The organism is Virgibacillus alimentarius (assembly GCF_017874635.1).
GTDB classification, from domain to species: Bacteria; Bacillota; Bacilli; order Bacillales; family Amphibacillaceae; genus Virgibacillus_B; species Virgibacillus_B alimentarius.
Genome location: NZ_JAGIKX010000019.1, coordinates 1 through 55,070 on the forward strand (window position 1 = coordinate 1; position 55,070 = coordinate 55,070).

Sequence of the window (55,070 nt, forward strand, 5' to 3'; positions counted from 1 at the left end):
ATACTCAAGAGATTGAACCGCCGTATACGGAACCGTACGTACGGTGGTGTGAGAGGTCGACTAACCAAGTAATGGTTAGTCACCTACTCGATTTAGTTGTCTCTGCTTTTTTAGGTGTACCGTGCATTCAACTTATATGGATGAAAACCATCTCTTACAATTCATTTTCGCACGCCCGAATACATTCGTTTAAATCCTGACTAGCATGTTCTAACTTTTGCTTCGATTGTTCATTTTCCATCATATCCATTGCATGATCAAGATGCGACAGCGCGCTTTCACATTCATTAATGCATTCTTGAAGATGTTGTGTATGTGGCATGAAAAACCCTCCTTTTCCCCCTTATATTCTCCGTGTGATAAAAAAATATTCGACAAAATGCGGGGAGTGCCAGGCACCCTCCCAGGGGCGCCACCACTTCCATTCTACTTAAACAATTTCTGTGCAAGTTCAATGAATGCTCGTACTGCAGGGGATGCTTCTTCTACAGAAGGGCAGGAAAGTCCTAATGTCCGCCATGACATAGGTTGAATGTCGCGTATGGTGATGCCGGGTTCATTCATCGGTAATGCCAATTCAGGCCCGATGGTGATGCCGAGTCCTTCTTTGACCATGTTCAGTATGGTGGAAGCGCCTTGTACCTCAAATGCAATATTTGGCTTTAATTCTTCTTTATCAAACATGCGCTTTACAATTTCCTCCGATCCTGCTTTTGTCAAAATCAATGATTCCCCTGTAGCCTCCTCTAACGACACAACATCTTTTATTTCTAAAGGATGGCCTACTGGAAGGACAACAACCATTTTATCTTCTACTAGCGGGGTTAATTCTAAATTTTCGTGGGGAAGGGAGGAGAAGCCAACATCAATAATTCCGGATAACAGCCATTCATTCACCTCATGATAGGTTCCCTCAAAGAGACTCAGCTTAACTTTTGGGTAATGAGACTGATAAAAAGCGAGCATTTTAGGTAATAGATGTGCAGACGCACTTGGAAAACTTCCAAGACGGATGGTGCCACTTTCTATTCCAGTGATTGCATCGACTTCTTCGGAAATACTACTGACCCGTCTGAGAATTTCCCTCGCATGGATGAGAATGCGTTCACCGATTGCTGTTAAATATAATCCTTTGCGCCGATTACGAATAAAGAGCTGACAGCCGAGTTCTTTTTCAAGACCTGCTATCGCGTGACTAACCGCTGATTGTGTCATATTTAAATAGTGAGCTGCCTTTGTAAAGCTCTCTGATTCAACCACTTGGACAAAAATTTCAAATTGTGTAATAGTCATGAGTAACACCTCATCTTAATCATGAAATATATTAATTTGATTCATTATAGCTCTATCCCGTATAATATAGCAAGAGCGTTTAAAAATCATCTTAAGTAAGATTTGCCGTATAGGAGTGAATCATATTGAAAAAATTTCTGTCGTCCCTGCAATGGGCGTTATTTATTTTGATGGGAAGTATTGTAGTCCCTGTTGCCGTTGCTTCAAGCTACGGATTGAGTCCAGGTTTAACCGTGGAATTTGTGCAACGAACATTATTCGTACTTGGTATGGCTGGTATTTTACAAACATTATTTGGACATAAACTCCCCATCCAAGAAGGACCAGCTGGTCTTTGGTGGGGTGTTTTTTCATTGTATGCAGGCCTTGGTCCTGTTTTATTTGGTTCCCATTTGGAAACACTTCGGGCACTGCAGTTCGCGTTTATCTTAAGTGGAATTATTTTTATTGTATTTAGTTTATTCGGATGGGTTGAAAAAATAGCAAGCTACATCAGCCCAACCGTGGTTGGAGTGTATTTAATCCTCATGGTCGCTCAATTAAGCGGATCATTTCTACAAGGGATGTCCGGACTAAACGGGGATTCTAATGTTATTCAGCCGACAGTATTAGCACTGTCTCTTGGAATTGTTGTGCTTTCCTATATGTTTATGAGGCTTTCACGATTTGGGCATTATTCCGTATTATTTACGATCGTCTTCGGTTGGATTGTGTTCTCTCTCTTTGATTTAACAAAACCAATTATTAACGTTACGGAAACGTTTAAACTTCCGGAGATATTTGCTTTTGGTACACCATCGATTGAACCAAATATGGTCATTATGGTTGTCTTTATTACCTTTTTATTACTCGCCAATATGCTGGCTTCTGTTAAGGTTGTTCAACATGTTATGGAACGTGAAAAGGTACATTATGAAAAAAATCGTCTGAAAGAAACAGGGATTATTTCAGGTGTGAACCAATTGCTTGGAGGATGCTTTTCTGCAATTGGAGCCGTCCCGATTTCAGGGTCAGCGGGTTTTATTATGACAACCAAAATAACAAGTAAACTGCCGTTCCTGCTCGGATCGCTTGCAATTGTCGCAATAAGCTTCGTGCCATCGATTACAGCTTTTGTTGCGTCGATACCAGAAGCTGTCGGATATGCAGCGATTCTGCCCGTTTTCTCAAGTATTATCAGCTTGGCATTTCAAGAATTCGATTCGGTGGAAAACAAACAAATCTTATACCGAATTGTCAGTGTCTCCCTATTTGGAGGCATTGGAGTAATGTTTATCCCGTCCGAGGCATTCACCAACATGTCACCAACGCTAGCATCTATATTAAGTAACGGCCTCGTATTTGGAGCCATCATCGCCGTCGTGTGCGAGGCGCTGTTGACAAGGAAAATTGATAAGGAGAAACAATGGAAGAGTGCGTAAAAATGGGAGATAGACCCATGTGAACATTTCATATGGGTCTATCCCTTTTTAATGTTATTCGACAAAATACGGGAAGTGACAGGCACCCTTTAGAGGTCTGCCTCTTTCATTGCCTCTAACACAGCGAGCAAGTAATTCCAAGTATTCAGAGCGGAGGATATACTTATGTGTTCGTTTGGCGTATGGGCATCATAAATATCAGGGCCGATGGAAATGGCGTCAAGTCCTGGAATTTTATCGATGAAAATACCGCATTCAATTCCTGCATGAACCGCAATGATTTCAGCATCTGTGTTATATTTTTCTTTGTGGACTTTTTCAAATACCTTTCTGATCTTGGAGTCGGGATTATATGGCCATTCCGGGTAATCCAAGTCAGTCATAAAATGGCATCCCGCCAATTCTGCGGCAAGTTTCGATCTGGCAACAATATCTTCTTTCAAACTTTTTATGGAGCTCCTTATATCACTTTCAAACACGATCTCCTTATCAGATGTGGATACAATTCCCAGATTCGTCGAGCTTTCTACCAATCCTTTTATTTCCATACTCATGCTTTGAACGCCATTAGGAATAAGCATTAAGGAAGTAATCGTTTTATGTTTCGTATCTTGTGAAAAAACGTTGGAAGTATCCGGTATCATTCTTTCCAAGCTAATTAAAATAGTTGGATCGGAAGCATGCAGTTCATTTTTTAATAGTCTGTTCCATGCTTCTATTTTATCTTTTAAATGTTGAATGTTATTCTGATGAATTAAAATGACCGCATTCATCTCACGGGGAATAGCGTTTGGTGCAGAACCTCCGTTTATCTCTTGCATCAAGTAAGGAACATCCGTTAATTGATGTAAAAAACGCCCCATTATTTTAGCGGCATTGCCGCGTTCTTCGTGAATCGACATCCCTGAATGGCCACCTTTTAGTCCACCAACTGTAATGCGGAAACCTGTCAAGTCGTCTTCGGTCTCTTCCCAGGTGATCGGAGCGCGTTGAATTGCTTTTACTCCTCCCGCACTGCTGACTAATAATTTATGATCTTCTTCAGAATCCAAATTAATTAAAACCTTTCCTTCAAAATGATCGGGATCAACTGCAAAAGCACCGCCCATGCTTGTCTCTTCTTCGGTTGTGATGACAACTTCCAGCGCCGGATGTGGGGTGGTTTGTGCACCCAGTAATGCAAGCGCGTACGCGACAGCGATCCCATTATCAGCTCCTAATGTTGTGTTTGTTGCATAAAGCATATCTCCATCGACTCTTAATTGCAGCGGATCTTTATTAAAATCATGTTCCGTATCATTGTTCTTTTCACAAACCATATCCATATGCCCTTGAAGGATCACTGTTGGAACATGTTCGTAACCGGGGGTTGCTTGCTTTTTGATGATGACGTTTAATGCATCATCCTGAATGACTTCCAGGTCTCGTACATTTGCAAAATCGACTAGATAATCACTGATTCCCTTTTCATTGCCAGTGCATCTCGGTATTTTTGTTATTTCTTCAAAATAGGAAAAAACGATTTCTTGCCTTAGCTCTTCTAAATTTTTATACATGTTATCACCCTTTCTAGCTCCATGAAGTAAACATTGCAATAACAAGGTACTGCATCTGATTTATGTTTTATTTTATCATAAATAAGAGGATCAGACTTTATGGAAATCGCTCACATAAGGTCTGATCCACACTAAAATTATTCGACAAAATTCGGGTGGTGCCAGGCACTTCTCTAGAAAAGGGCCAGACTACATGTTAAAACTTCACATGTAATCTGGCCCATAAATTTAAATTTTCATCACATTTTCTCGCTCTTGGTTATCTAGGATTTTGTGATCGTATATACGTCCGTTATCTAAGATAATTGCAGGGCGTAATAGATCATTTTGTTTCTCCTTCCCTTTCATGATAAGGGGCAAATACTTTTTAACTTCGTTACTAATGGATTTGGAAGCTGTTTTGTAAAAGATGCTTGGCGTATGATCGACGACATAATGAAGAACACCGTCCACTATGTATGTCGGGTTTTCTATTGTTGTTGGAATGCTCGTTTCGATCCCTAATCCTTCATCACAGCTTATATCAATAATCATGGAATCTTGTTTCATCTTTTTTACATTTTCCTTATAAATAATGTGGTCTGTACGGCTGACATCCCAAGTAATCGCGTTTACAAGCACATCATACTTACCTGCTTCTTCTCGGAATAAATCTTCCGTTCTTCGATCGTACACAGTTACATCTGCACCAAGACTGATTAATATTTTATACGCACCACGTGCCACATTTCCTCTTCCTAAGAGCGCAACTTTTGTATCATACGGCATTTTTCCATGACAGGTAAACGCCTGCATGATCGCCGCTTCACCCGCAATTTCATTATTTCTCCAGAATATATGTCTTCCTTCTTCATGCATATCTTCCCAAGCAATAGCAGTCAGCCGTTTTGACAAAAATGTATCGGTAAGTTTCTTATTTTGTACGGCGTGAATCCATCCAAATACAATTTGTCCGTCGGAAAGCTTTTCAATATAATCAGCATCCCCGGCTTTTGGATCACAAATAATATCTTGCTTTAATACTTCTTCTCGACTAACGACATGGACACCTACATTTCGCAACATCTTGTCGGACACGGCAAACGATTCCCCGTATCCTCTTTCAAAAAATAACTTGTCCTTATGATCCATTTTCGCAATATCTTGAAGGATCATTGCCTGTCTATGTTCATTTTCTTTACAATTTAATGGAAATCCTACTGTTCTAATCAAATAAATCCCTCCAATTAATTTTCAAAACAAAATCCATCTAGATTTTCTAGCTTTCATAAAAAGCTAGGATGAAAATAATTGCAGTTCATACATTTAATCGAATCCTCCCATCATATCATTCCCCTTTGCTTATCGGCTTAAGCAAGGGTTTAATGTGATTTATGATTCCTCTTTTGAAGATATAGGGACAAAATCAATGTTAGATTGAAGAATAGATCGTTTGAGGAAAGAGCCGATATCATGTCTTCCTATTTAGTATAACATAATTCTGATTTTTGGGATTTTAATGCTATACGAATGAACGTGAAAAGAGAGGCAGACCTGATGCAAAGCTTGGCATCAGGCCTGCCCCTCGCCTGAAATTATTCGGCAAAATTCGGGTGGTGCCAGGCACCCGCCAGAAGGCACCCGCCGCCAGTTTCAAACTTCCTGAACGTTTCGTTGATAGGTATTCCACTGGTCTTGTATTTTGGATCTTCCTTTTTGAATTTGCGGATGGAACTGAATGTAAGCATGATCTCTGGTTGTTTTTACATGTTGGATGGCATCCATGATCTTATAGTCTAAGCTACGAATACCGTTATTTCTAGCAATGGAAAGTCCCGCTACATGTCCTTGTGCTGCGGCTACTTTCGCTCCTTCGATACCTGTTATATTTCCTGCTACATATAGTCCATCTAACGTTGTTTCCATTTCTTCACTATGCAAAGGAACATATCCACCAAGCTCTTCCACTAAATAAAAGGGGCAGCCGGCAATCGCTGCGAGTTCTGCCAGTGGATATAATCCGCCGGCGATGCAGACGAAATCAGCAGCAATGTTTTCTTCAGTGCCGGGGACAACATCACCTTTTGAATTAATCGTTGCTAGGGTTACCCCTTCTACTTGATTTTCACCGTAAATTTCGATCACAGCTTTTCGAAGTTGGATAGGAATATCCCACATTTTCACACCATTCTTTGGATAGAAGGCAGCGCCCATTTTTTTCATGAAGTCACCTTTCATGAATTTACTTCCTAATTTAACAAACGGAGAAGGGGCCATATGGGAAACATGAAGGAGCGAGTCCATCACTTCTTTTGGATGTGCTTCCACGTCAGTAACTTCCGACATTCTTGGCAATGTAAGGCTTGCTACTTCCACACCAGCAAGCTGAAGTTCCATGGCAATTGCAGCTGAAAGTACATTGATTCCAATAATAACACCGCGTTCGCCAGGCTTCACACGATGAACATTTGTCATGACCTGTGCAGCTCCAACTGACATGACGCCAGGAAGTGTCCATCCTGGTACAGGAACAGGGGACTCTGCCGCACCTGTTGCAAGTAAAAGGTTAGAAGTTTGCAGCACCTCTTTCTCCGTATAAATGACCCACATGTCATCCAAATACTCAATATTGGAGACAGCGGTACCAAAACGGAACTGCACCCCCAGATCAACAGCTTGCTGAAAGAGTCGCTCCGATTCTTTGATTCCGTTCCACCATTTGCCATCCGGCTGTTCATAAAGCTGTCCCAGTAGCCGGCCGCCGGCTCTCATGTATTCGTCAAGAACAATGACATCAAGTCCATTTTCAGCACAAGTGACTGCTGCTGTTAAGCCAGCAGGTCCGGCACCGATAATGATTCCGTTATGCATTTTCATACCTCCAATCTCGAACTGGAGTAGGGAGCGGCGCTGGACTCTCAATTACCATGCCTTCTTCAAGTGGGGTCAGGCAAGCTCGTTGGCCTTGCTTTCCATTGATGATTACTCTGCATTCAAAGCAATGTCCAATATTACAGTAAATTCCCCGTGGTGTCCCGCTTTCCTCGTGATAACGGAGCGTGCGGACACCGTTCGCTAACAAAGCTGCTGCAATTGGTTCGCCTTGTAATCCCTTATATTCTTTTTGGTTAAAGGTAAAAGAAATCTCTTTTTGACTTTTTTGTCCGCCAAGTATCGGATGATCCAGAATTCTTCGGTCTGTCATTTATGCTCCCCTCCTAAATCCGCAAAGCTAACAGGACGTACGGGCGGCTGATATTTTAAAGGAATGATGTCCTTTTCTTTTTGTTTCTCTAAACTGCTGGCAATTTTGTCAACTGCGCTCCGGCAGGTTCTCCCGCCGCAATATCCCATTCCTGCTCTTGTTCTCAGCTTCAGCTCTCTAGCTGTACAATTATATTTTTCTTTTGTTTTTTTTAAGTCAGCATACGTTACTTCTTCACACCTGCAAATTATCATGTTGTTTTTCTGCAAATGAATCACCTCATTTTTGTGTCTTGTTAGAAATACATGCAAGAATCACGCCAAAAAATGAGCATTAAGGTTTTATTCCTAATTTTTTCATTCGATTATAAAGTGTCGCCCTTGTGATTTGAAGATTTTTTGCACATGATAATTTTTCTCCATTTGTTTTTTTCAATTCCTTTAAAATAATTTCTCGTTCCAATTCTTGTAGACGCTCTGCTAATGAACGAGTTTCTTTTTCTGAAAAAATAGAAGCATTTACTCCTTTTCCATTACTTGCTTGGGCCATGTGGTCAACCTCAAATGGAAGCACTTCTTTTTTGATTTCTCCTTCTTCCGAAAATACAACTAAGCGCTCGACAACATTTTTTAGTTCCCTAATGTTTCCGGGCCAATCATAGGAAAGGAGTGCCTGCATCACTTCCTGAGAAATTCCGTGGATGGGCCGGTTATATTTAATGGATATTTCATATAGGAAGTAATGGGTTAACTCAATAATATCCTCTGGTCTTTTCCGGAGTGGAGGGATTTCCAAGCTAACAACATTTAAGCGGTAATATAAGTCTTCTCTGAACTTACCTTCTCTGATAAGTTCCTTTAAATCACGATTTGTCGCGGCTACAACGCGAAAATCGACCTCTATTTCTTTTGTTCCGCCAACAGGATAAAACTTCCTTTCTTGCAATAAGCGAAGGATTTTCACTTGCATCTCCAGAGGCATTTCACCGATTTCATCCAGAAATAATGTGCCGCCCTTTGCAAGTTCTACCTTTCCTTTTTTACCTTTTTGATGGGCTCCAGAGAAGGCACCTTTTTCATAACCAAAGATTTCACTTTCAAATAATTCGAAAGGAATCGCTCCGCAATTAATAGCAACAAATGGTGCATTTTCACCTTCACGAATGTTGTGAACTGCTTTTGCGAAAAGTTCCTTGCCGACCCCACTTTCCCCGTAAATTAAAATATTGGTCTCCGTTGTGGCTGCTTTTTTTGTCATGTCCAGCGTCTGTTTTAGAGCGGAACTATTTCCTCGTATCCGTTTAAATGGATCATCTGCGAGTTTTAGTTTACTGACTTCTTTCTCCAAGTGAAATACTTTTTCAGTTGCTTGGTGTAATTCATTATTCAGCTTGATTTGACTAGTAATATCTGTTTCGGAAACGACTGCTCCGATAATTTTATCGTGCAGATAGACCGGTTTTGAATTAATTAAAACAACAAGATCCTCACGCGCTTGATGCTGGCTATGCTTTAAGGAGGTACCATCTTTCAGTGTTTGCAGTAATGCCAGTCTGTTCGTTTGGAAAAAATCCCTTATCGGTTGCCCGAGGATGTCCGGTTGTTTTACAGAAAATATCTTTTCAGCACCTTCTGTCCAGATTAAAACGTTTTCATTAGCGTCAATAACGGTACAGGATGTATCAATCGTGTCCAGGACAGTTTGGAAGTAGGCTTGAACTTCCAAATGAGCTTTTGCCAGTTGTTTAAAAAAAGTAGTGTCATGCAGATAGCCAATGTATCTTCCTTGATCATGAACTAAAAGCGTGTCAAAATCTGCAAAATAATCAATGATTGTCGCTAAATCTGTATGGATGGATATCTCCCGACACGCTGAAAATATAAGGTGGTTTACATCATCTTGTTCGTTTACACGGTATATGTGCTCATTCTGCTGGATAAAAACACTTTTAGGGGAGGCTGCTTTTACTTTTTCTTTTAAATGTGCTTCATTTTTTTCAGAGAGTAATCGAAAATCCTTACATATAAACTTCTTTAAGTTCGTTTGTAAAAATTCCATCCTATATAAACCTCCATAAGAGTTTTGTGTATAAATATTTTTACACTTTCAAATTATTTTTACATAAAACGACAAGAAATGCAAGATACTTTGGATTATTCTCGCAATTTATGTTTTGGCATGGAAGTTGCATTTATAAAAAGGGAAAGGAGGATTTTTTATGAAAAATGCACTCCATCGCGATGTAGTCGTCATCGGAGGAGGAATTATCGGAGCAGCCATTGCTTACTACAGTTCAAAAGCAGGCCTTGATATCACTGTTCTTGAAAAAAATGAGCTCGCTAGTGGCACATCCTCAAGATGCGATGGAAATATTTTAGCGATCGATAAAGATCCTGGCTTTGATAGTCAAATGTCACTAAAAAGCCAGCAGCTGGTACATGAACTTAGCAAGGAATTAGAAATTCCATTTGAATACCGGAACCCAGGAAGCATTCTTGTCTGTGAAAATGATGCGGAAATGGATGCAGCACAAAAGTGGGTGAACCAGCAGCAGGAAGCAGGGCTGGATTTTAACATGCTGGATCGTCAGGATTTACGGAACGAATCAAACTATTTTGCGGATGATTTATACGGAGGACTAGAGTGTCAAACCGATGCAACAGTCAATCCTTATATGTTGACGTATTCTCTGTTTCACAATGCGAAAAAGCAGGGTGCGAAAATTCATACGAAAACAGAAGTGAAAAATCTTTATAAGCATCCTGAAAATCAATTTGTGATTGAAACAAGTAAAGAAACTTTTACAGCAAATAAAGTGATCAATGCTTGTGGTGTATGGGCGCCGGTGATTGGAAAAATGGTAGATGTTTCGATTCCAATCCAGCCCAGAAAAGGACAGCTGATTGTTGCTTCTAGACAGCACCCAGTCGGCTTAAGAAAAGTAATGGAATTTGGTTATCTGATTTCCAAATTTGGTGGAGAGAGGCAAGTGGATGCTGAAACAGAAAAATACGGTGTTGCGCTTGTGTTTGAGCCAACCGAAAGTCAAAACTTCTTAATTGGAAGTAGTAGGGAATTTGCAGGATTTGATACGAAAGTAAATCATGATGTAACGAAATACATTGCCAAACGAGCGGTTCGATTTTATCCGAAGATTGCGGATATGACAGTCATTCGAACTTATGCAGGGCTGAGGCCTTGGACAGAAGACCATCTGCCGATCATTTCCCATGTTGATGAGGTTCCTGGATTTTATGTTGCTGCTGGACATGAAGGGGACGGCATTAGTCTTGCGGCTGTAACAGGAAAAGTGATACAGGAAATGCTCCAGGAAAAGGAGACATGTATCCCGACAGAACCACTTCGCTATGATCGCTTTAAAGAAAGGGTGTTCAACTAGCATGAATTTTCAACGACTATTTTCAACCATTGATACACATACAGGAGGAAATCCAACGCGAACAGTGATCAGTGGACTGCCTCCACTGAAAGGGAAAACGATGTCTGAGAAAATGCTGTATATGCAGGAGCATTATGATTGGATCCGAAAATTTTTAATGAATGAACCAAGAGGGCATGATGTGATGTCGGGTGCACTGCTTACCGACCCATGTCATCCGGACGCAGATGTAGGTGTGATTTATATCGAGACAGGCGGCTACCTTCCGATGTGCGGCCATGACACGATTGGCTTTTGCACCGCACTGATCGAGGCAGGCCTGATCGAAGTGATGGAACCATATACACAGATCAATTTGGATACTCCTGCAGGGCTCGTGAAAACGAAGGTGAAAGTAACAAACGGAAAAGCAGAAGAAGTGAGTTTTGCGAATGTACCTGCATTCCTATTGAAATCGATTGTGATCGATGTAGAAGGAATTGGTGAAGTAGCATGTGATATTGCTTATGGTGGAAACTTTTATGGAATTATCGATGCACGCAAACTTGGACTGGACTTGGTAAAAGAAAATGCTTCAACCATTATTGATCAAGCAATTACCATTCGAAACGCGATCAATGAAAGGGAAGATGTTATCCATCCGGAACATCCATTTATCAATGGATTGACACATATTGAATTTTACACCGATCCTGTACACCCCGATGCAGATGTGAAAAATACAGTTGTTGTTCCTCCGGGAGGCATTGATCGTTCACCATGTGGTACAGGGACGTCGGCGAAAATCGCTACGATGTTCCATCAGCATGAAATTGGCATAAATGAAACATTTGTCCATGAAAGTATTGTCGGATCACTATTTAAAGCACGCATCCTTGAGACAACAAATGTAAACGATTACCCAGCCGTTCTTTCAGAAGTGACTGGATCTGCGTGGCTCATGGGGATGCACCGGTTTTTCTACAACGAACGTGACCCCTTGAAAGAAGGATTTTTACTCATTCCTCCAATGGACAACAAACGAAAAGAGGAGGGTGTATAAATGAATATCGAAAAAATGTTTACGACCATTGATACACATGTAGCTGGGGAAGCATTTCGAATTGTGATCCATTCGCCGATTGATTTAAAGGAATCAGATATTAAGCTTAATGATGCCATTTTACATGACCATTTTCAAAGGGAACGGGATTTTTTATTGAACGAACCTAGAGGGCATCGTGGAATGAATGGCTGTATCGTTCTCCCGTCGAAAGTTGCAGATTATGGGCTCCTATTTTTCAATCACACTAGTAGCGGAACTTTCAATTACGGGGCACTGGTAGCATCCGTCACGGCACTGCTTGAAACAGGAAATATAGCAAAAAAAGAAAATGAAGCATATACCATCGAAACCGTTCATGGGATTTATCGCGTGAAAGTGAAACAGGAGAATCAGGAAGTAACATCTGTTTCTTTTGAGGCAGAAGCATGCCAAGTAATTGAGAAAACACCGGAATTCACACTTATGCAAGTCGATGCATCACGAAATTATGCGATCTTTTCACTTCCTGAAATCGTAGAGAAAATCAGTCTAGATTATCTTTCCGATATCCAAAAATGGGGAAAAGAAGTGTCTGAAAAATTAAAAGGGGAGGCCATTCCATTTGAAGGAATTGTCATGGTAGATGCTAGCGGATTATCAGCGAATACGGTTCGTTCGGTTACTTTTGAAAAAGATGGAACGATCCTGCGTTCACCAGGGGCGGATAGCACACTTGCCATTTTCGGTGCATTTTTAAGCATAGATCATGTGCTTGAGCAACTTACGAATTACAGTATTTTTGACAGTGAGCTAACTGCTCAATTCGTACCTCGTTCAAAGCATCTCATGTCGATGGAAACGGAAGGATTTGTTACAGGAATGCATCAATTCATCTATGATCACACAGACCCGCTTCAAGAAGGATTTTTATTGAAATAATGGCAGGGAGTGTTTTTCATAGACGTTTATGAAAAATATTGCCGCTTTCATAACAAAAAAACGAGTAAAAAGGAGCGTGCAAAATGAGTACGGATAAAAGATTACCGACCCTGGGAGAAGTGCTATTTGTATTGATTGCCTTTGTTTCTATTATGTTCTTATTCGTAGTTCAATTTGAGATTCCCATTCAACTGGCTCTTTTGACGACATGGTTTGTCATTATGATTGTTGGACTCCGAATTGGATATTCGTATGCAGAAATGCAACAAGGAATATTAAAAGGTATCACAGATGGTCTGGAAGCCGTACTAATCTTAATTTGCGTTGGAGCTTTGATTGGCACATGGATAGCCGGCGGGATTGTACCCAGTATTATTTATTACGGATTATCTATTATCCACCCAAGTATTTTTCTACTGGCTGCATTTATCATTTGTGCAATCACTTCACTGGCGACTGGAACATCGTTTGGTTCTGCCGGAACTGCCGGTATAGCGATGATGGGAATTGGAATCAGCTTTGGTTTCCCGGTTGCGCTTGTGGCTGGTGCAGTGATTTCCGGCTGTTATGTCGGTGATAAGCTTTCTCCATTATCCGATACGACGGTAATGACAGCATCGCTATCAAAAGTAAACGTCATTGAACATATTAAATCGATGCTATTTGTCAGCGGACCAGCGTTTGTTATTGCCGGGATCTTATTTTTAATCACAGGATTTTTCTTTATTGACAGCAGTGGAACAATCGAGCAAGCGGAAGCAACAATGGCTTCCTTAAACGATTTTTTTCAGATTAACTGGTATATGTTAATTCCGGCTGCCATCGTTATTGCGTTACTGATATTAAAAAAACCGTCTATTCCAGTTATTTTATTTGGTGCACTACTCGGATCGATATGGGCATATCTTTTTCAAGATGTTGCCTTGCTTGATGCGATCAAGGGTCTATATTCCGGAAATTCGATTGATTCGGGTGTAGATTTTATCGATAATCTCTTAAACCGTGGCGGCATTGTCTTCATGCTGGACGTCATCGCCTTGATTCTCTTTGCACTGGGCGTAGGTGGATTAATGGAGCAGACCGGTATCCTGAAAGTGATCTGTATTAAGCTGCTTTCTTGGGCAGACAATGCAGGGAAAACAACGATATCTACCATTCTAGCAGGATTTTTCGGTAATTTCTTTGGTGGAGCTGCCTATGTATCGGTTATTACCGCAAGTAAAATCACAGAGGAAAATTACGATCGCCTGAACATCGACCGCCGGATACTTTCCAGAAATACCGAAGCAGGCGGAACAGTAACTACACCAATGGTCCCGTGGTCAGATGGCGGTGTGTTTATGGCGACTACACTTGGCGTTTCTACCATAGCATACCTTCCGTTTCTATGGTTCAACTTTTTAGTAATAGCCATCTCCATTTTATATGGCTTTACAAATAAATTTATCTGGTACACAAAGCCAGAAGAAAAGACAGAAGAACAAGATTCAGAAAGAGCATTACCTTAGATGGTGCCTTTTAGATGGTGCCTGGCACCACTCGAATTTTGTCGAATATAAATTTCAAAAATACATCCAAGGAGGAATTTTAAAATGAAACAATTAGAAGGAGCATTTCCAGTATTAATTACACCGATGACACAGGATTTTGAAGTGGACTATGAGGGACTGAAGAAAAATATTGAATACTTTATCGATGTAGGTGTAGCAGGTATTGCAGTGAATGGCAGTACGGGAGAATTTGTCAGTTTAACAAAGGAAGAGCGCTATAAAGTAGCTGAAGTAGCGGTTGAACAAGTAAATGGGAGAATACCGGTTGTAGTAGGAACTGCTGCTGAAACAACACAAGATGCCATTGAATATACGAAACAAGCAGAAGCTGTTGGTGCGGATGCTGCCCTAATCATCAATTCGTATTACGCACATCCAAAAGATGAAGAGATATATGAACATTTTAAAGCAGTTGCTAATGCTGTAACGTTTCCGATCATGCTGTACAATAACCCATTTACGTCAGGGATTAATATTGGAACAGAAACGATCTTAGATGTTGCCCGCGAGGTTGAAAACATCACGCATATTAAAGAATCGAGCGGTGATATTAGTAAAGTTCGCGATATTACTAGACAAGGAAAAGGATTTCTTAAAACATTTTGCGGTGCAGATGATTTAGCTTTAGAGTCGTTTTTAGTTGGGGCAACTGGCTGGATTTCTGTCGCAGCAAATATAGCACCACGTTTAGCAACAGATCTGTATAACAGTGTAAAGGAAAATAAGATCGATAAGGCATGGGAGTTATATGATAAAATCCTTCCATTATGCAACTTGCTTGAGGGGGAAGGAAAGCCTGTTCAAATTGTAAAAAGAGCAATGGAACTGCAAGGTCTTGCAGGTGGTCCATCACGTAAACCGAGACTTCCATTAACGGAAGCAGAAGAGGCGAAACTTCAGGGGATTTTAAGCAGTTTAGAAACCATTCAACAATAGCACCTTCAGTTTCTACGACTGCATGAAAGAAGTTCAATAGGAAAAGAGCCTTCTTAGCGTAGTCTATTTAATCGGTTAAGAAGGTTACTGTTCATAGATTGACAGAGGATGAAATTAAATTAAGGAGGTTTTTTCATTGGCAACAAAAGAAATTGTTTTAAAGCCAAAAGTAAAGGAATTTTTGCAAGATGTGAAAGGTCTTTATATTAACGGAGAATATGTACAGTCTATCAGTGGGAAAACATTCGATGTTCTTGACCCGGCAACGGAGGGAGTCATTGCAAGGGTGAGCGAAGCACAAGAGGAAGATATAGATGTCGCGGTTGCTGCTGCAAAAGATGCATTTGAGCATGGAGAATGGACAAAAATGGAAGCAGCTGAACGCTCACACCTCATCTATAAGTTTGCTGATTTGCTCGATGAAAACAGAGAAGAGCTTGCCCAGCTTGAGGCGATGGATAACGGCAAGCCGTACGAGGTAGCACTTGCAGATGATGTGGACGGAACCGTTCAGCATTTCCGGTACTATGCTGGATGGGCAACAAAAATCACAGGAAAAACGGTAAATGTATCTCCTGATTATTTTAATTATATTGTGCATGAGCCTGTTGGTGTGGTTGGTCAGGTCATTCCATGGAACTTCCCGCTTGCAATGGCCAGTTGGAAACTTGGTTCTGCTTTAGCGGTAGGTTGTACGGTTGTCATTAAACCAGCTAGTGAGACGCCATTGTCTTTACTTTATGCAGCAAAATTATTTAAGGAAGCTGGCTTCCCGGACGGGGTTGTTAATATTGTTCCTGGTTCAGGCAGTGTGGCAGGAGAGTCGATTATCACACATAAAGATATCGCAAAAGTTGCTTTTACGGGATCAACGGCTGTTGGAAAAGGTGTGATGAAGAAAGCAGCGGATGATATTAAAGATGTGACACTAGAGCTCGGAGGAAAATCCCCAAGCATTATTTTAGAAGATGCAAATCTCGAAGAAGCCATTGAAGGTTCTTTTAACGGGACAATGTATAACCATGGTCAAAACTGTAGTGCATGTACGCGTGTATTTGTTCATCGCAAGCATTACGACCGTGTTGTTGAAGAACTTGCAGAACGTGCAAAAGCAATGAAACTAGGACCAGGAATGAATCCTGAGACAGAAATGGGACCACTTGTTTCAGCGAAACAACAGCAAACGGTGCTTGATTATATTGACAAAGGAAAGGAAGAAGGCGCACGTTTGGTCGCTGGCGGAAAAAAAGCATTTGACAAAGGTTACTTCGTAGAGCCAACAATCTTTGCTGATGTCGAGGATGACATGACCATTGCAAGAGAAGAAATTTTTGGCCCAGTTATGTCGGTATTCGTTTTTGATGATGTAGAAGAGGTAATTGAGCGGGCAAACGATAGTGAATATGGTTTAGCAGCCAGTGTATGGACAGAAAACATTCGAACAGGCCATTATATTGCAGGTAAATTGCAAGCGGGTACTGTATGGGTGAACGACTTCGGCTTGGAGCTTGAAACAATGCCATTTGGCGGATATAAAAAGTCCGGTGTCGGAAGAGAAATGGGCGGAGAATACGGCCTAGCTAACTATACCGAGGTTAAAAGTGTATTAGTAAAAGTAAAGTAAACGAGAAGGGAGGCAGCCCCCATGTGAACGATTCGCATGGGGGCTGCCTCCTTTTTTTAGTTGAACTAATTATTTACGTCTTAAAGGTAGAAAAATGGTTGCCAGTGTAAAAGAAGCCAAAACACCATATTTTGCACGCTTTATCAAATCGTAAAAACTTTTTTATTCAAATTTGTAATGGGATTCATTATAAAATATAATAGATTTAACTTTAATACATATGGTATTTGTCGTATATGTTTGGTTTAATAGAGGGGAGATGGGTTTTGAAAGCGTTATCATATTGATTTTACAGGGGGGAAGCTGACATATATACACTTCCACGGAATAAACATCAGACAAGAATTTAATTTGAAGGAGGAAAAGCATGGAAGAGCGACAGACGCTAAAAAAGACACTTAAGCCGCATTGGGTCTGGGCGATTGCTTTAGGTTCTGCGATTGGATGGGGAGCATTTGTCCAGCCGACAACGTGGATGGCTGATGCAGGTCCCTTAGGAGTGATTATTGGTTTTAGTATTGGTGCATTATTAATGATGCTGATTGCTGTAAGTTATGGTTTTCTCATTAAAAGTTTTCCGGTTTCGGGAGGGGAGTTTGCCTATGCGTATATTAGTTTGGGCAGGACACACGCCTTCATTAGTGGATGGTTTTTAGCCCTGGGATATATCTGTATTGTGGCACTCAATGCCTCTGCATTTGCGCTCATGATTAAATTTGTTTTCCCCGCTGTGATTGAAAATCTCCATCTTTATACCATTGCAGGTTGGGATGTTTACGGAATGGAAATCATTATTGCATCTGCTGCACTGGGGATCTTCGGTTATTTCAACACAAAAGGAACAGGGCTGTCTGGTCAAATCCAGTTCATTTTCGCCTGCGTGATGGTTGTGGGTGTTATTGCATTAACCTTTATGGTAGGAGGACAACCGGGAGCAGGTTTATCCAATATCCATCCTTCTTTTCCTACTAATACAACAGCATTTGCTGCAATTATTTCTATTGTTGCTATTGCACCGTGGGCCTATGTTGGCTTTGATGCCGTCCCGCAGGCCGCTGAGGAGTTTGATTTTCCAGCTAAAAAGGCATTTACTTTGATTATTTTAGCTTTACTATTTGCTGCTATTTTATACAGTTTGATGATTATTGCAACGTCTATGACAGGACCGTGGCAAGATCTAGTAGCTGAAAATCATATCTGGGGGACAGGATTTGCAATCCAGGATGTAGTGGGAACGATGGGACTAATTATTTTGGTAACAGCACTTACGATGGGAGTCTTCACTGGTTTAAACGGATTTATCCTTGCGACAAGCCGTCTATTGTTTGCGATGTCACGCGCTAAAATTTTACCGTCTGCTTTTTCTAGATTGCATCCGAAGCATGAGACACCTTACATTGCTGTTATTTTTACAGTAGTTGTATCGATGCTAGCTCCATGGTTCGGGCGTGAGGCGTTAACGTGGGTTGTTGATATGTCGTCGATCGGAGTATCCATTGCCTATTTATATACATGTTTTACAGCTTTCAAATTATTCAAATGGTCAAAGGATAAAGATCTCATTCCTTCTAAACATGAGGTTTCGCCATTTAAAAAGACATATTCCGGGATTGGCGTTATCGCAAGTTTGATCTTTATTTGTCTCTTACTAATACCTGGATCGCCTGCATTTCTTGGCATCGAATCTAGAATCGCATTAGGTCTGTGGATATTGCTTGGAATTATTTTTTACTTTGCAAAAAGAAAAGAATTCAACCGCATACCAAAGGAAGAATTGAATTATCTTATTCTAGGAGATAAAGAGATCAAGCCGAAAAGAGATGAATAGAATCATAGAAAAAATAACAAACAGCTGCATGCACTTTCAGAAGCAGCTGTTTGTTGCTTATTCTTTGTCTCCGCCTAAACCTTCGGCGATCACATCAATGTTATATTCTAAGTAGCTAAGATACGTATCAGCACCTTCTCCGCCAATTTCATCAGAATAAATCGGATCTTCAAAGTTTGGAACCCCTGATTCATTAGAAACTGTTTCCATAGGGCGAGGGTCAACGTTAGATTCTGTGAAAACAACAGGTGCTTCATTTTCTTCTAAAAATTCAACGAGGCTTGTAATTTGTTCTGTGGATCCATTTTCGTCTGTATCAATTTCCCAAATCCAGCCTTCTTTTAAACCATAGTGTGATGTCATGTATTGGAATGCGCGTTCACTTGTTACAAAAACACGGTTTTCTTCCGGAATTTCATTGATTCTTTCCTCGTATTCCTTATCAATTTCTTTTAATTGTTTAAGATATTCTTCCGCACTCTTTTCATATTCCTCTTTGTTGTCAGGATCTACCTCCACAAAAGCATCACGTAAAGCTTCCGTCATTTTGATCCCTACACCAGGGTCAATAAATGCGTGTGGGTTAATTTCTTCTTCATGTTCGCTATCTCCCCCACCAATATACATAGGCTCCACATCTTCTGTTAAAAGATAAGCATTTTCTTCATCCTGTCCGGTAGAATCAAGCATTTTGAAGAACCAACCCTTTTCTCCACCTTCTAGATTCAAACCGTTATAAAATAATACATCTGCATCTGTTGCTGCTTTAATATCATCTGGCGTTGGCTCATATTCATGTGGATCTGTTCCAGTTGGCACAAGGTTCGTAACTTCAACGTTATCTCCGCCTACTTCCTTTGCCATGTCTTCAATAATTGTAAACGATGTAACAACTTTAAGCTTACCATCGCCACCTTCTCCTGATGCCTTGTCGTCACTTCCGCATGCTGCAAGGAAAAATGCTGCCATACTTAGCATGGCAATACCAACAATAAACTTTCTCATTTTTTCTATTCCTCCTATTCATCTTATATCTATTTCTATTATCCACTAATGGTCTGGCGCTGCTTAATTTTTCGAAGCGCCCGCCAAAGCACACCTTGTTTTGGTGAAAGTAATAATGTTGCCACAAAAATTGCTGTTGTCGCTAGAGCAATGACAGGACCGGTTGGCATATTGTAAATAAAACTAATGTATATACCACTGACTGCCGATATTGCCCCAAAAAATGCTGCAAGGGCAATCATCGTTGATAACCGGTTTGTTAATAAGTAGGCAGTCGCTGCCGGTGTAATCAGCATGGAAACAACCAGGATAACACCAACAGTCTGCAAGGATGCTACCGTAACGAGGGTCAAAAGCACCATGATAGCATAATGAATCACTTTTGTTTTCAGACCGTAAGCAGCAGCCATCGTTTCGTCAAAACTGGAAACTAGTAATTCTTTATAAAATAGTAAAATAGCCAGAAGCACGATCGCCCCTATGATAATGGTTAGCCACATATCAGATGATCGAACAGATAACACATTACCAAATAAAATCTGTTGTAAGTCTGTTGCACTTTGTGCTTTGGTAATCAAAATGACACCCAGAGCAAAAGCGGCTGAAAAAACAATTCCAATCGAGGAATCATTTTTAACACGGCTGTTTTCACTAATATAACCAATGCCAAGAGCTGTTAATATACCTGTGAGCACAGCTCCATAAAAGTAATTGATTCCCACCATGTAGGAAATGGCGACACCTGGTAAGACAGCGTGTGAAAGAGCGTCTCCCATCAAGGCCATACCACGCAAGACTATGAAAGAACCGATTACACCACAAATAATTCCTACGACGGTTGAGGTGATAAGCGCTTTTTGTAAAAACTCATAATTTATCATATCTTGGAAGAAATCCATTTAAACACCTACCCCCATACCAGACATTACAGAAAATGGAGTTTGATAGGCTTGTTGCAGTATATCTGCTTTAAATACCTCATTTACTGGTCCGGCGCCAATTAAGTTTTTATTAATTAAAATCAATTCATCAAAATAATCCTCGACTTTTCCTAAATCATGATGGACGACAAAGATTGTTTTGCCTTCCTCTTTTAAGTCTTTCAAGATATTAATGATGACATTTTCACTTGATACATCAATCCCTACAAATGGTTCATCCAGAAAAAAATAATCCGCTTGTTGCGCCAGCGCCCGGGCTAAAAAAACACGTTGTTGCTGACCACCGGATAGCTCACCGATCTGGTTATGAGCAAAATCTTCCATCCCTACTTTTTCCAGGCATTGTAATGCCCATGCTTTATCTGCCTTTTTAGGGCGACGGAATAACCCGAGTTTTGGATAGGTGCCAAGCAATACCGTATCCTTCACAATGATAGGGAAATCCCAATCGATGTTGGACCGTTGCGGCACGTAAGCAATTTTTTTTCGAACAGCTTCAACTGATTGACCAATAAAGGATACATTCCCCGCATCTCGAGGAGTCAGTCCGAGCACAGCCTTCATCATCGTTGATTTGCCAGCACCGTTTGGACCGATAATCCCGACCAAATTTCCCGGTTCAAATGAAAAGTTAACATCATGAATGACGGACTTTCCATAATAAGACACATGGAGATTTTCCACGTCTATAGTTTGGTTCATCTTTTACCCTCCTAAAAAGTTTGACTTGTACTTTCTTACTTGTATTAGTATATATATGTTTGCCGTATGCAACTTTTGTTATTATATAATACTTTATTGATTAAGTAAACATTTAAACGATATTTTATTTAAACTTTTTTTATATTATGTTTACTTGGCTGTATATGTGCGGGTGCCTGGCACTCCCCGAATTTTGTCGAACAAATGTCAAGCTATTCATTAGATGATAATCCTGTTGTATGCTGCTATTTAATGTAATACTTAAACATTCTAAAATCAGTCATATTTTAGTCACAATTATTAATAGAATCATAGTGAGTGAAAGCGGCATGTAAGAAGAACAGAAAATAGACGGAAGGGTGGATGGAGAATGCAAGGTAATAAAAAGGGCTATGTCTTTATGCTATTCATTATGATTGTATTGGTTTCAGCTTGTTCACAAGAAACGAGTAAGCAAGAAACAAAGGAGATACCAGAAGACCTACCCTCTCTAGAAGATTTGGACCCAAATGATCCGATGACACCTTACGCGAAATATGGGGAAGAGATTTTTAATAAGACAAGTACAGTACTACCTGAAAAAACCGGAAATGAATTGTCTTGTGCAAGCTGTCATGCAGATGGCGGGGCTTCAAGTACGATTTCAATGATTGGGGTAACGACGGAATATCCTGCTTTTCGCCCCCGTGAAGATACCATTTTTACCATTGAAGACCGTATTAATGGATGTATGCTCCGTAGTATGAACGGGGAGGAGCTGGAATTTGAAAGTGAAGAAATGCGCGCTATTTCAGCGTACTTAACCCACCTATCTGAAGGTATACAGCAAGGAGAAGCAGCATGGCTGGGACTTGATAAAATGGAAGAAATTCCAGAACCAGATATTGAAAGAGGCAGTGAATTGTTTGTAGAAAAGAGTTGTATGTCTTGTCATGCAACAGACGGTTCTGGCAAAGGAATGACATCCGGACCACCTTTATGGGGGGATGGTTCCTTTAATGATGGGGCTGGAATGAACCGTTTATCTGATATATCCGGATTTATTAAAGAATATATGCCTAAACATAACCCTGGTTCCTTAACAGATCAAGAGGCTGCTGATTTGGGTGCCTTTATTCTATCGCGTGAACGCCCAGTCTGGGGAGGCCATGATAAAGACTGGTCAGATGGAGGACGTCCTACCGATATCATTACACAGGAACGCCGAGAAAAGATACGTAACGGAACGTTTGATTGGACAGAAATCGATCATATTGTACCTAAGAAAGCGTATGATTATGAAAAATAAGGAGCTTATCAATTTAAATAGAAGGGGATGGGGGAAGGAAATGCTGAAAAAAAAGAGCCTGTGGTTCTATATGTTTGCCTTCATAGTGGTCATTGCAGCTTGTTCTGAAACGACAACAAAAAATGTTGAAGATACGAAATCCGCATCTAATTCTGATCCTTCTTCTGTAAGTGATTTAGATCCAAGTGATCCGATGACACCGTATATTAAGGATGGAGAAAAAATTTTTAATGAAACGGATACGATGTTGCCTGAAAAAGTTGGAAATGAAATGGCTTGTATGAGTTGTCACGCGGATGGCGGCACATCTCAAGGTTCAACGCTTGTCGGTGTGACGGGACAGTATCCGAAATACCAGCCACGTGCAGGTACGGTACAAACCATTGAAGAGCGTATTAACAGTTGCATAGTTCGCAGTATGAACGGGGAAAAACTAGAGTATGACGGGGAGGAAATGCGCTCCATTGTGGCTTATTTGACACATATATCGGATGGTATTGCGGTAGGCTGGGATGTAGAATCCGAGCAGGAAATACAAATAATAGAAGAGATTCCTGAGCCAAGTGTAGAAAATGGGGAAGAACTTTATGAAGAAAAGAATTGTATGTCTTGTCATGCTACTGATGGATCTGGAAAAGGGGTGACGTCCGGACCTGCTTTATGGGGGGCGAAATCTTTTAGCGATGGGGCCAGTTTGAGCCGAATGAAAGTCATGACCAATTATATTAAAAATAATATGCCAGAAGATGATGCCGGATCGCTAACCGATCAGGAGGCAACTGACCTTGCAGCCTTTTTACTGTCCAAAGAGCGACCGGAGTGGGAAGGTCATGAGAACGACTGGCCTGAAGAAGAACGTCCAAACGATGTGATTACAAAAGAAGAACGCAAGAAAATTCAGGAAGGTACATTTGACTGGTCGAAGATGAACCATTGACAGGAAGTGGAACAAAAGCTCCCATGCCAAGGGAGCTTTTGTTATTATCATTACAAATTTTTAACGTCCATTGTACGGATAAAATCAACGAATGCACGCACAATATTTAATTGTAAGGATTCGGTATGGTAGTACATCCATGTTTTGCGAGTAATGGGTTCGCCGGAAGGACTGTGAACGGGTTTGACGTTAAGTTCCGGATATGGATGGACAACCAAATTGGCTAAAATAGCATAACCAAGTTTATTAATTACCATTTCTTTACATGTTTCTACATCATTGACATGAATATTAATGTAAGGATTTTCTTTATAATTGGTAAACCACCAATGATCAATGGTATCCCTCATTCCCGCATCTGTATAATAATCGATTCGGGGCAGGGAGGGGAGATCCTCCCACGCAAATGGCCATGGTGCAGCAATACATATATTTTCTTCATAAAGCAGTTCTTTATGTTCCTGCCATGGATAATTTCCTTTGATGAAACTTAGGTGTACTTCATGATTTAAAAGCTTTCGGTGCATTTCACTGCTCCATCCGGTTACAACCTGACATTCTACATCAGGATGTTTTTGATTAAAAAGATGTAATAGTTTTGGCATTTTATTTAAGGCAAAGAAATTCGAAACACCTACCCGGAGTGTACCAGCGACATGGTCTTTCATATTCATTAACGTTTCTTCTATATTTCTTTGTTCCTTGAGCATATGTTTCGCATGCTGTGCCAGTTTTTGTCCTTCTGGGGTAAAGGTGATCCCTCTTCTTTTCCGGATAATAAGCGAAACACCATAATAATCTTCCATTTTTTTTAAACGGGAAGTTAGTGTTGGCTGTGATAAAAACAGGCTTTGTGCTGCATGTGTGATGTTTTTAGTGGCATATAAAGTAGAGAGCATTTCCCAGTCCTGCAAATTCATTATCATTCCTCCATGCATTCAGCCATAGAAAAAACTGATGGCTAGTTATAAATATTATATACTTTTAAAATCGCTGCGACAAATTTATAATAGAGTTATAGGAAAATAAAGAAATGATAGAAAAATGTGGTCTTTGGCTAGATTTTGAAAAATACCGAGCAGTTTGTTGTCGAATGTTGAAAGGGATTTCAAAGATAACAAGAATGGTATTTTAGACAAAGGAGGAGCAAAATGGAAGCGAAATCTAATTTTGTACCGGGACTTGAAGGAGTTATCGCATCAGAAACTGCAATTTCATTACTAGATACAGAGAAAGAGAAAATTGTGATCAAAGGGTATGATCTGATTGAACTGTCAAAGGAACAGGATTATTTAGATATAGCACATCTTTTACTCGAAGATAAACTTCCTGATCAAAATGAAAAAACGAAACTGGAGGAAAAGCTAAAAGAAAGATATGCGATTCCTACAGAAATTCTGGATATTTTTTCACTTCTTAGGAAACAAATTCACCCGATGGATGGACTTAGAACTGGTTTATCCGCGTTAGCAGGATATGACAATCAGATAGACGACCGCTCGTATGAAGCAGATACGGAACGGGCGTATGACCTTTTGGCAAAAATGCCTGCAATTACAGTGAATAGTTACCGTGCACTCAACGGGAAAGAGATTGTACATCCTCACAAGGACCTCTCGTATAGCGCTAACTTTCTCTATATGATTACAGGAGAGGTACCATCTGAGGAGGACGCTGAGATTTTCGATCGTTCCCTTCTGTTGTATAGTGAACATGAAATGCCAAATTCAACTTTTACATCCAGAGTTATTGCCTCTACTAACGCAGATATGTATGGTGCACTAACAGGCGCAGTTTCTTCCTTAAAAGGTAATTTACATGGCGGTGCAAATGAAGCTGTGATGTATCTATTACAGGAAGCGGAATCTGCAGCTGATTTTGAAGAGATACTGACGAAAAAACTGTATAAAAAAGAAAAAATCATGGGCTTTGGTCACCGTGTTTATATGAAGAAAATGGATCCAAGAGCTGCTGTGATGAAAGAATCATTGAAGGAGCTTTGTGAAAAAGCAGGAGATTACTCACTGCTTGAAAAATGTGAAGCTGGAGAAGAATTGATGAAACAGGAGAAAGGACTTTATCCAAACCTGGATTATTATGCAGCTCCTGTTTACTGGATGCTCGGAATCCCAATCGATCTGTATACACCGATTTTCTTTAGTGCTCGAACTGTAGGTCTGTGTGCACACGTTACAGAACAGCATCAGAATAACCGACTGTTCAGACCTCGTGTTAACTATATAGGGAAACCTTATGCATAAAAACAGTGGGGCGGTGTACGCTCTGTTGAATAAGAAAGGAAGAGATGTATGCTAAAAGTAAATGAAGAAAATAAAGTAGATGCATTGCTAGAAGAAATAACGGACTATGTTTTAAATAAAGAAATTACCAGTGAAGAGGCGTTTACAACAGCCCGCTATGTTTTAATGGATACGTTAGGATGCGGCATTCTGGCTTTGAATTATCCAGAATGCACAAAGCTGCTTGGGCCTGTTGTTCCTGGAACCGTTGTGCCAAATGGAACACGCGTACCTGGAACTTCCCATGTACTTGATCCGGTAAGAGGTGCATTTAATATCGGTACCATGATTCGTTGGCTTGACTATAATGATACATGGCTAGCAGCAGAATGGGGGCATCCATCCGATAACTTAGGTGGTATCCTTGCTGTGAGTGATTATATTAGCCAGGCGCGTGTTGCAAAGGGAGAGTCCCCGCTTGTCGTCCGCGATGTACTGGAAATGATGATTAAGGCTCATGAGATTCAAGGTGTGCTTGCGCTAGAAAATAGTTTGAATCGAGTTGGATTGGATCACGTATTATTTGTAAAAATTGCTACAACTGCTGTCGTTACAAAAATGCTTGGCGGAGGACGCGAGGAAATTAATAATGCGCTATCGAATGCATGGATCGATAATTCCAGTTTGCGCACGTATCGCCACTTCCCAAATACAGGATCCAGAAAATCTTGGGCAGCTGGTGACGCTACAAGCAGAGCAGTATTCCTTGCTCAGCTTGCGGTAAAAGGTGAAATGGGTTATCCGAGTGCATTAACTGCACCAGGATGGGGCTTTCAGGACGTTTTATTTAACAAGCAAACATTAACATTAGGCCGTCCGCTTGATGCTTATGTGATGGAAAATGTTTTATTTAAAGTTGCTTATCCTGCTGAATTCCATGCGCAAACAGCAGCAGAAGCAGCAGTAGATCTGCATGCAGAGGTTAAGGATCGCATCGATGAAATTGATAAAGTAGAGATTACGACACATGAATCAGCGATCCGCATTATTGATAAAAAAGGACCGCTTCATAATCCGGCTGACCGCGATCATTGCTTACAGTATATTACAGCGATTGGCCTGCTGAAAGGAAATGTTACAGCAGAAGATTACGAAGATGAAGCAGCAAGTGATCCAAGAATTGATCACTTACGCGACAAAATGATTGTTACGGAAGACAAAGAATATACAGCAGATTATTTGGATCCTGATAAACGTTCCATTGCCAATGCTGTTCAAGTTTACTTTAAGGATGGAACGACAACTGATAGAATCGTATGTGAATATCCACTTGGACACCGTTTCAGAAGAAAAGAGGCATACCCAAGAATTGTGGAAAAGTTTTCAGCAAATCTTGCTACCAAGTATACAGCCAAACAGAGAAAGAAAATCGAAGAAGCGTGTGCGGAAGAAAAAATCAACACATTGGGTGTTCATGAATTTATGGATTTATTTGTGAATGAATAAAGGAGTGCATCAAGTATGGCGTGGATCGTGGATCAACCATCATCGCAAGAAAAATTAGCAAAGCAATTTCAAGCCTTAATTAATGAGAAATCTATCCTGCAAATCCCTGGAGCGCATGATGCAATGGCTGCGCTTGTCGCAAAAAATACAGGATTCAAAGCACTTTATCTATCCGGAGGAGCTTATACAGCAAGCAAGGGTATCCCTGATCTTGGCATGGTAACTTCAACGGAAATAGCTGAGCGAGCTCGGGATCTCGTACGGGCAACCAATTTACCAGTTCTTGTTGATATTGATACAGGTTTTGGCGGAGTATTAAACGTGGCACGGACTGCCCGTGAAATGGTAGAAGCAAATGTAGCAGCCGTACAAATAGAAGATCAGCAACTTCCAAAAAAATGTGGTCATTTAAATGGCAAACAACTTGTCACAAAAGAGGAAATGGCCCAAAAAATTAAAGCAATTAAAGAAGTAGCACCGTCTCTCGTCGTAATCGCACGTACGGATGCAAGAGCAGTAGAAGGACTGGATGCAGCGATTGAGCGCTCTGCAGCTTATATGGAAGCAGGTGCAGACGGCATTTTCCCTGAAGCACTACAAACAGATGAAGAATTTAGTGTATTCGCCGAAAAAGTAACAGTTCCGCTACTTGCCAATATGACTGAGTTCGGGAAAACACCCTATATTACCGCTGAAGAATTTGAAAGCATGGGATTCGCTATGGTTATCTACCCGGTGACCTCCATGCGTGTAGCAGCTAAAGCGTATGAACGCGTGTTTGACCTAATCAAAACAAAAGGTACACAAAAAGAAGCTGTAGCCGACATGCAAACAAGAAAAGAATTATATGAAACGATCTCTTTAGAAGACTTTGAATCCCTGGATCAAGACATTGCAAAAACAATTCTGCCAAGTGATTCGTAGAATAGAAGGCAGCCCATTAGAATAGAAAGAACCTCCTCACACCTTAGCCGGCGTGAGGAGGATTTTTTTTGGTATAGAAGCTATTTGGTTGAAGAATATCATTTATGCATTATTGAATAGAAATATGCAATACTTCATAAAAGTTAATGAAATATTACGCAATATTAAAATATTAAATAAATGAGCAGGCCTGTTATATCGGTTTATAGAGAAAACTTTATTGATTCTTGGTCAGGTGGCATGCAAATTGCATCTTAAATGTAAGCGCTTTAATTACTGAATAATAGGAGGAAAATTAACATGGTGCTAGCAGATAAAATATTTTTCAGTCAATCCGTATTTACCGGAGTAGAGGAGCATACCAAGGCTGGTGCAGTTGCAATTAAAGAAAATAAAATAATAGCTGTAGGATCTATAGAGGAAATAAAGTCATTCATTGGACCAAATACAAAAGAATATGATTTTGGAAATCGAACGATTATGCCTGGTTTTCATGATGCTCATTTACATTTAATGCTCGGTGCATTATTAACACATGGCAGTGTTGATTTGTCAGGTTCCACTTCATCAGCAGATGCGATTAAAAAAGTAAAAGAATTTGCTGATCAAAGACCAAATAATGATTGGATTATTGGTTATGGCTGGGATCATCTAGGGTGGGGAGAAGACTTCCCAGATCGGTTTGAAATCGACCGGATGGTTGATGACCGGCCAGTGCTCTTGTTCCATGCGGAATTTCATTATTCATGGGTGAATAGTAAGGCACTCGAAGTGGTTGGGGTTACGAATCAGACCAATAATCCGTCTAATGGAGTAATTCAAAAAGATGAACACGGAGAATTGACCGGAATATTGATTGAAACTGCAACAGGCCTGGTAGCTGATAAGGCGTTAACAATGACTAATCAAGATAAGACGGAGCTACTTGAGTCTTTTTTGGAAGAGGCTGCGAGATTAGGTATTACTTCAGTAAATGATCTATATGTTAATAGCGTGGAGCAATTGCATGGGCCTGACCTATTCCGTTTGTTTAAACAATTTGATGAGACAGGACGGCTATCTGCCCGCATTCATCTTTATCCAATTTTAGATGACAACATTGAAAACGCTAAAGAAATGAAAAATACGTTTGATTCAGAAAAGCTAAAGTTTGTGGGATTAAAACAATTTATTGATGGAGTTGTAACTAGTCATACTGCTTATATGTTAGATCCTTACGTAGATAAGTCAAAAACAAGAGGAAGCACTGCTTTACCAAAAGAAGTGATAAAAAGGCGAGCACTACAGGCGGATAAGGAAGGATTTCAAATACGGTTTCATGCCATAGGAGACGGGGCTGTTAACTTTGGATTAAATATTTTTGAGGAGGCACAAAAGGTAAACGGGGTTAGAGATTCGCGACATGCCTTAGAGCATATTGAAGTGATTGATCCAAACGACATCTCTAAACTAAAAGAGTTAGGAGTCATCCCTTCCATTCAACCTTCCCACTTAGCTCTGATGCCGAAAGAAAGTCATACGACACGGGTGAAAAAAGAAAAACATCCTTACTTATATCCGTGTAAATCATTGCAGGGGGAAGACATAAAGGTATCATTTGGCACCGACTTCCCGGTAACTGTCCTAAATCCAATGCTGGAAATTTATTATGCTGTAAATCGATTTGATTATACTGGAGAAAACGTTTGGAATGGACAAGAGAAAATTTCCATTGCAGAAGCTCTAAAGGCATATACCATTGGTTCAGCATACAGTGTTTTCAGAGAAAATGAACTAGGAACGCTAGAAAGAGGGAAACTTGCGGACATCATCGTACTGGATAAAAATATTTTCGAGGTACCTGCGAAAAATATAGATGATATGAAAGTAATTTTAACAATGGTTGATGGAGAGATAATTTTTAGTGAAAATGAATTACGTGTTGCAGAGAATTCAATGCTTTTAAAAGGTTTTTAATAGATTTTAGCAGGAGATTTAAACACAGGACAAGGGGGAGATAAAGTGAACGAAAATATTAAATTATCAAGATCACTCTCTTTACTTTCTGTTATAGCTTATGGTTTTGCATTCATGGCTCTAACAACAGTATTTAGTACCTATGGTGTTGCTTCTCAAATTTCACATGGAATGGTTGCAGGTTCTTATATTTTAGCTTTAGTTGTAATGATGTTTACTGCTTATAGCTATGGCCAAATGGCCAAAGAGTTTCCAATTTCAGGTTCTGCCTATACGTATACGCAAAAAGTTATTGGACCCCAGGTTGGATTTTTAATCGGATGGGCTATATTAATGGATTATCTCTTTATACCAATGGTTAACTTTTTATTATTCGGTGTATTTTTTTCAGCAGCATTTCCGGAAGTGCCTATGCAAGTGTGGATATTCGCCTTAATCGTGATCGTTACGTATGTTAATGTTCGAGGGATTAAAGTGGGTGCTAGTGCTAATTTACTTGTCGTTGGTGTATCCTTATTGTTTCTGACTGTATTTTGTATGTTATCTATACGATCCATTGTTCAAGGTACAGGTACGGGAATGCTTCTAAATATAGAACCTTTTTTCAATCCAAATGAATCGTTTGAATATGTAGTTGCTGGAGCAGCATTACTCTGTTTTTCTTTTCTTGGGTTTGACGCTGTTTCGACCTTTTCAGAAGAAGTAAAGAATCCTAAAAAAAATATACCGCGAGCTATTATTTTAGTGACCGTCATTGGCGGTATCATTTTTACAATCGTATCCTATCTAGCGCATAATGTTTGGCCAAACTATATGCAATTTAAGGATCCGGATTCTGCATCTTATGAAATAATGGCACTAGTTGGTGGCAATGCATTAGAAGCAGGCTTTTTAGCTGTAACGGCATTTGTTGTTTTTGGCTCTGCCTCCGCTGCGCAGGCAAGTGCTTCGCGTGTATTATATGCAATGGGGAGAGACGGACAGCTACCAAGAACGTTTTTTGGGAAGTTGAGTAAAAAAACAAAAGCACCAGTGAATAATATTTTACTAATTGGCTTTCTATCATTATCAGCATTGTTTTTAAGTTTAACTTTGGTAGCATCTTTTATTAATTTTGGAGCATTGATCGCGTTTACTTTTGTCAATATCTCCGTTATTGTTTTATATTTTGGCAAAAAGAAACAGCGTTCGTTTAAAGGAATTATCCTTTATTTTTTGATTCCTTTAATTGGAAGTGCATTAACGATGTGGTTACTTTTTAACCTTGATACTCCATCAAAGGTTCTGGGTAGCATTTGGTTCGGACTTGGTGTTTTATATCTACTATTCTTAACAAAAGGATTAAAACAGCAACTACCAGGAATGGATAAAGACGAGGCTATGTAGGAAGCGATATGTAGGGGACAGTCCCACCACGTCAATGTGCTAAAGTGGTCGGGACTGTATCATCCAACGTGAGGATCAGTCCTCAAAAATGTCCCCTTCAATAAACCGCTCCAAAATAATTCCGTATCAATGCAATAAAGTGCTTTACCAGTGGTGGCAGGTAGCGATCTTTCATTACTGCTACATATACGGTTCGCCGAAGATCGGCATCGTAAATTTCTTTGATGTGATACGTGGCATTTTTATATTGCTTCACATAATTTTCCGGAAGAATGGTAATTCCCAAATTTTCTTCTACCATATTACAAGCAGTTTCAAATCGCTCTACTTCATATTGTATATTCGGTTTAATACCAGCTTTACAGTAGGCGGTAAGGATATCCGTTCGAGACTGCAACCCTTCTTTACAAATGATTAGTTCCTCATCTTTTAATGCATCCATCTGAAGTGTTTCCTCATATTGCAAAGGATGATCTGGCGGCAAAAGAACAACTAATTGCTCTTCGTAGATGGGAAAGGCATTCATTTCATTGCTATTCATGTATTGATTAGTAATCGCTAGGTGAATGTTATAATTTTTAAGGGCGGCTACGACATCCTGTAAACTTAAAATTTCTGTTAATTGAATACGAACATTTTTATATTCTTCTTTAAATTGCTTTAAAATCGTTGGCGTCCAGAACATGGACGACTCAATGATACCTATTGTCAGTTCCGATGGTCCTTCTTTTTTGAGACGAATCATTTCTTGTTTTACATGGTCAAAGTGATGGACGAGTCTTGTAGCCTCTTGATATAAAATATCCCCTTCTTTCGTTAAACGCAAATGCCTTGTTGTTCTGTTTAGTAATGAAAACCCAACTGCATTTTCCAGTTTTTTCACAGCGGCACTTAACGAAGGCTGTGCTATATGCAATCTTTTGGCTGCCTTTGTGTATGCTCCTTCTTCGACAAGTGTTGTGAAATACCTAAGCTGGTTAAATTCCATATCTTAAGCTCCTCGTATAGTATATTTAGGCTTTTCTTTTCAGCCTATTAACTCATACAAATTCACAAAAATCTCATTGTTGATAACTACGTTACCTTCACTACTGGCGGACGCTTTCCGCGGGCATGGCTTGAGCCTCCTCGGAAGAAACCCACTTCCTGCGGGGTCTCAAGACTCACGCTATTTCCGCAGGAGTCGCCGCCATCTGTTCCAGGTAAATCAGTTTGTGCATGAATAGTCTGCTGAGTGCTATGCCAAAAACTTGGACGCTGCGTGATGTTCCTAGATAATGGTCTTAGGATCATTTGGGATAATTCTGTCACTCCTTGCGGTCATAACCGCATTAGATAAGACTGTTTCCCAGTGTACGTGCTGATCTTCCTACACGCAGGCTGTGCACCTTGTGCATCAAACCTGGATGTTAGTAGCTCCAGGGCGGCTTTTGAACCAAGGATAGTACTTATAGACGAGGCTGCCGATCGACGTTCACACTAGGGATATCCCGGAGCGTCCAAGATTCGAGTTCCAATGATTCTAAGCCGCCAACTCGGTAAGAAGGCATATACCCGAATACAAAGATTATTACGCGAAAAAGTATCAGGAAGTACCGAAACATCAGCATAAAAGAGCCCTCGCCCTAACCGCAAGAAAATTTGTGCGTTTGGTTGATGCGCTACTACGCAACAACCAAATTTACACGCCGAAAGGAGCGTAAATAGATGAAGCATCATTAGCTTCCAAATCCCTTTATTTAATTTCCAGTAAATTACAATTAATTACTGGTTCTAGTTTGTGTTGCTTTTTTTAAACAAATTGAACCTTGATAATCAAATATTTAATTAATATTTTTTTGACATATCACCGCAGGTCTTTATAGGGGATAGGTCCTATTTATAGTTTCAAACTATAAAAATATAAAAAACGGATATTAGTAATTATATATAATATTAAGTAAAATAGAAAGATAGAGATGAGTTCCTAAAATGTGAAATGTGCTTTGGAGTGAGATGGATGTATAAATTACCAATCAAAGATATTTGGAGCGGAAGAATTGATAGTACAGAAGAGAAAAATAGCTTTCGGTTCCATCAGACAGTTGCAGTAAAAAGTTTAAAAGAGCTGGCTGAAAATGAAAACGCTTTTTACTTCATTGGATTTGAATGTGATGAAGGGGTAAGACGAAATAAAGGTAGGATCGGCGCAGCAAAAGGTCCAAACGAAATTAAAAAAGCACTGGCAAAACTGCCGTACCATATTGGTGAAGTAAATACGGTTGATGTAGGAAATATTGCGTGCGAAGGTTCCGAAATGGAAAAAGCCCAGGAAGAGCTGGGGGGTGCGGTTACTGCATTACTTCAAAATTCCGGCACACCGATCATTCTCGGCGGTGGCCATGAAACATTATACGGTCATTATTTGGGTGTCAGGGAATACCTTGGAGGTGACGCAACGCTTGGCATTATTAACATCGATGCGCACTTCGATATGCGCCATGATCAAACACCCTCATCCGGAACCATGTTCAGACAAATTTTAGAACAAGATGAAAATGCTGGTTATTTATGCCTTGGAATCCAGGATTTCGGTAACACAAAATCATTATTTGAGACTGCAGATGCATACGGGTGCATCTATATCCGCGAAGAATCGATCGAGGAAAATCAGTTCAGGGATACATTTAAAGCCATTGATGCTTTTGCCGAAAAATATGATTTTATCATGTTGACCTTATGTACAGATTCGATTGTTTCTTCTGAAGCACCAGGTGTTAGCGCACCATCGCCTTTTGGATTAGAGCCTAAAACAGTGAGAAAACTGCTTCGGTACATTGTTTCTAAAGAGAATATTACCAGTTTTGATATTGCTGAGGTGAATCCGGCTGTTGATGAAAATAATAAAACAGCTACATTAGCAGCATTACTCGTTGCAGAAGTGATGAAAAAATTTAACAGAAAATGATTGTAATAGGGACAGCCCCCGCTGATTTAAAGAATCAGTGCGGTGGGGTGTCCCTCTTTTATATCGTCTTTCGTTTCTTCAGGTGTTGTGTTCTATTTATTTTGGTTCTTTTTTGTGACATGCCTTGTACCATATTGACCATGATGACACTGGAGATGGCAATGATTCCGCCTATAACGGAAAGAAGGCTTGGCAGTTCTTGCAGCCAAACAAAGGCAATAATGATCGCAAATACCGGTTCTGTGTACATCATGCTTGTAACAGCACTCGCGTTTGCCATCGACAGTGCAGTTGCCCATGTTGCATAGGCGATTGCTGCAGGAAAAACACCTACATAAATGGCTGAAAGATTTGCTTCCAGTGTAGCTCCCTGAATTTCCTCGAGAAGTCCCGGGAAGAATATGAAAAATGGGATTGTTCCAGCCCACGTGAAATATGCTGTAAGCTCAATTGGTTTATATCGCTTAAAGAGTGGTTTTTGAAAAACGAAAAACACAGATGTAGCAAATGCAGCAATAAGGAGTAAAATAGCCCCTTTTGAAATCGTAAAGGTCGATCCAGCAGTTCCCAGCGTAATAAGAAAAATACCGATAAATCCCATTCCGAGTCCAATCCATCCGATTGCCTTCAAACGCTCTTTTAAGGCAATCACAGCAATGATCGCCGTAAAGATCGGAGCCGAAGCAATGAACATACTTGCTGTACCTGCTGAAACAGTAACTTCCCCAAAAGTAACCCCTAATTGATATACACTAATTCCTATCCAGCCTAGTAATGCGATCTTCCATATATCCTCTTTTCTAGGCAATTGGAATTTCGTCCCCGGCCATAACGCATATAGAATAAAAACAAGCGAAGCTATAAGAAAACGGGTTAAGACGAGATGCCCCGCTGAATAGCCCCCTAGTAAACTTGCTCGGATGGACGCAAACGAAGAACCCCAAACAATGATAGTAAAAGACGCCAGTAAAAGAGCTTTTTTATTCATATTCAATCCCTCCTCATGCATGATTGGTAACCCTTTAAAAAGCGGAAGAATCAAAACAAAAAAGTAACAATATAACAATAATAGCTTATTTCCGAGGCGCGTGTCTACAGTGTGGGTGCCTGTCACTCCCCGAATTTTGTCGAATTGGGATATGGTTTATTTCCTTTTGAAAGGAGGGGGGATAAAATTCTTAAACTGGAATGACTGATAAACTTTAACATAAGATAACAGGAGAATCAATAACGAAATTGACTAAGTACACAGGAGTTTAATAGCTTATTTCGTTTCTTTTCTATAAATCACAGGAAAGGTTCACATAATTTTCATAGATAAATCATTCATTATAACGTATATTGATGTTATAGAATGTTTGTAAATGTTATAAAAAAACATCCAATTGGCATTGTTTACAAAGGAGGTTTTTGCAAAAACTGAAAAGTCGGTAGAATGGAAGCTTTCATTACATATGGAGAAGAAAACTTACAGACATGGATGAAATTGGAGACTAATAGCCCGTTTTAGCGAGATACATTGCTATCCAGTCAGTTTTATTAACGTTGAGAAAGGAGAGATTTTCCATACAGATAAAAATAATGAATCACCGTAAAAGGAATTTTTTTCTTATTTCCCTGTTAGTGGTTTTTTTCGGGCTTTTATTCATGATCATGCAGACGCAAAACGTGGATGCTCATGCATCTTTACTCGAAACAGATCCAGCTGAAAAGGTAGTTTCAGAAGAGATTCCTTCTAAACTGAAACTACGCTTTAATGAACCGATTGAGAAGGATTTGGCAACTGTTACCATTTATGATTGGAATGCTAAGCCGGTCTTTACAGGTAATCCGGATGAAGGTGGATCGGACAGAACCCCGCTTCTTGAATTTTCGCTTCCTGAATTAAAGGAGGGAACGTACACGGTTCAGTGGAATGTTGTTTCATTAGATGGGCATCCGATACAAGGCTCTTATTCTTTTGCTGCAGGCGAGGTAACGGAGGGCGGAGCGAAATCAATCAACAGTGGTGATGATCACCATACTGGTCCGCTGATTGTTGCCCGTACTGTTGCAGAAGGCTTATTACTCCTAGGTGCCGGCCTTTTTTGGTTCGCTTGGTTAGCTGAGCGAAAAAAATTCCCAAGTATAGATATCATTTTTGGAAGTGGCAGACGCTTCGGAGGTGCGCTTATAATCCTTGGAACATTGGCTGAAATAATAACGTATACCATTTCACTTCCATCAGGATTAATGCAAACGGTCTTTCATGGAAGATGGGACATCTTGCTTCAGTTTCCATTTATGTTGATGGTTGCTGCGCAGCTTGTTTTCCTCATTTTTCTATTTATCCCTGGTATGGTGCGTGGGTGGTATCTGTTTATGTGGTTTGCACTTGCAGCTGTCCCAGCTTTTGGGGGTCATGTGTGGGGGATGGAAAACACAACACTTGCCCTGGTTTTAAGAGTCATTCACCAACTGTCGATTGCTCTATGGCTAGGTGCACTATGCTACGTTATTTTTCTTCTAATTTGGCAGAGAAAGCAAAACACCAAGGTAGATTGGAAGGAATTCAGACCATTTTTTGTATATAAAATGATGGCTGCAACTGGATTGGTCGTTGTGTCTGGAGTTTTGATGGTATTTTTGCAGACAGAATGGCTTACGGTAATCACCGATTGGATGACCTGGAGCGCATTATTGCTCAGCAAGATTGTTTTAACGATTCTTATGCTTAGTCTGGCACTCTATCAGACACGAAAATGGAAAAAACGTGGTACATTCACGACATTCCGGTTTATTCGCGCGGAATGGATCACAGGCCTCATTATTATTTTAATAGGGGTGTGGATGAGTCAGACGGCTTACCCTATTTCGGCTAAAAGCTACAATGATACACTTGTGTCTGGTCAAGCAAAAGTGGAAGTATATATTAATCAATTGAAAGTGGGAGATCAGCAAATGAATCTGAACGTTCCTGACATAAATGGAGAAAGTCCAGAGGAAGTGAAAGTAACTATTTCTACGTCAGATCAGGGGATGCAGTCCGGTCCGATAACTACTGAGGAAGGGGATTCCGGTAATTATCAGGCAGAACTTTCGTTTTCGATGTCCGGAACCTGGTGTCTCGTTATCCATGTTGCATATCCTGGAGGTGAGAAAAAAGAATGGACTGCCGAAGTATTTGTTGTCGGTGAAGGAACTGGGTCGTGAGCATTTGAAAAAAATGATGAAGATTACTGGAGGTTTTTTAAAATGAAAAAATGGATTGTTTTAATGGTAGCGGTCGTTTTGTTGTTTGTAGCAGCACCAATAGCAGAAGCGCATGTAACAGTACATCCAAGCGAAAGTTCAACAAATGCATATGAAAAATATTCGGTGCGTATTCCTGTAGAAAAAGACGCGAATACGACCAAGGTGGAATTGGAAGTTCCTGAAGGCATTCATGTAGTTTCTGTATTGCCTAATCCGGACTGGAAGTATAAATTTTTAAAAAATGATAATGATACGATCACTTCTGTTACATGGACTGCGAAAGATGGTGGAATTGGTCCAAATGAATTTGCGGAATTTTCCTTTATAGGAGCAAATCCGGGAAAACCTGGCGAATTTAGTTGGAAGGCATTCCAAACATATGATGACGATTCTGTAGTAGAATGGACCGGAGAGCCTGAATCTGAAGAACCGGCTTCCGTCACAGAAGTGGTAGAAGGGGATGAAACAGCACATCACGATGATAATCCAATAGCCGAATCAGGTCATGCAGCACAAAACGAGTCAGACAACAGCGGTGAGAATGGAAATACTGACTGGCTTCCTCTTGTACTAGCTGGAGCAGCATTATTGCTATCCATCATCAGCCTGTTCCGCAAACGCGCATAAAGGGATGGGTGCCTGTCACTCCCCGAATTTTGTCGAATGAAAATGAAACAGTTGTCCCTTCATTTTAATATGTAATAGACTGTTCATCTTCTGTTCATGTTCAACTCCTATACTATCTTCAGATTGATAGTTAGGAGTTGATTTTATTGCTTAAACTGTTTCGAAAACTTGTAAAATATACGAGCAGTTCAAAAGGAGCAAAGGTTACAGTTGTAGCCTGGCTTGCGGTTGTTTTAATTTTAAGTATTTTTCTCCCTTCTTCTAAAGATTATGAACAAAACAGTTCGGAAGGAAGTACAGCGGGAGATAGACCTTCAGAAACAGCCCAAGAAATAATGGATAAGGAATTCCCAACAGATGATGGCCTAACGGCACTGCTCGTATTTAATCGAGAAAATAAAATAACTGATCAGGACCGAGAAAAAATTACAGCATTTAGTAAATGGCTATCTTCCGATGAAAAACCGGAACATGTAGCAAGCGCGCTTCCTTATCATGAGTTTCCAAAAGAAGTTCAAGACCAGATGTTTTCGGAAGATGGAACAACATTGTTATTTAATGTAGCAATGGAAGATGGGATTGATTCAGATCAATCGAATGAAGCACTCACGCTGCTGAGGGATAAAGTGGATGAACTCGGTATGGAAGAAGGCATGCAGCTGGAAATCACCGGGCCAGCCGGAATAACTGCTGATACAATTGCGTTATTTCAGGATGCAGACGTCGTATTAATTTTATCAACGGTTGCCTTAATTTTTATTTTACTTCTTCTTATTTACCGCTCTCCGTTACTTGCCATCACCCCCTTAATCATAGCAGGGATGGTTTATGGAGTGGTTGATCGAGTATTAGGTCTAGCAGGTGAAAATAACTGGTTTGCTGTTGATAGTTCGGCAGTGTCAATTATGCTTGTCCTATTATTTGCAGTTTTGACAGATTATAGCTTATTTGTGTTCTCCAGGTATAAAGAGGAACTAAGAAACGATGAATCGAAATACAGTGCAATGGGGGAAGCAATACACCATGTTGCGGAACCAATTGTGTTTAGTGGCGGTACCATCTTTTTAGCGATGTTGACATTATTTGTTACCGTATTTGAACCTTATCATCACTTTGCGCCTGTATTTTCCATTGCAGTAATTTTTATCTTTATCGCTGGATTAACACTGATTCCGGCACTATTCGCGCTCATGGGACGCAAAGCTTTTTGGCCTTTTATTCCTAAGGTGGATAAGGAACACAAGCCGAAAAAAAGATTCTGGACCAGTGTAGGTAAACTTGTGAAAAAGCATCCAGCAATCATCGCAGGTACACTCCTCATTGTGATGCTTATCGGCGTTTTTAATGTCATGTCAATGAAATTTTCTTTTAATCTATTAAAGTCATTTCCTGAAGACATTTCTTCACGCCAAGGTTTTGAGATACTGGAAGAAAATTATCCGGCAGGGCAATTAGCACCTGTCACAGTCATATTACATTCAGATCAAAAAATGGAAACAGATCAAGCCTTTTTAGAAAGTATTAAGAATTTAGAGGACAAAATAAACAGTCAAGATGGAGTCAATTCAATATCTCCGGAAATTACGGAAGATGTGGTGGAAGGAAACGCGGATCTGCCAAGAGACTTTTTAGCGGAAAGTGAAAAGTCGATTAAATTACAAATCACATTAGAAGGAAATCCATATGAAACAGATGCACTCAACACGGTGGAAAATCTCCGAGATGAGGCAGGAGCGTTTATCAATAACAGCGGACTGTCAGCGGAGGACTATGATCTGCATTTTGCAGGACAGACAGCGGAACAATTAGATGTGAAACAAATGAATCAGCGAGATATGATTTTCCTATTCTCATTTGTTGTTGTTTTATTGACAATTGTACTTGGCTTCCAGACGAAATCTATTTTAATGCCTGTGCTCATGATGGGTACCATTTTATTATCTTACGTAGCAACCTTAGGGTTTGGCTGGTGGATCTTTGAACATCTCTTTGGTTATGACGCGATCAGTTATCGGCTGCCAGTATATACATTCGTATTCATGGTAGCGCTAGGGATTGATTATAATATTATGCTTGTCTCTAGGATCAAGGAAAAAGCGCGCCACATGCCATGGAAAGAGGCTGTGAGTGAGGGAGTAGCCTTAACAGGCGGTGTTATTTCCTCAGCTGGTTTAATTCTTGCAGCGACCTTTTCTGTCTTGATGACACAGCCCTTGCAAGAACTATTTCTATTCGGATTCATCATGGCAATGGGAATTATCCTAGATACCTTCTTAATTAGAGGATTCTTCCTCCCATCCATTTTAACTCTGACAAACTTTCAGGTGCCTGGCACTTCCCGAAATTTGTCGAATAAAATATCATGATTTGATAAAAAAGCTGCTTGTCTCCCAATAAGGAACGAGCAGTTTTTGTTAAAATTACCAATGATTCTTGTTTAGCATCTGTGCTAGAAACACGTCTTATTTTCTTTGGTTACAATTTTTTTGTCAAAAGTATTTTGTTTATTCGTATTATTATACTTTTGTTTTCGGTTTTTGGAATTTTGCATAAAGGGAAAAATGTTAAGATGTTATATTAAAATGATGTATGATTAAGTTAAGTTAATTTTTATCTATTGAAGAAAAGGAGACTACAAGTGGACATGGACATATATTTAAAGGATGCCTTGCTTCACATTATTAAAATAATAGGCAAGGAAAATAATGCTTATATAGATATGGGTGATTTAGACAAAAGTGGACCAGCTGTTCTCTCATATAATGGCACAAATATTAGAGTTGAAAAAGAGCAGTTGCACGAACTATTAAATGAGTTATTTAATAAAAAGGTGTTTAAATTAGATGAACACAAGTCTCAAGAAGTTAAAAATCTACTTCAATCTAAAATTTTCTCTATCATAATAAATTCAATTTATGATGGTGTATATATAACAGATGGTGATGGACAAACAATAAAAGTTAATTCAGCATATGAGAGGATCACTGGTTTAAGTGGCGATGTAGTGATTGGCAGATATATGGGAGATTTAATAGATGAAGGTGTAATAGATGAATCTGCTTCGTTACATGTACTAAAAAGAAATGAACAAGTAACACTTATGCAAACCATAAAAAACGGAAAAAATATCATCGTTTCTGGCGTACCCATTTTTGATAAAACTGGAAAAATACAATATGTTATAAATAGTGTACGAGACATAACTGAGTTATTAAAATTTAAAAATGATAATAATCAATTATTGGATAATAACTTAAATATTGATAGAAACAAAGGGGAATATACTTTTAATAATCAAATTAGCAAGAATAAAGATATGCAAAAAATATTAAAGCTTCTTAAAAAAGTCGCAACGACAAATGCCAAAATTCTTTTTAACGGGAGAACCGGGGTGGGAAAAACATATTTAGCAAAATATGTGCACTTACAATCAAAAAGGGCAACAGAAAACTTCCTTGAAATTAATTGTGCATCCTTACCACCAAATTTAATTGAGTCAGAATTATTTGGATATGTTCCAGGTGCTTTTACAGGTGCTCAGTCCAAAGGGAAAAAGGGTTTACTTGAATTAGCACATAAAGGAACCTTGTTTTTAGATGAGGTTTCTGATTTATCGCTTGAGTTACAGGCTAAACTTTTAACAGTAATAGAAAATCAAACTTTTTTTCCGATAGGTTCTACAACATTTAAAAAAATAGATGTTAGGATTATAGCTGCTTCAAATAAAAATCTTAAAAAGTTGGTTGATTTTGGGGAATTTAGAGAAGATCTATATTTTCGTTTAAATATTGTAGAAGTAGATGTTCCAGACTTAAAACATAGAAAAGAAGATATTATTTCACTATGTAAAGCTTTTCTTAAGGAATATAATCATTTATATGAAGAAAACAAACATTTTTCATTAGAAGTACTTGATGCTTTGTTTGAATACGAATGGCCTGGAAACATACGAGAGCTTCGAAATGTAATTGAGAATTTAGTCGTAACAACAGATGGAAATGAAATTAATTTATGTGATTTACCGTCAAGAATAAATGCAAATATTATTAAAACCAATTCTAATAAACCGAAAACTTTAAAAGAAAGATTAGAAATTGTTGAAAAGCAAATTATTAAAGAAACGTTAAGAAAACATAAGACTACAAGAAAAGTTGCAGAAGTGCTCGGAGTAAGCCAATCAACAGTTGTACAAAAAATGAAGAAATGGAACACGACTGATTAATAATATAATCAGTCGTGTTTTTTCTGATTGATAATATAATCGATTTTTTTATTTAGGTTATTTTTAGCTCCCAAATAACTGATAGTAACGAGTTTTTTGGGAATTTATTTTTGGCACGTAAATTGCATAGCTGAGAATAACAAAAAAGGAGGAAAATTGATATGAATTATTCTACATTTAAAATTGCCAATAAACTAATTACGGGAAAGGGGGCAATTTTAGCACTATCCAAAGAATTGGAAACTTTAAAGCTTGCAAATCCATTAATTATTACAGATGAAATTTTAATAGAGGTTGGTACGGTTAAGAAAGTAACTGAAACTTTAAACGAACTTAATTATGGTGTTTTCAATGGTGTTAAACCTGAGCCAGAATTTGAAGTTGTGGAAGCGTGTATGAAGCAGTTTGAACAAGGAAAGCATGATGGTTTAATTGCGATTGGGGGAGGAAGCGCAATCGATATTGCAAAAGCAGTATCGGGATACAGTATAATGAAGCAACCATTAAAATCACTTGTTGGTACCGATATTGTAAATAAGAAAGGTCCAAGGATTATCGCTATTCCGACAACTGCCGGAACAGGTTCTGAAGTTACTAATATCTCAATATTATCAGACCAGGAAAACCAAATAAAAAAAGGTGTTGTCAGTGACTATATATTACCAGATGTTGCTATTGTAGCACCTGAGATGTCCGTAACTATGCCTCCGTCTGTAACAGCGGCAAGTGGTATAGATGCTTTAGTGCATGCGATTGAGGCATATATTTCTGTAAATGCCTTTCCTATTACTGATGGTTTAGCATTACAAGCGATTAGAATGATCAGTAAAAATTTACCAAAAGCTTATGCTAATCCGAATAATCTAGATGCTAGAGAACAAATGGCTACTGCGAGCCTGATCGCAGGAATGGCTTTTGGGAATGCAGGCGTAGGTGCGGTTCATGCGATGGCTTATCCGTTAGGTGGAAGATATCATATCGCACATGGTATAAGTAATGCATTATTGCTTCCATTTGTTATGAAGTGGAATAAAATAAGTAGTCTGGAAAAATTTAGGGATATTGCTATAGCTATGGGAGAAAACGTAGAGGGATTATCTGATTATGCAGCTGCGGATAAGGCAGTACATGCAATGGAAAATATATGTAATATGGTTAATATTCCATCTGGATTAAAATATTTTGATATACCTAAATCAGATATTGATGATTTAGCTAAGGATGCTTTTCAAGTTAAAAGATTATTAAAAAATAATCCTCGTAAATTTACAGAAGAGGAAATAAAGAAGATTTATCAATTAGCTTATTAAAAATCAAAGGGGTAAAAAAGATGTGGAAAGATAGAAAACATGGGGAAGAATCCCCATATATACCAATGGGGCCTTTTAAATTAAGACTTCCATTTGTTCATTATAAGTTTGAATGGGCAGATTATACACAAGGGTTATTAATGTGTGCGGTAGATTTATCAGCCATACCGTTAATGATAGAGATACTAGGGATGCCTTTTGAAGTTGCTTTGGCAGTGGTTCTTCTAAATGGTATTTTATATTTAACACACCATTTGTTAGGGGACCCAGTAGTTCCGGGATGGATTACTCCGGCTATTCCATTAATTATGCTTTATGCTTCACAATTCCCTGAAGGAGTGGAAAGAGTCCATGCGCTTATATCTTTCCAGCTGACACTGGGTGTTTTGTCAATATTATTAGGGGTAACCGGTTTAGCTGGAAAGGTAGTTTCTCTAGTGCCTTCAGCAATTAAATCGGGTGTTATTCTCGGTGCGGGGTTAGCAGCAGTAATATCTATTTTTGAGGTTGGGGGAAGATTTGAATCCTTTCCGTGGACAATTACAATTGCAATGGCAGTAGCATTTTATTTTATTTATTCCAAACATTTTAATAGGATAAAGCGGAAGAATCCTTTCTTAGGGATAATAGGGAAATTAGGTATTCTTCCGGTTTTTGTTATAGCTATTATTATTGCCCCGATTGTAGGAGAGGCACCTTGGCCTAATATAGAATGGGGATTCAGTAAGCCAGATTTTATAACACTTTGGAATGAATACACGATATTTGGATTGGGCTTTCCTCCTTTTATGATGATCTTAACAGGTCTCCCTACTGTACTTGCTACCTATATTGTTTTATTTGGTGACATATTGCAAAGTAAAGCATTATTAGATGAAGCAGATGAGGCCAGACCAGATGAAAAAATTGATTATAATCCTAATCGTGCACATATGATTTTTGGTGGCAGAAATACAGTAATGAGTATTATAGGTCCAGATGTTACGATGGCAGGTCCATTATGGGCAGCAATGCAAGTAATTATTATTGAAAGATTTAAAGAAGGCAAGAAGGCAATGCATTCTATATTTAGCGGATCCGGCTCTTTCAGATGGGGGACGAATACAGATTTATTGTTATTACCAATTGTTAGTTTAGTAGAACCAATTCTCGGAATAGCTCTTGCATCTACTTTATTAATTCAAGGGTTTGTAAGCGTGAGAATCGGTGTGCTTGAGTCAAAAAGTTATAGAGATTTAGGTATCGCGGGAATAATAGGGGCTATTCTAGCAACCAAAGGTGCAACATGGGCTTTTGCAGCAGGAATAATTTTATGCCTAGTGATTTATGGTAAAGATTTCTTTAAGGGAGAGGATGAAGAAATCTTTTTGAAGGATTAAATGAAAAAGGGTCAATCCGCTCTCAGCTTTGTCGGATATAAATATACTACTTTACCCAAAATAAAACTGCCTTTGTCTTGTAACTATTTAGAACAAAGGCAGTTTCGTTTTTTTTCTTACTTCTAGAAAAATTCAGTGATACCCAAACTTATTTTTATGCCATTTCTCTACTTCTTTGTCCCGCCATGGAGATGAATGCGGTTGCGAGAGCTAACACGACCATAACCGTTCCAGTAGTTGCATTATGCTCTACGGAAGTTCGTTCAATGATGATGCTTCCGATATAAGAACCAAATGCAATACCTAAGTGAAGTGCTGAGTTATTTAAGCTTTGCTGGATATCCGCTGTTTCAGGTGACACCTCAATCAGATAACTTTGCATAGCAGGTGTAATGGCCCAGTTGGACATACCCCATAGTACCAGAATCACCAAAAATATTGGAAGCGCAAATGTAACATGTGGAAGTGTGAAAAGGGCTAAACCGAAAATAGCAATCACGGATAAAACAATTTTCTTTGATCCGAATCGGTCCGATAATGTCCCGCCGATTCCCCCTCCAGTTACTGCTGCAACGCCAAAAATTAAATAAATGATACTAATCCAGCTGCCATCTAGTCCCATAGTTGATTTTAAAAATGGCGTTAAGTATCCGTAAAGCGTCATATGTCCTGCCAAAAATAAAAAAGTAGTAAACTGGGCAAAAAATACTTTTCGGTTTTTAAGGGTGGCCATCTGCTCTCCAAGTGAAACCGTTGGCCTTGGATTAACTTTGCCCATGAAAAAATAGATACCTGTGAACGAAAGCGCCGTTAAAATGGCAATGAAAGCAAAAGGTGCACGCCATCCAAATGCATTCCCGAGCATAAGTCCAATTGGAACACCTAGTACAAGTGAGCCACTTACACCCATTACTACAATTCCGATCGCTCTGCCACGGTATGCTGGTTCTACAATATTTGAAGCAAGCGTAATGCACAATACAACAAGCAATGAGCCGCTCATAGCTAAAAAGATACGTGATGCGAATAATACATAATATGTTGGGCTGAATACCGCTAGTAAATTACCAAAAAAGAAAACAATCAGCGTGATCAGCATTAACTTTTTTCTCTCGACTTGAGAGGTTACGTACAATAAAATAGGTGCAGCGATGGCAAAAGTAAGGGAAAATATAGTAATCAGAAGACCCACTTTTCCAAGGCTGACGTCTAAATCTTCGGCAATTAAATCCAATATACCTCCGATAATTAATTCAACCATCCCAACAACAAACGAAACAATGGTTAATAAATAAACACGTTTATCCATACGAATTTCCCTTCTATCTAAAAAAACTAAGTGCATCATTTCATCATAATATGAAATGGAAGTCTTTGCAAGAAAAATTCGGGTCATACTACGCTCCATTCTCACATTCCAAATGCCGGAAGATTTGAAGAATAAAACTTGCAAATTGCTTTTAAATTATTATCAAGTAAACTGGAATGAGGATATAGAAGAAATCATCTTATAACTTTACATAACTAGGGTTTATCATGTATACAGATGATAGGGAGATGGAGTCATGGAAGAAGTGATCATTGGCCTAGATATAGGTGGAACATCGATAAAAATTGGTTTTTTACAACGAGATGGCAATATTATTCATAAATGGGAAATTCCTACGAACAAAAGTAATAATGGTATCTATATAGTGGATGAAATTTGGCAATCCATTACGGAGCAATTAGTTTCCCTGGAAATGGATAAGAAGGAAATTGTAAAGATCGGTACCGGTGCTCCTGGATTTATTGAGAAGGAAACGGGTATGGTCTATGAAACGACAAATATGGGCTGGAAAAACTTTGAACTTGCGAAACGACTAAAGGAGCTAGCCAATGTGCCTGTTTATGTAGAAAATGATGCAAATATGGCCGCTTTAGGAGAGAACTGGAAAGGAAGCGGTAATCAGGCGAAGGATCTTATATTTGTTACACTTGGAACAGGAGTTGGAAGCGGAATTATTGCAAACGGAAAGATTCTTAACGGCAGAAACGGTACAGCGGGAGAGATTGGCCATTTGACAGTAGAGCCTGGTGGTTATCTATGCAACTGCGGGCGCAAGGGCTGTCTGGAAACTATTGCATCTGCGACAGGGGTCGTACGCCAGGCGATGGATAAAATGGAAGAACATCCTAAAAGTAGTTTAGCAGCTTATTATAAAGAGAACGGAATAATAACGTCTAAAGAAATTTTCAAATTTGCTAGTCAAGGTGACACAATATGTGGAGAAATTGTTACCCGGACAACAGATATGCTTGGAGTAGCTCTCGCTGACGTATCTGTGATCATTAATCCGTCAAAAATTATTATAGGCGGTGGCATGTCAAAAGCGGGAGATGCATTGCTTGAACCTGTAGCACACGCATTTCACAAACACGCTTTAGGCAGAATCAGCGAAGTATGCGAAATAACAATTGCAACACTCGGAAACGACGCAGGCATCATCGGCGCCTGCACATTGTAAGAGGGGGGCCAGAGAGGTGCCTAGGTGCCTGTCACTTGTCGGTTTTTGTCGAATAATATTTCTCTTCATGAAAAAATAAGGAGGCACATGATCGTGATGAAAACTACATGTGCCTCCTTATTTTTTCGGGTGGATATTCAATTATTCGACAAAAAACAACAATATTCGGGGAGTGACAGGCACCCCTACTTTACTTTATGAAACTTTCATCTACGAAGTTCGTGAAGTCTGGTTGTTCTTTCAGGAATTGGAGGTCGTAGGAAGAGTCTCCGAAGGCTTGAATGGTTTCCTGATCGATATCATAATCGAAATGGGTGCGTTTGAACGCATTTTTCATGACGTCACGATCAAGTTTTTGACCGGTCACTTCATCGATGCCGTTTATGGTTAAATCGATTGCTTCTTGTTGGTCATCATTGATCATTTCGATTGATTCTTTATGTGCATTTGCCAGTTTTTGAACAAGTTTGGGATGATTTTCAGTCATGTTGTCGGACGTAACAAACACAGCTGCAGGCAGTTTGTCACCGAAAGAGATTTCGTCGGATTCAATTAATACGTTGGCATCTTGCTCTGCTTCTAAGACAGATGCCCATGGTTCGGGAGCTGTTGCTACATCCACAGAGCCGCTTTCAAACATGGATGTATATTGTGCAGGCTTGCCTGTGACATGTTTCAGGGATCCGCCAATCCGATCAGAGGTAACACCTTTTTCTTTCATATACGTTTCAAACTGTACGTCATGGGTACATCCAACTCTTGGTGAAATAAATGTCACGTCATGAATATCTTCAACAGCTTCAACTCCGCTATCTTTACGGGAGACAATAACTGTTCCCCCAGTAGAAGCACCTGCAATCGCTTTTACTTCAAACCCGGAAATATAATGATTCATCGCAGGGCCTGGACCGACTAGACCAGCATGGATTTCATCCGTCGCTAAAGCAGTCATAAACGAGGAGCCGTCAGAAAATGTTTTGTATTCCACTTTAACATCGTCTCCTAATTGTTTTTCATATAACTGTTTTTCCTTAGCTACCATTGCGGGCGCATGATTCAAATTAGGAAAATAACCGATCACGACCTTTTCTCCATCACCAGATGCTTCGGAGTCACTCCCGCATCCAGGGAGTATCAAACCCATCCCGATGAATAAAACTACAACTAATTTTTTCACAGTTTAACCCCTTTCTATATAAAAAATCTGTTTTTTTAAGGATTGCGCTCGTCAAGCCCCCATCGCTTTAAAACATTGTTTTCAATCCTCTGGAAAATAACTTGATCAACAATCGCGCCAATTGTTCCGATGATAATGATAATTCCAATTACTAGACTCATATTATTAAAATCTGAAGCATAGGCCAGTGTATAGCCAAGTCCTGGTCCAGAACTTAACAATTCTGCAGCCATTAATGCTCTCCAACTAAATGCCCAGGAAAGCTTGACACCAGTAACAGCATGTGGGATTGCTGCTGGAACAACTACTTTCAAAAATAAATCAAGTCCTTTTGATCCCATTGTACGAGCAGCATTTAAATAGAGAGGAGGGACATTTTTAATCCCAATTCGCATATTCATCGTCATTACAAAGGTTCCGCCTATGATTACGACGAAAATAATAGATGCCTCACCAAAGCCAAACCAGATGATAGCCAGGGGAACCCAAACAATGCTGGGTACACTTTGCAGTGCTAGAATCATAGATCCTAACGTTTCATCAAGTGCTTTTACTTTTGCAAGCATTACACCAAGCAATGTTCCAATAATTAAGGAGAAAGCAAATCCAATGAGTAAGTGGCGGAAGCTTGCAACGATATCCCAAATCAGTGTCATATCCTTGAAGCCAGCGTATATTTCATTTGCAACTGAAAGTGGACTTGGAATCATAGACTCCGGCCAAATTCCAAGTAATACGATACCTTGCCAAAGCAAAACAAGGGTTGTAAAAAAGACTATTCGTTTACCTGCTACCGCCATATCGCAACTCCTCTTTCATTACCTTTTGAATTTCACCCTTTAAAATGATGAGTAATTCTTCTTCCAAATCGGCCATATCTTTTTGCAAACGGGGACGAGGCAGATCAACCTTGATATCTGAAATGATCGTTCCCGGTCTTGCTCCCATAATAATGATGCGATCTGCTAGTTTAATCGATTCTCTAATGCTATGTGTTACAAAAATAATCGTTTTTTTCGCAGAAAGCCATATTTTCTCCAGCTCATCTTGTAATACCGTTCTCGTTTGCTCATCTAGTGCTCCGAACGGTTCATCCATTAATAATAATTTCGCATCCATTGCTAATGCCCTTGCTATGGAAACACGCTGTTGCATGCCGCCAGATAGTTCATGAGGATAATGATTAGCAAAGTTACTAAGATGAACCATTTGTAAATAGTCAGCTGCAACATCCTGCTGATCCTTTTTGTTTAATGATTTGCGTAGAGGAAATCTTATATTCTCTGAAACTGTCAGCCATGGAAATAAAGCTGCCTCCTGGAAAACCATACTTTTATCTGGACCAGGTCCTTTGACTTCGGCATTTTCCAGAAAAATAGATCCACTTGAAGGTTGAGCGAGTCCCGCGATAATGGATAAAAGGGTAGATTTGCCACAGCCAGAAGGTCCTAATAACGAAACAAATTCTCCTTCGTTAATATCTAGATCAATATCTTGAAACACGGTTAAGGCTTGATCTTTTTCATTATGGAAGGTTTTAGAAACATTATTGATCTTTAAATACAAGCACATCACCTCCAAAAATATAAAAACTCATTATTCCCATTAATTTTATATGAATTGGATGTATTGTACCATGTCTTTAGAACAATTCCAATAGGCAATCGCCCAAATGTCCGGGTGCCTGTCACTTTCCAAATTTTGTCGGACCGAAATACTAGCGTTTATTGTCAATGGACCTCTTTTTCCTGTATTAACCATCAAACCGGTTTTTTTATGCTATAATATTTTTGGATATAAAATCCAAAATGAATCTTTTGGCCTACATAATATATAGAGGTGGTGACTTAATGAAGTGTATCAAATGTGGATTTGAACAGATGGAAGGGAAATTTTGCGGACAATGTGGTACTTCGCTATCAAAGGAAATTCACGGTACAAATTTGAGTGAAAAGGAAGGGGAGCTAAAAAAAGAAGAACAGGCTGCAACTGTAGATAATACTAGCACACAGAATTTTCAGGAAGAGACAAAGGGGGATTCGCATCAGCAAGCTTTAAACCATACAGTGACAGAGAAAACAAAAATGTATGGGTCCTACTTCGTAAATTATTTAAAACAACCTTCAATTGCTTTTTCCACTAGGGGGGAAGCATTCACACATGGCTTAATTAGTATGGCAATTGTTGCGTTCTTGATGGCATTGTCATTTTATTTGCTCGTGCGCAATTTCGCTCGTGCAGCGTTTGAGGGGTATGGAGACTTATTTACTGATGCATATTATAGTGGACCTTCTTTATTTTCGGTATTCGTCTATGCATTTATTTTTATGATCATTAGCATGGGAATCGTTGTCATTCTTTTATACATCATTAATCATCTCTTTGGTACAGCCTATCAATTGAAGGAAATGATAGGGATCTATGGTACACATCTTGTTCCAATAATTGTGCTGACAGGTGTCACTTTTTTACTTATTTTACTTAAATCGAATACCATAGGTGGTTATTTATTGCTTTTTACGCTAGGACTTGTATTAACGTCATTTCCTTTGTATTTAATAAGCAGTTTACTGACACGTCAATCGAAAAATCTTGAGCCATTGTATGCTTATTTGATCTATATCATATCTGTAGCAATTGTATTTGGTATTTTTGTTTTTGTAATGATGGATTCAGCTTTTGGTAGAATGCTAGATCAAATCGGTTATTATTGAAGTTAGATTGGGGGAGTACGGATGGATCAGTTTTGTCAGGAATGTGGAAAGAAGTTGCGTTCTGGTGATAACGTATGTATCTATTGTGGAACGCCCATTCAAAAGAAAAATGCGGATCAACAAAATCAAACTGGAAAAAGAAAGGCAGAAAAACAGCGCAAGCCGATACCTAAGAAAAAGAAAATAATATATATTTCTTTATCAGCTATTATTGGATTGTTAATCGCTTTCAGTGTATGGGCGCAGTCCTATCAATCTCCAGAATCGGTGGAAAAACGATTTGCAAAGGCGATTTCGGAAAAAGACGTTCGTACAATGCAAAAGCTCTTGGTACATGAAAATGGATCAGATGTGACAAAAGAGGAAGCTAAGGCACTTATGAAACTCGTAGAAGAGGAAGGAAAGTCGGATGTGGAGGGCTTATTTACGGTTGCACCACACGGAAAGTTTCTCGTTTTATTCACTGCACACAAAGTAGAGGCGATTGACCAGTTTGCCAAGTATTCAGAGCCTGTTGAAGGTTTATCATTTACATTTAATGGGAAGGAAATTCCTGAATATGAGCGAAATAAAGAGGTTGTTTTGTACGGGCCACTTATTCCCGGTATATATGACGTAGAAGCGGTATTTAAAGGGGAATATGGTAAGACGAAAAAAGAAGGTTTGCTGACACTTTCGGAATATAGTGGTGATGAAACGAATCTTGATATGGACGTCAATGTGTCAAAAGTTGTTTTTCACATCGACAATTATGATGAAATTGATCATGCTAAATCGTCTATCCAACTTGGAGATGAGAAGATCCCGATTGATAAAGAAGGAAATACGAAAGAAATAGGTCCATTTATACTTGATGGATCACAAAAAGTACAAACTGTAGTTTCTATGCCTTGGGGAGAGGTTGTATCTGAACCAATCGATATCAATGAAAATGAAATGACAATGCACGCTGATGTACTTTCCAAAAAGCAATTTGTTAAAATGCAGGAAACCTTGAAAAACTTTGGAGAACATTATGTTGAATCGATTGCTAATCAAAGTACAAAGCCGCTGAAGTCAGTGACAGAAGATGTAAAGGAATTTGTCAGTGATGAAATAATGGAGGGCTTGTATTACTCTGGAGAGTTTAAACAAGTAGAAATTGATCGGAATTCAGTACAAGTTGATAACAGTTCTAAACAACCTAAGATTGAATTACTTACGCAGTATGTATATGAAACGTATCATGAAATAGATGAAGAACCAGATTTATATGAAGAAGTATCTACGCTCCAGATGCAGCTTTCCTATGATCAAGAAAAAAAGAAATGGACCATACTTTCTGTTGAACCTGCAGATATCTGGGGAGGCTTTACAGTAACCGATACAGCAGAGGGTTCCAAAAAAATGCATGGACCAAGTAAGGAAGCAATGAAAGAAGCGAAAAATAAAAGCATGAAAGAAGATATATCTTTGTTTATGGATGAATATGCTCAAGCAAGTGTAGATGCGATTAATTATAGAGATTTCGATTTTGTCAAGGATTATATCTCCGCGGATGGTCCTAGATGGAAAGAGGCAAAGGAATATATTGATTATCTTGATTCCAAAGGTATTACAGAGGACTGGCTCGGAACGGAACTGGAAACGGTGAAAGAACTAGATTCCGGACAAATCGAAGTAACCGTAATAGAATCTTTCACAATTGACAAACCAGATTCATCAACAGACAAAACATATAGAACAAAAGTTACCTTGAAAGAAGTAGACGGAGAATACAAAGTACATGAACTTATCGAAACCAATGAGATATAATGGTGCCTGTCACTTCCCGAATTTTGTCGAATGATATTTGCCGGAAGAGATGTACATAAAACGTACACTCTTTCCGGCTTTTTTTAAAAATGTTTTGTATATTTTTTATATCATTGGCAAAAAGTAAATTTTCATCTCCGCTTCCAGGTGCTATTTTTAATTCGTACAAGAGAATATTACATTTTATCGTTGAATATAGGATGAAAATCCAATTTTTCCTATTCGACTGGGAGAAGTAAATAGCCTATACTATTTTTGAATAAAGATAATAGCTGGAAAGGAGGAAGAATAGGATTGGCAAGAAAAAGACGCGTTTGGATTCCGGATTTCTTTTATCATATTGTGAGTCGTGGTAACAGGCGCGACGCTTTATTTCATGATGATAGTGATTTTAAAATCTTCCTTCATATACTTCGACAGATCCACAAAAAGAACCCATTCGAAATTGCCTCATATTGTTTGATGACCAATCATTACCATCTTCTGATGCGCTCCCAAAAGCAGCCTATTTCTAAAGTTATGGCTTTGCTTAATAAACGTTATGCGGACTATTACAATACGAAAAATAAAGTAACTGGGCATGTTTTTGAGAAACGTTTTTACGATAAAATTATTAATACGAATCTAGATATGTTAGAAGTTAGTGCATATATACATTTAAATCCACTCGAAGCTGGAATGGTAAAACGTCCTGAACTATATCAATGGAGCAGCTATCGTTATTATGTTCACGTTTCAAGCCACCCACATCTAAACATGGCTGCGGTGTTTGATTGTTTATCGGGTAGTAAACTGGAAAAAAGAGAGGCATATCAAAGATTTGTGAAAGAAAAAAAGAAGAAAAGTGAAACGACAATTTCCTAAGTAGAAAATCCCAAGTATAGGGCATGATGGCTCAGTATTTGGGGTTTTTTGTATGTGTTGTAATGTTACATAAATCTGAATGCAAAACATTTTATTATAACATGTATAAATTCGTTTGTGATTAAAACACACAAATCCTGTGTTAAAAAAATATGGGAATATATGTTCGTGCATATTCATGGGTGTTTGGATGAAAAAATTTTATTATAACATATATAAATTCGTTTGTGGTGAAAACACACAAATCCTGTGTTTAAAATCATAGGGAATGTATGTTCGTATATCATCATGGGGGTTGGATGCAAAACTTTTAATGTAACATGTATAAATTCGTTTGTGGTGAAAACACACAAACCCTTTGTTTAAAATCATAGGGAATGTATGTTCGTATATCATCATGGGGGGGTGGATGCAAAACTTTTATTGTAACATGTATAAATTCGTTTGTGATAAAAACACACAAATCCTGTGTTTAAAAATATGGGGAATATACGTTCGTGTATCTTCGTGGGTGTTTGGATTCAAAACTTTTATTGTAACATGTATAAATTCGTTTGTGATAAAAACACACAAATCCTGTGTTTAAAATCATAGGGAATGTATGTTCGTATATCATCATGGGGGGTTGGATGCAAAACTCTTTATTATAACATGT

Annotated in this window: 44 protein-coding genes and 1 pseudogene; 27 read left to right on the top strand and 18 right to left on the bottom strand. The window is 39.2% G+C overall.

The annotated features are described in order from the left end of the window. Window positions 1-154: 154 nt before the first annotated feature. A complete protein-coding gene (locus J2Z81_RS10105; RefSeq protein ID WP_156947660.1) occupies window positions 155-322 on the bottom strand; it encodes a hypothetical protein in 168 nt (55 codons plus the stop codon). A 104-nt stretch (window positions 323-426) separates the two neighbouring features. Continuing rightward, window positions 427-1,293, bottom strand: a complete 867-nt coding sequence (locus tag J2Z81_RS10110) for a LysR family transcriptional regulator (RefSeq protein WP_029266360.1) — start codon at window positions 1,291-1,293, stop codon at window positions 427-429. 125 nt (window positions 1,294-1,418) lie between these two features. On the opposite strand from J2Z81_RS10110, the gene J2Z81_RS10115 reads away from it, so the two are divergent. Beyond that, window positions 1,419-2,714 carry a purine/pyrimidine permease gene (locus J2Z81_RS10115; protein WP_226371266.1) on the top strand — a complete coding sequence of 432 codons (1,296 nt, stop codon included), beginning with the start codon at window positions 1,419-1,421 and terminating at the stop codon, window positions 2,712-2,714. A gap of 89 nt (window positions 2,715-2,803) precedes the next feature. Here J2Z81_RS10115 and J2Z81_RS10120 read toward each other — a convergent pair whose 3' ends face one another. The 6 genes from J2Z81_RS10120 to J2Z81_RS10145 form a co-directional block, all read right to left on the bottom strand. Then, window positions 2,804-4,270 (bottom strand): aminoacyl-histidine dipeptidase, encoded by a 1,467-nt coding sequence (locus tag J2Z81_RS10120; protein ID WP_226371267.1) that lies wholly within the window; start codon window positions 4,268-4,270, stop codon window positions 2,804-2,806. Window positions 4,271-4,498: 228 nt separating this feature from the next. Further along, window positions 4,499-5,482, bottom strand: a complete 984-nt coding sequence (locus J2Z81_RS10125) for a N(5)-(carboxyethyl)ornithine synthase (RefSeq protein WP_226371268.1) — start codon at window positions 5,480-5,482, stop codon at window positions 4,499-4,501. Between the two features lie 420 nt (window positions 5,483-5,902). Continuing rightward, window positions 5,903-7,120 carry an NAD(P)/FAD-dependent oxidoreductase gene (locus J2Z81_RS10130; protein ID WP_029266352.1) on the bottom strand — a complete coding sequence of 406 codons (1,218 nt, stop codon included), beginning with the start codon at window positions 7,118-7,120 and terminating at the stop codon, window positions 5,903-5,905. Continuing rightward, the gene (locus tag J2Z81_RS10135) at window positions 7,113-7,454 is read right to left on the bottom strand and encodes a (2Fe-2S)-binding protein (RefSeq protein WP_226371269.1); all 342 of its coding nucleotides are present in this window, start codon (window positions 7,452-7,454) and stop codon (window positions 7,113-7,115) included. Before J2Z81_RS10135 ends, J2Z81_RS10130 begins: the two co-directional genes overlap by 8 nt. Then, on the bottom strand, window positions 7,451-7,708 hold the full coding sequence (locus J2Z81_RS10140; protein WP_084178912.1) for a (2Fe-2S)-binding protein: 258 nt from the start codon (window positions 7,706-7,708) through the stop codon (window positions 7,451-7,453). The genes J2Z81_RS10135 and J2Z81_RS10140 overlap by 4 nt, the downstream gene beginning before the upstream one ends. A gap of 79 nt (window positions 7,709-7,787) precedes the next feature. Further along, entirely contained in the window at window positions 7,788-9,512 is a 1,725-nt protein-coding gene (locus J2Z81_RS10145; protein ID WP_226371270.1) for a sigma-54 interaction domain-containing protein, read from the bottom strand. A gap of 160 nt (window positions 9,513-9,672) precedes the next feature. On the opposite strand from J2Z81_RS10145, the gene J2Z81_RS10150 reads away from it, so the two are divergent. From J2Z81_RS10150 to J2Z81_RS10180, 7 genes are all read left to right on the top strand, one after another. Beyond that, the gene (locus tag J2Z81_RS10150) at window positions 9,673-10,854 is read left to right on the top strand and encodes an NAD(P)/FAD-dependent oxidoreductase (RefSeq protein WP_029266346.1); all 1,182 of its coding nucleotides are present in this window, start codon (window positions 9,673-9,675) and stop codon (window positions 10,852-10,854) included. Window position 10,855: 1 nt separating this feature from the next. After that, entirely contained in the window at window positions 10,856-11,896 is a 1,041-nt protein-coding gene (locus J2Z81_RS10155; protein WP_029266344.1) for a proline racemase family protein, read from the top strand. Further along, window positions 11,897-12,817, top strand: coding sequence for a proline racemase family protein (locus J2Z81_RS10160; protein ID WP_226371271.1), 921 nt, complete (start codon window positions 11,897-11,899; stop codon window positions 12,815-12,817). Window positions 12,818-12,900: 83 nt separating this feature from the next. Next, on the top strand, window positions 12,901-14,325 hold the full coding sequence (nhaC, locus tag J2Z81_RS10165) for a Na+/H+ antiporter NhaC (protein ID WP_226371272.1): 1,425 nt from the start codon (window positions 12,901-12,903) through the stop codon (window positions 14,323-14,325). 84 nt (window positions 14,326-14,409) lie between these two features. Next, on the top strand, window positions 14,410-15,303 hold the full coding sequence (dapA, locus tag J2Z81_RS10170; protein ID WP_226371273.1) for a 4-hydroxy-tetrahydrodipicolinate synthase: 894 nt from the start codon (window positions 14,410-14,412) through the stop codon (window positions 15,301-15,303). Window positions 15,304-15,439: 136 nt separating this feature from the next. Continuing rightward, on the top strand, window positions 15,440-16,927 hold the full coding sequence (locus tag J2Z81_RS10175; protein WP_029266336.1) for an aldehyde dehydrogenase family protein: 1,488 nt from the start codon (window positions 15,440-15,442) through the stop codon (window positions 16,925-16,927). A 367-nt stretch (window positions 16,928-17,294) separates the two neighbouring features. After that, window positions 17,295-18,755 (top strand): APC family permease, encoded by a 1,461-nt coding sequence (locus J2Z81_RS10180; protein ID WP_226371274.1) that lies wholly within the window; start codon window positions 17,295-17,297, stop codon window positions 18,753-18,755. Window positions 18,756-18,812: 57 nt separating this feature from the next. On the opposite strand, the gene J2Z81_RS10185 is transcribed toward J2Z81_RS10180, so the two are convergent. The 3 genes from J2Z81_RS10185 to J2Z81_RS10195 are packed head-to-tail and all read right to left on the bottom strand — an operon-like array spanning window position 18,813 to window position 21,403. Then, window positions 18,813-19,760: a metal ABC transporter solute-binding protein, Zn/Mn family gene (locus J2Z81_RS10185; RefSeq protein WP_029266333.1), complete on the bottom strand. Its 948-nt coding sequence runs from the start codon at window positions 19,758-19,760 to the stop codon at window positions 18,813-18,815. A 38-nt stretch (window positions 19,761-19,798) separates the two neighbouring features. Further along, window positions 19,799-20,659, bottom strand: coding sequence for a metal ABC transporter permease (locus J2Z81_RS10190; RefSeq protein ID WP_029266331.1), 861 nt, complete (start codon window positions 20,657-20,659; stop codon window positions 19,799-19,801). Then, on the bottom strand, window positions 20,660-21,403 hold the full coding sequence (locus tag J2Z81_RS10195; RefSeq protein ID WP_029266329.1) for a metal ABC transporter ATP-binding protein: 744 nt from the start codon (window positions 21,401-21,403) through the stop codon (window positions 20,660-20,662). Between the two features lie 370 nt (window positions 21,404-21,773). On the opposite strand from J2Z81_RS10195, the gene J2Z81_RS10200 reads away from it, so the two are divergent. Next, window positions 21,774-22,691, top strand: coding sequence for a c-type cytochrome (locus tag J2Z81_RS10200; RefSeq protein ID WP_029266327.1), 918 nt, complete (start codon window positions 21,774-21,776; stop codon window positions 22,689-22,691). A 40-nt stretch (window positions 22,692-22,731) separates the two neighbouring features. Next, window positions 22,732-23,628 carry a c-type cytochrome gene (locus J2Z81_RS10205; protein ID WP_226371275.1) on the top strand — a complete coding sequence of 299 codons (897 nt, stop codon included), beginning with the start codon at window positions 22,732-22,734 and terminating at the stop codon, window positions 23,626-23,628. Between the two features lie 50 nt (window positions 23,629-23,678). On the opposite strand, the gene J2Z81_RS10210 is transcribed toward J2Z81_RS10205, so the two are convergent. After that, window positions 23,679-24,548 carry a LysR family transcriptional regulator gene (locus tag J2Z81_RS10210; protein ID WP_029266323.1) on the bottom strand — a complete coding sequence of 290 codons (870 nt, stop codon included), beginning with the start codon at window positions 24,546-24,548 and terminating at the stop codon, window positions 23,679-23,681. Between the two features lie 231 nt (window positions 24,549-24,779). Here J2Z81_RS10210 and mmgD point away from each other — a divergent pair, with 231 nt between their 5' ends. From mmgD to J2Z81_RS10235, 5 genes are all read left to right on the top strand, one after another. Continuing rightward, on the top strand, window positions 24,780-25,889 hold the full coding sequence (gene mmgD, locus J2Z81_RS10215) for a citrate synthase (protein WP_226371276.1): 1,110 nt from the start codon (window positions 24,780-24,782) through the stop codon (window positions 25,887-25,889). Window positions 25,890-25,937: 48 nt separating this feature from the next. Beyond that, the gene (locus J2Z81_RS10220) at window positions 25,938-27,374 is read left to right on the top strand and encodes a bifunctional 2-methylcitrate dehydratase/aconitate hydratase (RefSeq protein ID WP_226371277.1); all 1,437 of its coding nucleotides are present in this window, start codon (window positions 25,938-25,940) and stop codon (window positions 27,372-27,374) included. Between the two features lie 15 nt (window positions 27,375-27,389). Then, window positions 27,390-28,298 carry a methylisocitrate lyase gene (gene prpB, locus J2Z81_RS10225; RefSeq protein WP_226371278.1) on the top strand — a complete coding sequence of 303 codons (909 nt, stop codon included), beginning with the start codon at window positions 27,390-27,392 and terminating at the stop codon, window positions 28,296-28,298. Window positions 28,299-28,598: 300 nt separating this feature from the next. Further along, complete coding sequence (locus J2Z81_RS10230) at window positions 28,599-30,254, top strand: amidohydrolase (RefSeq protein WP_029266319.1); 1,656 nt, start codon at window positions 28,599-28,601, stop codon at window positions 30,252-30,254. 45 nt (window positions 30,255-30,299) lie between these two features. Beyond that, window positions 30,300-31,640 (top strand): APC family permease, encoded by a 1,341-nt coding sequence (locus tag J2Z81_RS10235; RefSeq protein WP_226371279.1) that lies wholly within the window; start codon window positions 30,300-30,302, stop codon window positions 31,638-31,640. 97 nt (window positions 31,641-31,737) lie between these two features. On the opposite strand, the gene J2Z81_RS10240 is transcribed toward J2Z81_RS10235, so the two are convergent. Further along, the gene (locus J2Z81_RS10240) at window positions 31,738-32,628 is read right to left on the bottom strand and encodes a LysR family transcriptional regulator (protein ID WP_226371280.1); all 891 of its coding nucleotides are present in this window, start codon (window positions 32,626-32,628) and stop codon (window positions 31,738-31,740) included. Window positions 32,629-33,166: 538 nt separating this feature from the next. On the opposite strand from J2Z81_RS10240, the pseudogene J2Z81_RS10245 reads away from it, so the two are divergent. Further along, window positions 33,167-33,343: pseudogene (locus J2Z81_RS10245) on the top strand (IS110 family transposase); the annotation flags it as partial. A gap of 296 nt (window positions 33,344-33,639) precedes the next feature. Continuing rightward, window positions 33,640-34,587 (top strand): formimidoylglutamase, encoded by a 948-nt coding sequence (hutG, locus tag J2Z81_RS10250; protein WP_226371281.1) that lies wholly within the window; start codon window positions 33,640-33,642, stop codon window positions 34,585-34,587. A 58-nt stretch (window positions 34,588-34,645) separates the two neighbouring features. On the opposite strand, the gene J2Z81_RS10255 is transcribed toward hutG, so the two are convergent. Continuing rightward, window positions 34,646-35,575: a DMT family transporter gene (locus J2Z81_RS10255; RefSeq protein ID WP_226371282.1), complete on the bottom strand. Its 930-nt coding sequence runs from the start codon at window positions 35,573-35,575 to the stop codon at window positions 34,646-34,648. Between the two features lie 659 nt (window positions 35,576-36,234). Here J2Z81_RS10255 and J2Z81_RS10260 point away from each other — a divergent pair. The 6 genes from J2Z81_RS10260 (at window position 36,235) to J2Z81_RS10285 (ending at window position 45,359) form a co-directional block, all read left to right on the top strand. Continuing rightward, window positions 36,235-37,779, top strand: coding sequence for a copper resistance protein CopC (locus J2Z81_RS10260; protein ID WP_226371283.1), 1,545 nt, complete (start codon window positions 36,235-36,237; stop codon window positions 37,777-37,779). Window positions 37,780-37,821: 42 nt separating this feature from the next. Further along, window positions 37,822-38,448, top strand: coding sequence for a YcnI family copper-binding membrane protein (locus J2Z81_RS10265; protein WP_029270990.1), 627 nt, complete (start codon window positions 37,822-37,824; stop codon window positions 38,446-38,448). Between the two features lie 146 nt (window positions 38,449-38,594). Then, entirely contained in the window at window positions 38,595-40,814 is a 2,220-nt protein-coding gene (locus J2Z81_RS10270) for an MMPL family transporter (RefSeq protein ID WP_038221298.1), read from the top strand. A gap of 278 nt (window positions 40,815-41,092) precedes the next feature. Then, window positions 41,093-42,670, top strand: a complete 1,578-nt coding sequence (locus J2Z81_RS10275; protein ID WP_226981327.1) for a sigma-54 interaction domain-containing protein — start codon at window positions 41,093-41,095, stop codon at window positions 42,668-42,670. 161 nt (window positions 42,671-42,831) lie between these two features. Continuing rightward, complete coding sequence (locus J2Z81_RS10280) at window positions 42,832-43,980, top strand: iron-containing alcohol dehydrogenase (protein WP_226371285.1); 1,149 nt, start codon at window positions 42,832-42,834, stop codon at window positions 43,978-43,980. Between the two features lie 20 nt (window positions 43,981-44,000). Further along, the gene (locus J2Z81_RS10285; RefSeq protein WP_226371286.1) at window positions 44,001-45,359 is read left to right on the top strand and encodes a hypothetical protein; all 1,359 of its coding nucleotides are present in this window, start codon (window positions 44,001-44,003) and stop codon (window positions 45,357-45,359) included. A 154-nt stretch (window positions 45,360-45,513) separates the two neighbouring features. Here the strand turns inward: J2Z81_RS10285 and J2Z81_RS10290 are convergent, their stop codons facing one another. Next, window positions 45,514-46,668: an MFS transporter gene (locus J2Z81_RS10290; protein ID WP_226371292.1), complete on the bottom strand. Its 1,155-nt coding sequence runs from the start codon at window positions 46,666-46,668 to the stop codon at window positions 45,514-45,516. A 256-nt stretch (window positions 46,669-46,924) separates the two neighbouring features. Between J2Z81_RS10290 and J2Z81_RS10295 the strand changes: the two genes are divergently transcribed. Then, window positions 46,925-47,866: an ROK family glucokinase gene (locus tag J2Z81_RS10295; RefSeq protein WP_226371287.1), complete on the top strand. Its 942-nt coding sequence runs from the start codon at window positions 46,925-46,927 to the stop codon at window positions 47,864-47,866. Between the two features lie 190 nt (window positions 47,867-48,056). Here the strand turns inward: J2Z81_RS10295 and J2Z81_RS10300 are convergent, their stop codons facing one another. Genes J2Z81_RS10300 through J2Z81_RS10310 form a run of 3 tightly spaced genes read right to left on the bottom strand, consistent with a single transcriptional unit; the run spans window position 48,057 to window position 50,609 of the window. After that, complete coding sequence (locus J2Z81_RS10300; protein WP_029271107.1) at window positions 48,057-49,043, bottom strand: ABC transporter substrate-binding protein; 987 nt, start codon at window positions 49,041-49,043, stop codon at window positions 48,057-48,059. 35 nt (window positions 49,044-49,078) lie between these two features. Then, window positions 49,079-49,843: an ABC transporter permease gene (locus tag J2Z81_RS10305; RefSeq protein WP_029271109.1), complete on the bottom strand. Its 765-nt coding sequence runs from the start codon at window positions 49,841-49,843 to the stop codon at window positions 49,079-49,081. Further along, window positions 49,827-50,609 carry an ABC transporter ATP-binding protein gene (locus tag J2Z81_RS10310; protein WP_226371288.1) on the bottom strand — a complete coding sequence of 261 codons (783 nt, stop codon included), beginning with the start codon at window positions 50,607-50,609 and terminating at the stop codon, window positions 49,827-49,829. The genes J2Z81_RS10305 and J2Z81_RS10310 overlap by 17 nt, the downstream gene beginning before the upstream one ends. 284 nt (window positions 50,610-50,893) lie before the next feature. Between J2Z81_RS10310 and J2Z81_RS10315 the strand changes: the two genes are divergently transcribed. The 3 genes from J2Z81_RS10315 to J2Z81_RS10325 all read left to right on the top strand — a co-directional run bounded on the left by J2Z81_RS10315 (window position 50,894) and on the right by J2Z81_RS10325 (window position 54,415). Further along, a complete protein-coding gene (locus tag J2Z81_RS10315) occupies window positions 50,894-51,757 on the top strand; it encodes a hypothetical protein (RefSeq protein WP_226371289.1) in 864 nt (287 codons plus the stop codon). A gap of 21 nt (window positions 51,758-51,778) precedes the next feature. Then, window positions 51,779-53,551, top strand: coding sequence for a TcaA NTF2-like domain-containing protein (locus J2Z81_RS10320; protein WP_226371290.1), 1,773 nt, complete (start codon window positions 51,779-51,781; stop codon window positions 53,549-53,551). 294 nt (window positions 53,552-53,845) lie between these two features. After that, a complete protein-coding gene (locus J2Z81_RS10325) occupies window positions 53,846-54,415 on the top strand; it encodes an REP-associated tyrosine transposase (RefSeq protein ID WP_226371291.1) in 570 nt (189 codons plus the stop codon). The last annotated feature ends 655 nt before the right edge of the window (window positions 54,416-55,070 follow it).

Bases quoted from the DNA above. Each gene is read 5' to 3' on its own strand.
- J2Z81_RS10210 (WP_029266323.1), bottom strand. From the start codon at position 24,548: ATGAATTTGCAGGACTGGGAAATGCTCTCTACTTTATATGCCACTAAA.
- J2Z81_RS10130 (WP_029266352.1), bottom strand. From the start codon at position 7,120: ATGCATAACGGAATCATTATCGGTGCCGGACCTGCTGGCTTAACAGCA.
- mmgD (WP_226371276.1), top strand. From the start codon at position 24,780: ATGGAAGCGAAATCTAATTTTGTACCGGGACTTGAAGGAGTTATCGCA.
- J2Z81_RS10295 (WP_226371287.1), top strand. From the start codon at position 46,925: ATGGAAGAAGTGATCATTGGCCTAGATATAGGTGGAACATCGATAAAA.
- J2Z81_RS10110 (WP_029266360.1), bottom strand. From the start codon at position 1,293: ATGACTATTACACAATTTGAAATTTTTGTCCAAGTGGTTGAATCAGAG.
- hutG (WP_226371281.1), top strand. From the start codon at position 33,640: ATGTATAAATTACCAATCAAAGATATTTGGAGCGGAAGAATTGATAGT.
- dapA (WP_226371273.1), top strand. From the start codon at position 14,410: ATGAAACAATTAGAAGGAGCATTTCCAGTATTAATTACACCGATGACA.
- J2Z81_RS10120 (WP_226371267.1), bottom strand. From the start codon at position 4,270: ATGTATAAAAATTTAGAAGAGCTAAGGCAAGAAATCGTTTTTTCCTAT.
- J2Z81_RS10155 (WP_029266344.1), top strand. From the start codon at position 10,856: ATGAATTTTCAACGACTATTTTCAACCATTGATACACATACAGGAGGA.
- J2Z81_RS10280 (WP_226371285.1), top strand. From the start codon at position 42,832: ATGAATTATTCTACATTTAAAATTGCCAATAAACTAATTACGGGAAAG.
- J2Z81_RS10135 (WP_226371269.1), bottom strand. From the start codon at position 7,454: ATGACAGACCGAAGAATTCTGGATCATCCGATACTTGGCGGACAAAAA.
- nhaC (WP_226371272.1), top strand. From the start codon at position 12,901: ATGAGTACGGATAAAAGATTACCGACCCTGGGAGAAGTGCTATTTGTA.
- J2Z81_RS10140 (WP_084178912.1), bottom strand. From the start codon at position 7,708: ATGATAATTTGCAGGTGTGAAGAAGTAACGTATGCTGACTTAAAAAAA.
- J2Z81_RS10195 (WP_029266329.1), bottom strand. From the start codon at position 21,403: ATGAACCAAACTATAGACGTGGAAAATCTCCATGTGTCTTATTATGGA.
- J2Z81_RS10275 (WP_226981327.1), top strand. From the start codon at position 41,093: ATGGACATATATTTAAAGGATGCCTTGCTTCACATTATTAAAATAATA.
- J2Z81_RS10145 (WP_226371270.1), bottom strand. From the start codon at position 9,512: ATGGAATTTTTACAAACGAACTTAAAGAAGTTTATATGTAAGGATTTT.
- J2Z81_RS10320 (WP_226371290.1), top strand. From the start codon at position 51,779: ATGGATCAGTTTTGTCAGGAATGTGGAAAGAAGTTGCGTTCTGGTGAT.
- prpB (WP_226371278.1), top strand. From the start codon at position 27,390: ATGGCGTGGATCGTGGATCAACCATCATCGCAAGAAAAATTAGCAAAG.
- J2Z81_RS10220 (WP_226371277.1), top strand. From the start codon at position 25,938: ATGCTAAAAGTAAATGAAGAAAATAAAGTAGATGCATTGCTAGAAGAA.
- J2Z81_RS10230 (WP_029266319.1), top strand. From the start codon at position 28,599: ATGGTGCTAGCAGATAAAATATTTTTCAGTCAATCCGTATTTACCGGA.
- J2Z81_RS10290 (WP_226371292.1), bottom strand. From the start codon at position 46,668: ATGGATAAACGTGTTTATTTATTAACCATTGTTTCGTTTGTTGTTGGG.
- J2Z81_RS10105 (WP_156947660.1), bottom strand. From the start codon at position 322: ATGCCACATACACAACATCTTCAAGAATGCATTAATGAATGTGAAAGC.
- J2Z81_RS10285 (WP_226371286.1), top strand. From the start codon at position 44,001: ATGTGGAAAGATAGAAAACATGGGGAAGAATCCCCATATATACCAATG.
- J2Z81_RS10315 (WP_226371289.1), top strand. From the start codon at position 50,894: ATGAAGTGTATCAAATGTGGATTTGAACAGATGGAAGGGAAATTTTGC.
- J2Z81_RS10185 (WP_029266333.1), bottom strand. From the start codon at position 19,760: ATGAGAAAGTTTATTGTTGGTATTGCCATGCTAAGTATGGCAGCATTT.
- J2Z81_RS10205 (WP_226371275.1), top strand. From the start codon at position 22,732: ATGCTGAAAAAAAAGAGCCTGTGGTTCTATATGTTTGCCTTCATAGTG.
- J2Z81_RS10260 (WP_226371283.1), top strand. From the start codon at position 36,235: ATGATCATGCAGACGCAAAACGTGGATGCTCATGCATCTTTACTCGAA.
- J2Z81_RS10190 (WP_029266331.1), bottom strand. From the start codon at position 20,659: ATGGATTTCTTCCAAGATATGATAAATTATGAGTTTTTACAAAAAGCG.
- J2Z81_RS10160 (WP_226371271.1), top strand. From the start codon at position 11,897: ATGAATATCGAAAAAATGTTTACGACCATTGATACACATGTAGCTGGG.
- J2Z81_RS10200 (WP_029266327.1), top strand. From the start codon at position 21,774: ATGCAAGGTAATAAAAAGGGCTATGTCTTTATGCTATTCATTATGATT.
- J2Z81_RS10180 (WP_226371274.1), top strand. From the start codon at position 17,295: ATGGAAGAGCGACAGACGCTAAAAAAGACACTTAAGCCGCATTGGGTC.
- J2Z81_RS10255 (WP_226371282.1), bottom strand. From the start codon at position 35,575: ATGAATAAAAAAGCTCTTTTACTGGCGTCTTTTACTATCATTGTTTGG.
- J2Z81_RS10265 (WP_029270990.1), top strand. From the start codon at position 37,822: ATGAAAAAATGGATTGTTTTAATGGTAGCGGTCGTTTTGTTGTTTGTA.
- J2Z81_RS10150 (WP_029266346.1), top strand. From the start codon at position 9,673: ATGAAAAATGCACTCCATCGCGATGTAGTCGTCATCGGAGGAGGAATT.
- J2Z81_RS10305 (WP_029271109.1), bottom strand. From the start codon at position 49,843: ATGGCGGTAGCAGGTAAACGAATAGTCTTTTTTACAACCCTTGTTTTG.
- J2Z81_RS10240 (WP_226371280.1), bottom strand. From the start codon at position 32,628: ATGGAATTTAACCAGCTTAGGTATTTCACAACACTTGTCGAAGAAGGA.